The sequence below is a fragment of the Actinoplanes sp. HUAS TT8 genome (genome assembly GCF_051380535.1).
In the GTDB taxonomy this organism is placed as follows: domain Bacteria; phylum Actinomycetota; class Actinomycetes; order Mycobacteriales; family Micromonosporaceae; genus Actinoplanes.
In genome coordinates, this window is sequence record NZ_CP195646.1 from 9,499,475 (window position 1) to 9,555,062 (window position 55,588).

The 55,588-nt window shown below is 69.4% G+C and carries 56 protein-coding genes (2 of these 56 cut by a window edge); 26 read left to right on the forward strand and 30 right to left on the reverse strand.

Features of this window, described 5'->3' with window-relative positions:
- On the forward strand, positions 1–882 hold the 3' portion of the coding sequence (locus ACSHV8_RS42250; RefSeq protein WP_436525473.1) for a class I SAM-dependent methyltransferase. It extends 192 nt beyond the left edge of the window; 882 of the gene's 1,074 nt are visible here — the last part of the coding sequence; its start codon lies beyond the left edge, outside the window; it ends in the stop codon at positions 880–882.
- Here ACSHV8_RS42250 and ACSHV8_RS42255 read toward each other — a convergent pair.
- The gene (locus ACSHV8_RS42255; protein WP_436525475.1) at positions 876–1,217 is read right to left on the reverse strand and encodes a gamma-glutamylcyclotransferase family protein; all 342 of its coding nucleotides are present in this window, start codon (positions 1,215–1,217) and stop codon (positions 876–878) included. The two genes, ACSHV8_RS42250 and ACSHV8_RS42255, sit on opposite strands and share 7 nt — an antisense overlap.
- Positions 1,218–1,288: 71 nt before the next feature.
- Between ACSHV8_RS42255 and ACSHV8_RS42260 the strand changes: the two genes are divergently transcribed.
- Positions 1,289–1,825 (forward strand): hypothetical protein, encoded by a 537-nt coding sequence (locus ACSHV8_RS42260; protein ID WP_436525477.1) that lies wholly within the window; start codon positions 1,289–1,291, stop codon positions 1,823–1,825.
- Here the strand turns inward: ACSHV8_RS42260 and ACSHV8_RS42265 are convergent.
- The gene (locus ACSHV8_RS42265; RefSeq protein ID WP_436525479.1) at positions 1,813–3,444 is read right to left on the reverse strand and encodes an amidohydrolase; all 1,632 of its coding nucleotides are present in this window, start codon (positions 3,442–3,444) and stop codon (positions 1,813–1,815) included. The genes ACSHV8_RS42260 and ACSHV8_RS42265 overlap by 13 nt on opposite strands.
- The gene (locus ACSHV8_RS42270) at positions 3,441–4,841 is read right to left on the reverse strand and encodes an APC family permease (RefSeq protein ID WP_436525481.1); all 1,401 of its coding nucleotides are present in this window, start codon (positions 4,839–4,841) and stop codon (positions 3,441–3,443) included. Before ACSHV8_RS42270 ends, ACSHV8_RS42265 begins: the two co-directional genes overlap by 4 nt.
- Positions 4,842–4,940: 99 nt before the next feature.
- Here ACSHV8_RS42270 and ACSHV8_RS42275 point away from each other — a divergent pair, with 99 nt between their 5' ends.
- The 6 genes from ACSHV8_RS42275 (at position 4,941) to ACSHV8_RS42300 (ending at position 10,164) form a co-directional block, all read left to right on the forward strand.
- A complete protein-coding gene (locus ACSHV8_RS42275) occupies positions 4,941–5,609 on the forward strand; it encodes a TetR/AcrR family transcriptional regulator (RefSeq protein ID WP_436525483.1) in 669 nt (222 codons plus the stop codon).
- Between the two features lie 32 nt (positions 5,610–5,641).
- Entirely contained in the window at positions 5,642–5,983 is a 342-nt protein-coding gene (locus ACSHV8_RS42280) for a PadR family transcriptional regulator (RefSeq protein ID WP_436525485.1), read from the forward strand.
- Entirely contained in the window at positions 5,976–7,001 is a 1,026-nt protein-coding gene (locus tag ACSHV8_RS42285) for a hypothetical protein (protein WP_436525487.1), read from the forward strand. Before ACSHV8_RS42280 ends, ACSHV8_RS42285 begins: the two co-directional genes overlap by 8 nt.
- A 90-nt stretch (positions 7,002–7,091) precedes the next feature.
- Entirely contained in the window at positions 7,092–8,243 is a 1,152-nt protein-coding gene (locus tag ACSHV8_RS42290) for a Gfo/Idh/MocA family protein (protein WP_436525489.1), read from the forward strand.
- Positions 8,243–9,373 (forward strand): dihydrodipicolinate synthase family protein, encoded by a 1,131-nt coding sequence (locus ACSHV8_RS42295; protein WP_436525491.1) that lies wholly within the window; start codon positions 8,243–8,245, stop codon positions 9,371–9,373. Before ACSHV8_RS42290 ends, ACSHV8_RS42295 begins: the two co-directional genes overlap by 1 nt.
- Positions 9,370–10,164, forward strand: a complete 795-nt coding sequence (locus tag ACSHV8_RS42300) for a sugar phosphate isomerase/epimerase family protein (protein ID WP_436525493.1) — start codon at positions 9,370–9,372, stop codon at positions 10,162–10,164. The genes ACSHV8_RS42295 and ACSHV8_RS42300 overlap by 4 nt, the downstream gene beginning before the upstream one ends.
- Positions 10,165–10,175: 11 nt before the next feature.
- Here the strand turns inward: ACSHV8_RS42300 and ACSHV8_RS42305 are convergent, their stop codons facing one another.
- Positions 10,176–10,502 carry a TfoX/Sxy family protein gene (locus tag ACSHV8_RS42305; protein WP_436525495.1) on the reverse strand — a complete coding sequence of 109 codons (327 nt, stop codon included), beginning with the start codon at positions 10,500–10,502 and terminating at the stop codon, positions 10,176–10,178.
- Positions 10,503–10,588: 86 nt separating this feature from the next.
- Between ACSHV8_RS42305 and ACSHV8_RS42310 the strand changes: the two genes are divergently transcribed.
- From ACSHV8_RS42310 to mgrA, 6 genes are all read left to right on the forward strand, one after another.
- Positions 10,589–11,143, forward strand: coding sequence for an RNA polymerase sigma factor (locus tag ACSHV8_RS42310; protein ID WP_436525497.1), 555 nt, complete (start codon positions 10,589–10,591; stop codon positions 11,141–11,143).
- Positions 11,140–11,934: a zf-HC2 domain-containing protein gene (locus ACSHV8_RS42315; protein ID WP_436525499.1), complete on the forward strand. Its 795-nt coding sequence runs from the start codon at positions 11,140–11,142 to the stop codon at positions 11,932–11,934. Before ACSHV8_RS42310 ends, ACSHV8_RS42315 begins: the two co-directional genes overlap by 4 nt.
- A 3-nt stretch (positions 11,935–11,937) precedes the next feature.
- Complete coding sequence (locus tag ACSHV8_RS42320) at positions 11,938–12,738, forward strand: ABC transporter ATP-binding protein (protein ID WP_436525501.1); 801 nt, start codon at positions 11,938–11,940, stop codon at positions 12,736–12,738.
- Entirely contained in the window at positions 12,735–13,997 is a 1,263-nt protein-coding gene (locus ACSHV8_RS42325; RefSeq protein WP_436525503.1) for a hypothetical protein, read from the forward strand. The genes ACSHV8_RS42320 and ACSHV8_RS42325 overlap by 4 nt, the downstream gene beginning before the upstream one ends.
- Positions 13,997–14,599, forward strand: a complete 603-nt coding sequence (locus ACSHV8_RS42330) for a hypothetical protein (protein ID WP_436525505.1) — start codon at positions 13,997–13,999, stop codon at positions 14,597–14,599. The genes ACSHV8_RS42325 and ACSHV8_RS42330 overlap by 1 nt, the downstream gene beginning before the upstream one ends.
- A gap of 64 nt (positions 14,600–14,663) precedes the next feature.
- Entirely contained in the window at positions 14,664–15,653 is a 990-nt protein-coding gene (gene mgrA / locus ACSHV8_RS42335; protein WP_436537184.1) for an L-glyceraldehyde 3-phosphate reductase, read from the forward strand.
- Between the two features lie 334 nt (positions 15,654–15,987).
- Here mgrA and ACSHV8_RS42340 read toward each other — a convergent pair whose 3' ends face one another.
- The gene (locus ACSHV8_RS42340; RefSeq protein WP_396341774.1) at positions 15,988–16,317 is read right to left on the reverse strand and encodes an ArsR/SmtB family transcription factor; all 330 of its coding nucleotides are present in this window, start codon (positions 16,315–16,317) and stop codon (positions 15,988–15,990) included.
- Positions 16,318–16,537: 220 nt separating this feature from the next.
- Here ACSHV8_RS42340 and ACSHV8_RS42345 point away from each other — a divergent pair, with 220 nt between their 5' ends.
- A complete protein-coding gene (locus ACSHV8_RS42345) occupies positions 16,538–16,909 on the forward strand; it encodes a hypothetical protein (protein WP_436525507.1) in 372 nt (123 codons plus the stop codon).
- On the opposite strand, the gene ACSHV8_RS42350 is transcribed toward ACSHV8_RS42345, so the two are convergent.
- The 4 genes from ACSHV8_RS42350 to ACSHV8_RS42365 form a co-directional block, all read right to left on the reverse strand.
- Entirely contained in the window at positions 16,906–17,478 is a 573-nt protein-coding gene (locus tag ACSHV8_RS42350; RefSeq protein WP_436525509.1) for a GNAT family N-acetyltransferase, read from the reverse strand. The genes ACSHV8_RS42345 and ACSHV8_RS42350 overlap by 4 nt on opposite strands.
- A gap of 90 nt (positions 17,479–17,568) precedes the next feature.
- Entirely contained in the window at positions 17,569–18,162 is a 594-nt protein-coding gene (locus ACSHV8_RS42355) for a biotin transporter BioY (RefSeq protein ID WP_436525511.1), read from the reverse strand.
- Positions 18,163–18,403: 241 nt separating this feature from the next.
- Positions 18,404–20,353, reverse strand: coding sequence for a M4 family metallopeptidase (locus ACSHV8_RS42360; RefSeq protein WP_436525513.1), 1,950 nt, complete (start codon positions 20,351–20,353; stop codon positions 18,404–18,406).
- A gap of 165 nt (positions 20,354–20,518) precedes the next feature.
- Positions 20,519–21,136: a DNA mismatch repair protein MutL gene (locus tag ACSHV8_RS42365; RefSeq protein WP_436525515.1), complete on the reverse strand. Its 618-nt coding sequence runs from the start codon at positions 21,134–21,136 to the stop codon at positions 20,519–20,521.
- A gap of 28 nt (positions 21,137–21,164) precedes the next feature.
- Here ACSHV8_RS42365 and ACSHV8_RS42370 point away from each other — a divergent pair, with 28 nt between their 5' ends.
- The 5 genes from ACSHV8_RS42370 to ACSHV8_RS42390 all read left to right on the forward strand — a co-directional run bounded on the left by ACSHV8_RS42370 (position 21,165) and on the right by ACSHV8_RS42390 (position 25,925).
- Complete coding sequence (locus ACSHV8_RS42370) at positions 21,165–21,851, forward strand: response regulator transcription factor (protein ID WP_221324762.1); 687 nt, start codon at positions 21,165–21,167, stop codon at positions 21,849–21,851.
- Entirely contained in the window at positions 21,848–23,167 is a 1,320-nt protein-coding gene (locus tag ACSHV8_RS42375) for a HAMP domain-containing protein (protein WP_436525518.1), read from the forward strand. The genes ACSHV8_RS42370 and ACSHV8_RS42375 overlap by 4 nt, the downstream gene beginning before the upstream one ends.
- Before the next feature lie 71 nt (positions 23,168–23,238).
- On the forward strand, positions 23,239–24,042 hold the full coding sequence (locus tag ACSHV8_RS42380; protein ID WP_436525520.1) for a lytic polysaccharide monooxygenase: 804 nt from the start codon (positions 23,239–23,241) through the stop codon (positions 24,040–24,042).
- Positions 24,039–24,701, forward strand: coding sequence for a DUF305 domain-containing protein (locus tag ACSHV8_RS42385; protein WP_436525522.1), 663 nt, complete (start codon positions 24,039–24,041; stop codon positions 24,699–24,701). The genes ACSHV8_RS42380 and ACSHV8_RS42385 overlap by 4 nt, the downstream gene beginning before the upstream one ends.
- A gap of 93 nt (positions 24,702–24,794) precedes the next feature.
- Entirely contained in the window at positions 24,795–25,925 is a 1,131-nt protein-coding gene (locus ACSHV8_RS42390; RefSeq protein WP_436525524.1) for an outer membrane protein assembly factor BamB family protein, read from the forward strand.
- 1 nt (position 25,926) lies between these two features.
- Here ACSHV8_RS42390 and ACSHV8_RS42395 read toward each other — a convergent pair whose 3' ends face one another.
- On the reverse strand, positions 25,927–29,019 hold the full coding sequence (locus ACSHV8_RS42395; protein ID WP_436525526.1) for a DUF3427 domain-containing protein: 3,093 nt from the start codon (positions 29,017–29,019) through the stop codon (positions 25,927–25,929).
- Between the two features lie 118 nt (positions 29,020–29,137).
- Here ACSHV8_RS42395 and ACSHV8_RS42400 point away from each other — a divergent pair, with 118 nt between their 5' ends.
- Positions 29,138–29,974: a phosphoribosylaminoimidazolesuccinocarboxamide synthase gene (locus ACSHV8_RS42400; protein WP_436525528.1), complete on the forward strand. Its 837-nt coding sequence runs from the start codon at positions 29,138–29,140 to the stop codon at positions 29,972–29,974.
- Here the strand turns inward: ACSHV8_RS42400 and ACSHV8_RS42405 are convergent, their stop codons facing one another.
- The 3 genes from ACSHV8_RS42405 to ACSHV8_RS42415 form a co-directional block, all read right to left on the reverse strand.
- Positions 29,975–30,274: a DUF3040 domain-containing protein gene (locus ACSHV8_RS42405; RefSeq protein WP_436525530.1), complete on the reverse strand. Its 300-nt coding sequence runs from the start codon at positions 30,272–30,274 to the stop codon at positions 29,975–29,977.
- A 945-nt stretch (positions 30,275–31,219) separates the two neighbouring features.
- A complete protein-coding gene (locus ACSHV8_RS42410) occupies positions 31,220–31,402 on the reverse strand; it encodes a hypothetical protein (RefSeq protein ID WP_396342832.1) in 183 nt (60 codons plus the stop codon).
- On the reverse strand, positions 31,399–31,689 hold the full coding sequence (locus tag ACSHV8_RS42415) for a hypothetical protein (RefSeq protein ID WP_436525532.1): 291 nt from the start codon (positions 31,687–31,689) through the stop codon (positions 31,399–31,401). Before ACSHV8_RS42415 ends, ACSHV8_RS42410 begins: the two co-directional genes overlap by 4 nt.
- Positions 31,690–31,992: 303 nt before the next feature.
- Between ACSHV8_RS42415 and ACSHV8_RS42420 the strand changes: the two genes are divergently transcribed.
- Entirely contained in the window at positions 31,993–32,883 is an 891-nt protein-coding gene (locus tag ACSHV8_RS42420; RefSeq protein ID WP_436525534.1) for a helix-turn-helix domain-containing protein, read from the forward strand.
- A gap of 154 nt (positions 32,884–33,037) precedes the next feature.
- On the opposite strand, the gene ACSHV8_RS42425 is transcribed toward ACSHV8_RS42420, so the two are convergent.
- Positions 33,038–33,274 (reverse strand): DUF397 domain-containing protein, encoded by a 237-nt coding sequence (locus ACSHV8_RS42425; protein WP_089295067.1) that lies wholly within the window; start codon positions 33,272–33,274, stop codon positions 33,038–33,040.
- Positions 33,275–33,525: 251 nt separating this feature from the next.
- On the opposite strand from ACSHV8_RS42425, the gene ACSHV8_RS42430 reads away from it, so the two are divergent.
- Together ACSHV8_RS42430 and ACSHV8_RS42435 are read left to right on the forward strand one after the other, a co-directional pair.
- Positions 33,526–33,786 carry a hypothetical protein gene (locus tag ACSHV8_RS42430; protein ID WP_436525537.1) on the forward strand — a complete coding sequence of 87 codons (261 nt, stop codon included), beginning with the start codon at positions 33,526–33,528 and terminating at the stop codon, positions 33,784–33,786.
- A gap of 58 nt (positions 33,787–33,844) precedes the next feature.
- Positions 33,845–34,153, forward strand: coding sequence for a hypothetical protein (locus tag ACSHV8_RS42435; protein WP_436525539.1), 309 nt, complete (start codon positions 33,845–33,847; stop codon positions 34,151–34,153).
- A gap of 496 nt (positions 34,154–34,649) precedes the next feature.
- Here the strand turns inward: ACSHV8_RS42435 and ACSHV8_RS42440 are convergent, their stop codons facing one another.
- The 3 genes from ACSHV8_RS42440 to ACSHV8_RS42450 form a co-directional block, all read right to left on the reverse strand.
- A complete protein-coding gene (locus ACSHV8_RS42440; RefSeq protein WP_436537186.1) occupies positions 34,650–35,441 on the reverse strand; it encodes an SAM-dependent methyltransferase in 792 nt (263 codons plus the stop codon).
- Between the two features lie 155 nt (positions 35,442–35,596).
- Positions 35,597–37,186, reverse strand: a complete 1,590-nt coding sequence (locus ACSHV8_RS42445) for a diguanylate cyclase (protein WP_436525541.1) — start codon at positions 37,184–37,186, stop codon at positions 35,597–35,599.
- 221 nt (positions 37,187–37,407) lie between these two features.
- Positions 37,408–38,973, reverse strand: coding sequence for an MDR family MFS transporter (locus ACSHV8_RS42450; RefSeq protein WP_436525543.1), 1,566 nt, complete (start codon positions 38,971–38,973; stop codon positions 37,408–37,410).
- 113 nt (positions 38,974–39,086) lie between these two features.
- Here ACSHV8_RS42450 and ACSHV8_RS42455 point away from each other — a divergent pair, with 113 nt between their 5' ends.
- Positions 39,087–39,695, forward strand: a complete 609-nt coding sequence (locus ACSHV8_RS42455; RefSeq protein ID WP_436525545.1) for a TetR/AcrR family transcriptional regulator — start codon at positions 39,087–39,089, stop codon at positions 39,693–39,695.
- A gap of 117 nt (positions 39,696–39,812) precedes the next feature.
- Here ACSHV8_RS42455 and ACSHV8_RS42460 read toward each other — a convergent pair whose 3' ends face one another.
- Both ACSHV8_RS42460 and ACSHV8_RS42465 read right to left on the reverse strand, forming a co-directional pair.
- Entirely contained in the window at positions 39,813–41,276 is a 1,464-nt protein-coding gene (locus tag ACSHV8_RS42460) for a cellulose binding domain-containing protein (RefSeq protein ID WP_436525547.1), read from the reverse strand.
- 113 nt (positions 41,277–41,389) lie between these two features.
- The gene (locus ACSHV8_RS42465; protein WP_436525549.1) at positions 41,390–41,947 is read right to left on the reverse strand and encodes a TetR/AcrR family transcriptional regulator; all 558 of its coding nucleotides are present in this window, start codon (positions 41,945–41,947) and stop codon (positions 41,390–41,392) included.
- Between the two features lie 80 nt (positions 41,948–42,027).
- Between ACSHV8_RS42465 and ACSHV8_RS42470 the strand changes: the two genes are divergently transcribed.
- Positions 42,028–42,786 carry a dienelactone hydrolase family protein gene (locus ACSHV8_RS42470; protein ID WP_436525551.1) on the forward strand — a complete coding sequence of 253 codons (759 nt, stop codon included), beginning with the start codon at positions 42,028–42,030 and terminating at the stop codon, positions 42,784–42,786.
- 7 nt (positions 42,787–42,793) lie between these two features.
- On the opposite strand, the gene ACSHV8_RS42475 is transcribed toward ACSHV8_RS42470, so the two are convergent.
- From ACSHV8_RS42475 to ACSHV8_RS42525, 11 genes are all read right to left on the reverse strand, one after another.
- Positions 42,794–43,144: a hypothetical protein gene (locus ACSHV8_RS42475; RefSeq protein WP_436525553.1), complete on the reverse strand. Its 351-nt coding sequence runs from the start codon at positions 43,142–43,144 to the stop codon at positions 42,794–42,796.
- A gap of 77 nt (positions 43,145–43,221) precedes the next feature.
- A complete protein-coding gene (locus tag ACSHV8_RS42480; protein WP_436525555.1) occupies positions 43,222–44,853 on the reverse strand; it encodes a DUF2334 domain-containing protein in 1,632 nt (543 codons plus the stop codon).
- The gene (gene wecB / locus ACSHV8_RS42485) at positions 44,853–46,037 is read right to left on the reverse strand and encodes a non-hydrolyzing UDP-N-acetylglucosamine 2-epimerase (RefSeq protein WP_436525556.1); all 1,185 of its coding nucleotides are present in this window, start codon (positions 46,035–46,037) and stop codon (positions 44,853–44,855) included. Before wecB ends, ACSHV8_RS42480 begins: the two co-directional genes overlap by 1 nt.
- Positions 46,038–46,090: 53 nt before the next feature.
- On the reverse strand, positions 46,091–47,422 hold the full coding sequence (locus ACSHV8_RS42490; RefSeq protein WP_436525558.1) for a glycosyltransferase: 1,332 nt from the start codon (positions 47,420–47,422) through the stop codon (positions 46,091–46,093).
- Positions 47,423–47,628: 206 nt separating this feature from the next.
- Positions 47,629–48,279, reverse strand: a complete 651-nt coding sequence (locus ACSHV8_RS42495) for a hypothetical protein (protein ID WP_436525560.1) — start codon at positions 48,277–48,279, stop codon at positions 47,629–47,631.
- Positions 48,280–48,356: 77 nt separating this feature from the next.
- Positions 48,357–48,986 (reverse strand): GTP-binding protein, encoded by a 630-nt coding sequence (locus tag ACSHV8_RS42500; RefSeq protein WP_436525562.1) that lies wholly within the window; start codon positions 48,984–48,986, stop codon positions 48,357–48,359.
- Positions 48,964–49,431: a DUF742 domain-containing protein gene (locus tag ACSHV8_RS42505; protein WP_436525564.1), complete on the reverse strand. Its 468-nt coding sequence runs from the start codon at positions 49,429–49,431 to the stop codon at positions 48,964–48,966. Before ACSHV8_RS42505 ends, ACSHV8_RS42500 begins: the two co-directional genes overlap by 23 nt.
- Positions 49,428–49,874, reverse strand: coding sequence for a roadblock/LC7 domain-containing protein (locus tag ACSHV8_RS42510; protein WP_014695083.1), 447 nt, complete (start codon positions 49,872–49,874; stop codon positions 49,428–49,430). The genes ACSHV8_RS42505 and ACSHV8_RS42510 overlap by 4 nt, the downstream gene beginning before the upstream one ends.
- Positions 49,871–53,209, reverse strand: a complete 3,339-nt coding sequence (locus tag ACSHV8_RS42515; RefSeq protein WP_436525567.1) for an ATP-binding protein — start codon at positions 53,207–53,209, stop codon at positions 49,871–49,873. The genes ACSHV8_RS42510 and ACSHV8_RS42515 overlap by 4 nt, the downstream gene beginning before the upstream one ends.
- Positions 53,196–54,320, reverse strand: coding sequence for a hypothetical protein (locus tag ACSHV8_RS42520; RefSeq protein ID WP_436525569.1), 1,125 nt, complete (start codon positions 54,318–54,320; stop codon positions 53,196–53,198). Before ACSHV8_RS42520 ends, ACSHV8_RS42515 begins: the two co-directional genes overlap by 14 nt.
- A gap of 459 nt (positions 54,321–54,779) precedes the next feature.
- A protein-coding gene (locus ACSHV8_RS42525; protein WP_436525571.1) for a DUF885 domain-containing protein crosses the window boundary here: on the reverse strand, positions 54,780–55,588 show its final stretch. 862 nt of this gene lie beyond the right edge of the window; only the last 809 of its 1,671 coding nucleotides appear in the window; its start codon lies off the right edge, out of view; it ends in the stop codon at positions 54,780–54,782.

Consider the following 55,588-nt stretch of genomic DNA (forward strand, 5'->3'; position numbering starts at 1 on the left):
CTCGCCGGGCGGCTGCGCGAGCTGGGGCGCCCGTCCGTGCGGATCCCGGGGGCGGCCTGCCGCAGCGATCAGGACGGCTGGCTCGCCCGCTCCGGCGGCACGCTGGTGATCGTCGACGGGCCGCGCTGGCGGGCCGACCCGGCGCCGGTGCCCTGGCAGCTGAAGATCTGGGTGCGCACGCCACCCGGTGACGGCTACCGCGGGGACGACGCGAACGCGGTGGTGGACCTGCACGATCGGGCCTGGCCGGTGCTGCGGCACGTCGAGCCGTGGCTGCTGGCCGGCGACCGGTGGTATCGGAGCGAGTCGCAGGCGTTCTTCGCGGCCCGGGCGGCGACCTGGGACACCAAGTTCGGGGACGATCTACCGGCGTATGCGGCCGCGATCCGGGAGAGCGGGCTGGCCGCCGGGGCCGTGGTGGCCGACGTGGGCTGCGGGACCGGGCGGGCGTTCCCGGCGATCCGGGAGGTGATCGGTCCGTACGGGAAAATTCTCGGTCTTGATCTGACCCCGCAGATGCTGGCCGAGGCCGCGCCACGCGCCCGCTCGTGCGAGGCGACGCTGCTGCTCGCGGACGCCCGGCGGCTGCCGGTGGGCACCGCCCGGGTCGACGCCGTGTTCGCCGCTGGCCTCGTCAACCACCTGCCGGACCCGGCGTCCGGGCTGGCCGAGCTGGCCCGGATCACCCGGCCCGGCGGCCGGCTCGTGCTCTTCCACCCGTCCGGCCGGGCCGCGCTGGCCGCCCGGCACGGCCGTGCCCTGCGGCCGGACGAGCCGCTGGCTGAGGACGTGTTGCGCGACTCCTGTGCCGGTGCCGGGTGGAAGCTGACCGGCTACGACGACGCGCCGCACCGTTTTTCCGCGGTGGCCGAGCGTCAGTAGGCGGCGGCGCTCACGTAGACCCAGGCTCGCACGCCGGATTCGAGGGAGAGCAGGACGCGGTGGTAGTCGTCCACTTCGTACTTGTCGGCGGCGAGCAGCTCGTCCTCGGTGAGTTCGAAGACCGTGCCGGGCACGCGATCGGTGTCCCGGCCGGTCTCGACGACGATCGGATGATGCGTCTTTCCGCTGGTCGTGACCACATCCGAGTCGGTGATCTCAACCAGCCGCTCCGCGTATCCGGGTAGTGCCGCGGCCCGGCCCTCCAGCTCCCGTCCGAAGTTGGCCCGCTGGACAGCGGGATCCTGCAGGGTGCCGTACGAGAAGAGCAGAGGCATGCCCTGATCCTGCCCGGTCTTGCTGTCCTGGATTAGCGTGCGTCCCGGGTTGTAGGACTCGGGAGATAGCGGTGGGTACCTGGATGGCCACGATCCGTTTCCCGGACGGCGTCGAGCGGTACGCCCGCTACAGCACCGTGGTCGAGGCTCTGGTGTCCGATCTCTACCCGGCCTCGCACGTCCACAACTACCGAGAGGAACCGGCCGGCGAGCCGCTGCCGACGTTCCGGGATCGCCCGCGCGCCCCGGTTGATCAGCTGATACCGGTCGTGATCAGCCACGCACCGGACGACGATCGCTGGCACGCCGTTTACTGTCCGCAACGGTGCATGATCGTCGGCCCGGTCTCGCCGTATCGATCTTGGCGGATCCAGGAGGCGAACGACCTGGTCCCCGGGGACGGCGACGGCCTGCGGCATTTGTCACAACTGCGCGAGCGCGGGCTGTGCGGGGCGCCCGTGGTGGACGCCCCGCTGACCTACCGTCGCTATCTCTCGTGGGGCGAGGACGGTGACGACCAGCCGCCGTTCACCGACATCTACGCCGACTGGGCCGGCGGCGAGATGTGCCGCGACTGTCTGCTGCTCGCGCTGGATCAGGCCGAGTAGACCCGCTCGCCGCCCACGAAGGTCATCGCGACCTCCGTCGCGGCGATCTCGGCGGCGGGCCCGTCGAAGGGGTCGCGATGCAAAACCACAAGATCAGCAACATTTCCCGTACGGATGCTGCCGCTGTCATCGCGGTGGTTCACGTACCCGCTCCCGGCCGTGTACGCGGCCAGCGCCGTCGCCAGGTCCAGCCGCTGTTCCGGCAGGAACACCCGCCCGTCCCCGGCGTCGGGAACCGCCCGGTTCACCGCCACGTGGATGCCCTCGATCGGGTTCGGGCTGCTCACCGGCCAGTCCGAGCCGGCCGCCAGGGTGGTCCCGGCCCGCAGCAGGTCACCGAACGGGTACTGCCGCTCGGCCAGCCCGGCGGCCAGGAACGGGATGGTCAGCTCGTCCATCTGCGGCTCGTGCGCGGCCCACAGTGGCTGCATGTTCGCGGTCGCCCCGAGCCGGCGGAACCGGGCGATGTCGTCCGGGTGCACGACCTGCAGATGGGCCAGGTGCGGCCGGGTGTCGCGGAAACCGTTCTTGTCCCGGGCCGCCTCGATCGCGTCCAGCGCCTCCCGTACGGCCCGGTCGCCCAGCGCGTGGAAGTGCACCTGGAAGCCGAGCGCGTCCAGCTCGGTCACATAGCCGGCCAGCAGCGCCGGGTCGACGAAGCTGAGCCCGCTGTTCGGTGTCGGGCAGCCGCACGAGTCCAGGTAGGGCGCGGTCATCGCGGCCGTGAAGTTCTCGGCCACACCGTCCTGCATGATCTTCACGGTCGAGCAGGTCAGCCGCCCGATCGTGAGCTGCTCGCGGTGGGCCACGAGCTCGGCGATCTGCTCGGCGCCACGATCCCGGTCCCACCACAGCGCGCCGGTCACCGACGCGGTCAGCCAGCCCTCGGCGGCCGCGGCGCGATACGCGTCGGCCGGGTCCGGGTATCCGTTCGAGCCGCGCAGCATCGCGTCCTGCCAGCCGGTGATCCCCAGCGAGTGCAGCAGCGTCTGGGCCCGTCGCAGCCCGGCCACCAGCTCGGCCGGGGTGACCGCCGGGATCAGGTCACTGACCAGCGCCATCGCACCCTCCTGGAGGGTGCCGACCGGGTGGCCGTCACCGTCCCGGTTGAGCACGCCGTCGGCCGGATCGGGAGTGTCCCGGGTGATCCCGGCGCGGTCCAGGGCGACCGAGTTGACCCACGCGCCGTGGTGGTCGCGGTTGGTCAGGTACACCGGCCGGTCCGGGACGACCCGGTCCAGCAGCGCCGCGGTCGGGACGCCACCCGGGAAGCTCTCCATCGACCAGCCGCTGCCGGTGATCCACTCCCGGTCCGGGTGCGCGGCGGCGTAGGCGGCGATCCGGGCCAGGTACTCGTCCAGGTCGGTCGTCCCGGTCAGGTCGCACTGCCCCATCTCCACCCCGCCGAAGACGGCGTGGACGTGCGCGTCCTGGAACCCGGGGATCAGCAGCCGCCCGGCCAGGTCGACCACCTCGGTCTCCGGGCCGCGCAGCTCACTCAGGTCGTGGCCGGCGGCCAGGATGCGCCCGTCCTTGACCGCCACCGCGGTCGCCCACGAGCGGGCGGAGTCGGCGGTGAACACCGGGCCACCGGTGAAGAGCAGGTCAGCGGTCGTCATACGGGTTCCTTGGTCTTGAGGGCGAAATAGGGGGATCGGCGACGCCACTTGGCCGTGCCCGCGGCCACCAGGCCGATCACCACGATGATCAACGGTGCGGCCAGGTTGAACCAGCCGTTGTCGACGCTGATCGCGAAGCCGTCGCTCAGCGTCGCGTAGTAGGCCGCGAGATAGACGCCGAGGGCGAGCAGCACCAGGCCGGAGAGCAGCGGGATCCAGGTGGCCCGCAGCCCCTGACCCCGGAAGCGGACCGCGGCGGCGATCGCGGTCAGTCCGTAGTAGACGGCCACGAGCAGCCCGATGGTGTTGACGGCGGCGAGGATGGCCTGGTTGAGCGTCGGGATCGCGAACTCCAGCAGCGCCACGAACCCGGCGACGATCGCGATCACGATCGTCCCGGCGGCCGGGGCACCGCGACCGTTGAGCTTCGCCCAGAACGCGCCGAGGGTCTTGTCCCGGCTCATGGCCAGGGTGAGTCGCGCGGTCGGGATCACGCCGGACTGCACCGACGCCACCGCCGAGAACATCAGGGCCAGCAGGGGCAGCGACGCCCACGGCTCGCCGGCCAGCTTGGCGGCGTAGTAGCTGAGGCCCTGCGCGCCGTTCGCGGCCAGCTCCTCGGTGGGCAGCACGCGCTGGAACGCGATCGAGCCGAGCACGAAGAGGCCGAGCATGGTGAAGAGCGCGATGTATCCGCCGCGGGCCGCATCCTCCGGATTCCGGGTCTCCTCGGTGACGCTGAACGCCGCGTCCCAGCCCCAGTAGAAGAAGACCGCCAGCACCAGGCCCTGGGCCAGCCCGGAGAACGAGTCGAAGGCGAACGGATTCAGCCAGGAGAGCGAGAACGGCTGGTCACCGACGATCATGCCCCAGCCGCAGAAGACGATCAGAACGGCGTACTCGAAGATCAGTAGGTATTTCTGGAAGCTCGCCGCGTGCTCGACACCGCGGATCGCGGTCCAGGTGACCGCGGCCAGCACGACCAGGCCGATCATCGTGCACTGGGCCGTGGAGTTCGGGTCGAGACCGTGCAGACCCAGTTTGTCGGCGGTCTGGATGAGCAGGGAACCGCAGATCGCGGTGGTGTAGGCCAGGAAGATCACGGTGCCGGCGATCGGGATCCAGCCGGCCAGGAAGCCGAGCCACGGGCCGAGCGTGGTGCCCACCCAGGTGTACCCGGCGCCGCAGTTCGGCTCGGAGCGGTTCAGCCGGGCGTAGGCGCCGGCGATGCCGAGCATCGGCAGGAACGCCAGGATCAGCAGGATCGGGACCTGCCGGCCGACGGTCGCGGCGAGCACGCCGGTGCCGATGGCGATGCTTGTGGTGGCGGCCGTGCTGGATGCGGCGATCACGACGCCGTCGACGACGCCGAGTGATTTCGGCATGGGTGCGTTCATCTATCCACTCCCCTTGGGGTGACCCTGGCCACAGATGCAACGTCATCTGAACAGTGATGTCAACACTGTTCACAACGTTGTTTCATTAGGATGGGCCGTATGGCGAAGCGTGAGCGGGGATCACTGAGCCGGGCCGAGATCGTCAAGGTGGCCCTGGAGCTGGCCGAAGCCGACGGCGCCGACGCGCTGACCTTCCGCCGGCTCGGACCCGAACTCGGGGTGGCGCCGACCGCGGTGCTGCGCCACTTCCGGGACAAGGACGAGCTGCTGCTGGCGATCGGCGCCCAACTGCTGGAGAACGCGTTGACCGAGGTCGACGAGAAAGAACCCGATTGGCGCGTACGGATCCTGTCCCTGGCCCGGGCCAGCCGCCGCGCGTTCGTGGCCCACCCGCGGGTGGCGGCCCTGGTGGCGACCCGGACGTTCCGGCAGGAGGCAGAATTCCGTACCGTCGAATTGATCCTGGCGGCGCTCGCGCAGGCCGGGTTGAGCGGCCGGGAGGCCGCGAGCATGTACCGGGTGGTCGCCGACACGATCCTGGCCTGGACGTCCTTCGAGGCGAACGTGCACGCCGTCGGCCTGGACGTGATGGACCGCGACGGGCTGGCCTGGACCAGGGAGTACGTGGTGCTGCCGGCCGATCGGTACCCGCACATCCGCGCCGTCGCCGAGCACCTGAGCGACGTCAACCGCGAGGACCAGTTCGAACTGGCCCTCAACCTGGTCCTCGACGCCGTCGAAGCCCGCGGGGCCGCACATACAGATTGACTGTATATGCAGATCGTCTATAGTCATGACCCATGTCGATGCAGGAACCGACGTTCTTCATCCTGACCGCGCTGGTGCGTACGCCCCTGCACGGCTACGGGATCATGCAGGCGGTCGAGGAGCTCTCCGACGGCCGCGTCAAACTCAAGGCCGGGACGCTGTATGCCGCGCTCGACCGGCTCACCGCCGACGGCCTGATCGTCGTCGAGCGTGAGGAGGCCGTCGGCGGCCGCCTGCGGCGGTACTACCTGCTCTCCGACGACGGGCGCGCCGCGCTCGAGGAGGCGGTGGCGAGACTCCAGTCGAACGCTCAGGTGGCCGCGACGCGGCTGCGGGAGGCGTTCGGCTTCAACGGGGGAGTTCAGCATGCCTGAGCTGGAGCTCGCCTACCGCCGCCTGCTGCTGGCGTACCCGCGTTTCTACCGCCGCGAGCGCGGCCTGGAGATCCTGACCACGCTGATGGACGCGGCCGAGCCGGGGCAGACCCGGCCGTCCCGCTCCGAGGCGATGCATCTGCTGCTGATCGGCCTGCGCTACCGGCTCGTGCCGCCGGGCTGGATCGGCGCGATCGCGGCCGGCCTGGTGACGCTCTGGGTCGCGCTGGTGTTCAGCGGCGCCGGCGCGCTGGCCGTCTTCGCGGCTCAGCGTCCGGAGGCGCCGCGGCTGGCCGCGCTCGCCGACGAGCTGGCCGGTCAGCCGGCGGCGTCCACGATGGATGCTTCCGGTTACCGGGCCGCCGAGATGGCGTACCTGTCGCGGACCTCCGGGGTTCTGTCGACGTTCGGTGCCGAGGGCTGGATCGGCCCGCTCCCGGTGCCGGATGAGCAGCAGCACGGCTACGACCACCTGACGAATGCTCCGGCCACGGTGGCGGCCGCGTTCCAGCGGCTGCGCGGCGACGGCTGGACGATGGGCGCGTTGACCACGGGCGGCGTGTTCTGGGCCGAGCGGGACGGCGCGATGATCCGGGTCGCCGCCGGCTACGACCCGGCCGCGATGAGCATCAGCTGGTTTCCGGAGGAGCCGCCCGGCCTGTGGGCCGGGGCGATCGCCGGTTTCGTGATCGGCGGCCTGCTGGCCTGGGCGGGGATGACCTGGCTGGCGCACCGGCTGGCCCGGACCTCGCCCGGGACCCGTCGGCGGATGCTCCTGCTCGGCCTGCCCGCGCTCATCGCCTGCGCGGTGAACAGCTTCGACTCCGTGATGAGCGTGATCCCGCTGGACAGCGGTTCGGTGCTGCTCGGCACCGATCTGATGTACCCGCTGGGCAACCAGATCATGAACCCGCCGGCCTCGGTGATCATCGGGATCACCCTGTTCGGTGTGCTGGTCGTGCTGCGTGAGGCGGCCACCGGGAATCGGCTCCAGCCGCGGCCGGCCATCGACAGCTGATAAAACCGGCCCTTGTTCGAACACCTCCCTACGTTTTACGCTGCCAGCAGCAGGAAAGCGCTTTCCTTGAATTCTCGGAGGTAACCGTACATGGCTGCGCGGCGATCGATTGGCATCATTCTGAACGGCGTGACCGGCCGGATGGGGTACCGGCAGCACCTGGTCCGCTCCCTGCTCGCCATCCGTGAGCAGGGCGGAGTCGCCCTGCCCGGTGGCGGCCACATCTGGCCCGAGCCGATCCTGGTCGGGCGGGACCCGGACAAACTGGCCGCGATCGCCGCGCGGCACGGACTCACCGAGTGGACCACCGACCTGGATGCCGCGCTGGCCCGGCCGGACGCCGAGATCTACTTCGACGCGCAGGTCACCCAGCAGCGGGAGAAGGCGATCCGTCAGGCGATCACGGCCGGCAAGCACGTCTACACCGAGAAGCCCCTCGCGGAGAGCTCGATCGCCGCCGAGGAACTGGCCGAGCTGGCCGCGGCGGCCGGCATCCGCAACGGCGTGGTCCAGGACAAGCTGTTCCTGCCCGGCCTGCGCAAGCTGAAGCGCCTGATCGACGGTGGTTTCTTCGGGCGGATCCTGTCGGTGCGCGGCGAGTTCGGCTACTGGGTCTTCGAGGGTGACTGGCAGTCGGCCCAGCGGCCCAGCTGGAACTACCGGCTGGCCGACGGCGGCGGCATCGTGATGGACATGTTCCCGCACTGGAACTACGTGCTGGAGGAGCTGTTCGGCGCGGTCCGGGGCGTGCAGACGACGATCGTCACGCACATTCCGAACCGGGTGGACGAGCGGGGCGAGGAGTACGCGGCCGACGCCGACGACGCCGCGTACGCGATCTTCGAACTTGAGGGTGGGATCGTCGCCCAGATCAACTCGTCCTGGGCGGTCCGGGTCAACCGCGACGAACTGGTCGAGTTCCAGGTCGACGGCACGCTCGGCAGTGCCGTGGCCGGCCTGCGCGGCTGCAAGATCCAGCACCGGGCGACCACGCCCAAGCCGGTGTGGAACCCGGACCTGCCGCTGACCGGCCGCTCGTTCCGCGACGAGTGGACCGAGGTGCCGGACAACGACGAGTTCGACAACGGGTTCAAGGTGCAGTGGGAGGCCTACCTGCGGCACGTCGTCGCCGGCGAGGCGTTCCACTGGGACTTCGCCTCGGGCGCCCGCGGCGTCCGGCTCGCCGAGGCCGGCCTGCGATCCGCCCGCGAGGGCCGCCGGATCGCGCTGGGGGACTCCTGATGGCGATCGTGCACCTGCCGTCCGGGCCGGTCACGCTCTCCGGCCGGACAACCTGGGAAAAACCGAAGAGCCAACCCAAAACCAGGATTGCGTACGCCGCAGCGCACGTCGTCGCCGATCCACGGGCCGAGAATGCACCGGGCGCGCCGGCGGTGCTCGATTGGGAGGCGACGCTGGCGTTCCGCCATCACCTGTGGTCGCACGGTTTGGGCGTGGCCGAGGCGATGGACACCGCGCAGCGCGGGATGGGGCTGGACTACGCCGCGACCAGGGAGTTGATCCGGCGCAGCGCGGCCGCGGCCACTGGCCGGATCGTGGCCGGCGTGGCCACCGATCAGTTGGCCCCCGGCCCGGTGACCCTGGATCAGATCCGCCGCGCCTACGACGAGCAGCTCACGGACGTGTTGACGGCGGGTGCGGCGCCGGTGCTGATGTGCAGCCGGCACCTGGCCGCCACCGCCCGGGACGCCGACGACTATCTGGCGATCTACCGGCCGCTGCTGGATATTTCCGACAAGCCGGTCGTGCTGCACTGGCTCGGCACCGCGTTCGACCCGGCGCTGGAGGGCTACTGGGGTTCGTCCGACGTGGACAAGGCGACCGAGACGGTCCTTGAGCTGATCAACTCGAACCCGATGAAGGTCGACGGCATCAAGATCTCGCTGCTCGACGCCGATCACGAGATCCGCCTGCGTCGCCGGCTCCCGGCCGGGGTGCGGCTCTACACCGGGGACGACTTCAACTATCCGCAGCTCATCCGCGGGGACGAGCAGGGTTACTCGGACGCGCTGCTCGGCATCTTCGCGGCGATCGCGCCGGCCGCGGCGGCCGCGTTCGCCGCGCTCGACGAGGGCGACCTGGAGTCGTACGACCGGATCTTCGCCCCGACCGTTCCGCTGTCCCGGCACATTTTCGAGAAGCCGACCTTCTACTACAAGACCGGCATCGTCTTCCTGGCCTGGCTGGCCGGCCACCAATCGCACTTCACCATGGTCGGCGGCCTGCAGTCGGGCCGCTCGGTGCCGCACTTCGCCCGCCTGATCGAGCTCGCCGACGCCGCCGGCCTGCTGCCCGACCCCGACCTGGCCGCCCACCGGGCCAACCGATTCTTCGAGGTGATGGCCGGATGAGCCGCTTCTCCTTCAACCAAATCACGGCCAAGCTGTGGGACCTGCCGGACATGGTCGCCGGGTGCGTCGAGGCCGGCGTCGACCAGGTCGCGCTCTGGCGGGAGCCGGTCACCGAGTACGGGCTGGAACGCTCGGCCGCCCTGGTCCGCGACGCCGGGCTGACCGTCACCACGCTGTGCCGCAGCGGGTTCTTCCAGCTGCCCGGCTGGTACGACGACAACCGGCGGGCGATCGACGAGGCGGTCGCGCTGGACACGTCCGTACTGGTGCTGGTTTCCGGTGGTCTTCCCGAGGGATCGAAGGACCTGGCGGGCGCACGGCAGCACGTGGCCGACGCGATCGGACAGCTCGCGCCCTACGCGGCCGAGGCCGGGGTGACCCTGGCCATCGAGCCGCTGCACCCGATGTACGCGGCCGACCGTTGCGTGATCAACACGTGGGACCAGGCCATGGCGATCGCCGAACAGCACCCGGCCGGGTTGGTCGGGGTCACTGTCGACACCTACCACCTGTGGTGGGACGACACCGTGCTCGACAAGATCGCGCGGGCCGGCGAGCGGATCGCGATCTACCAGCTGGCCGACTGGATCACGCCGCTGCCGGCCGGGGTGCTGACCGGGCGGGGGCTGCCCGGGGACGGCTGTGTCGACATGCGGGCCTTCCACGATGCGGTGGACAAGGCCGGGTACACCGGGCCGATCGAGGTCGAGGTGATGAACGGGGACCTCTGGGAGCGGCCCGGGCGGGATGTTCTGGACGCGACGCTCACGGCGTACCGAAGCGTGTTCTGAGTTTTTGATCTTTATTTCGGCGGCAGCGAGCCGGCGAAATCGAGGCCGGCCCGCAGCCAGCGGGTCAGGCCCTCGTCGTCCAGACGGTCGCCGTCGACGACGATCCAGTTCTTCATCGGGCGGCCGGTGAAGTCGAAGACGCGCGTGCCCGGCTCGGTCAGCGCGGACTCGCCGGCCTCCGCACCGAGACGCACGATCAGGTCGTCGCCCATCACGCCGACGGCCATGTTTCCGTGGACCATGAAGGTGATCCCGCCGAACATCCGCTTGTCGGTGACCCCGTCGACGTCCGCGAGTGCGTCCCGGATCCGTTCCATGAGTCCCTCGTCGAAGGCCATGCCGCCCAACGTACGGCAGAATGGCGATGTGATGCACGCCACTCCGTGCGGAGAACCGCGGGCGAGTTCCCGTCGTCTTGGCTGATGTGAGACGAAGTCTGGAAGCGGTCGACGAGGCGGAACTCGTGCGCCGCACGGCCACCGGCGACCGGCACGCCTTCGACGAGCTCTATCGGCGCACGTCGCCGTGGCTCGCCGTCCGGCTGCGCCGGCGCTGTGCCGACGACGACGTGGTCGCCGACGTGATGCAGGAGACCTATCTGGCCGTCTGGCGGGCCGCCGGCGACTTCGCCGGCTCGGCCACCGCGGGCAGCGCGGTCAGCTGGCTCTGGACCATCGCGGCGAATCGCTTGGTCGACGCGTTCCGCCGGCGTGCCCGGCGCCGCGATCTGCCGGCCGTGCTCGCCGTCGAGCCCGCGCCCGCCCCGGCCGCCGAGGACGAGGTGATGGCCGGCCGGGTCGGTCAGGAGCTGGAGCAGGCGCTGCTCACCCTCCCGGCCGACGTGCGGCAGGTGCTGCGCGCGATGGTTCTCGACGGTCTCTCGGTCCGGGAGACGTCCATGCTGCTGGGCGTGCCCGAGGGCACCGTCAAATCCCGGGCGCGGCGGGCCCGGGTCGCTCTCCGGGAGGCACTGTCATGACCGAGCACCCCAACTCTTCGGTGATCTCCCGCTACGCCGGCGGCGACCTCGCCCTCGACGAGGCCACCGTCTGGTCGATCGAGGTGCACCTGGAAGAGTGCGCCGACTGCCGGGCCCGGCTGGCCGGCAGCGCTCCGGACGATGTTCTGACCCTGCTCGATCGGGTGAGCAACGGGGTGGGTCAGGGCATCGCGGCCGGTCCCGCCCCGATCCCGGTGCGGCGCCGCTGGTCGGCCGCGCGGAATCGATGGCTCGTCTGGCAGATGGTGCCGTGGCTGACCATGACGGCGGCGATCCTCGTCTGCGCGGTGATGCTCCAGGCACTGCAGCCGAGCCTGCCGTCCCTGGTCCTGCTGCTGGCGCCGGTCGCGCCGCTGCCCGCGGTGGCCGTCGCGTGGAGCCGCGGCAGCGACCCGGCCTGGGAGCTGATCGCCAGCACCCCGGCCGCCGGCCTGCCGATGCTGTTGCGACGGACGGCCACGGTGCTCGTCCTGATCATCCCGATGCTCGGCCTGGCCACCGACCGGACCGGCGTCTCGCTGGCCCTCGCCCTTCTGCCCTGCCTGGCCTTCACCACCACGGCCATCGCACTGGGCGCGTTCATCGGGGTTCGCCTCGCCACCCTCGGCCTGGCCGCCGCCTGGGGGGCCGGGGTGGCCCTGCCGGCGGTGTTCACCGCCCACCTCCCGGTCGTGCTTCAGCCGGGCAGTCTCGGCGTCTGGGCCTTCATCGCGGTTGCCTCGGCAGCCTTCGCGATGACCCGCGCCGACCGCTTTCTCAAGAGGAGATGACTTATGCGTACGGTGAGCGCGGCCGAGACCGCCCCGACCACCCATCCCTGGGCGGTCCACGCCGAAGGACTGCGCGTCCGCGCCGGTCGTCACCTGGCCGTCGACGGGCTCGACCTGACCCTGGGCACCGGAGTGCACGGCCTGCTCGGGCCCAACGGGGCCGGCAAGACGACCCTGATGCGCGCGCTGGCGACCGTGCTGGAGCCGGCCGACGGCAAGCTGACCCTGCTCGGCGAGTCCGTGGACGGTCGCGGTGACCTGCGGCGGGTGCGTCGCGGGCTGGGCTATCTGCCGCAGCAGTTCGGGTTCTACCCGCGCTTCACGGTCCGCGAGTTCGTGGAGTACATGGCCTGGCTCAAGGAGATGCCGAAACCGGCCGTCGCCGGCGCGGTGCAGCGGGCGATCGACCGGGTCGGCCTGGCCGACCGGGCCGACCGGCGGATGAAGACGCTCTCCGGCGGCATGCTGCGCCGGGCCGGCATCGCCCAGGCGATCGTCAACGACCCCGAGGTCCTGCTCCTCGACGAGCCGACCGTCGGCCTCGACCCGGAGCAGCGCCTCGACTTCCGCGAGCTGCTGCGCGACCTCGGGGTGGACAGCTGCGTCCTGGTCTCCACCCACCTGGTCGAGGACGTGGTCGCCGCCTGCAGCGACGTCGTGATGATGAACGAGGGCCGTCTGGTCTATCAGGGCACGCCGGACGATCTGATCGCCCAGGGCGGCGAGGGCGACGCCGGGGACAGCCCGGCCGAGCGGGGCTATTCGGCCCTGCTGCGCCGCCACCGGGCGGGGGTGGCCCGATGAGCCGCGTCCTGGGCATCGAGATCCGCCGCTCGGCCGCGCTCGGCTCGGCCCTGATCCTGCTGGCCGTCGGCACCGCGCTGCTGTATCTGGTCCAGGAAGCGGAGTGGTCCACCGGCTGGATGCAACTGGTCATGTCGCAGCGGCTCTACCTCGCGCTGCTCTGGCCGCTGGCCCTGGCCGCCGGCGCCTGGCAGGGCCGGCGAGAGAAGCAGTCGAACGTGATCGAGCTGTTCGCCAGCACACCCCGCCCACGGGCCCAGCGGGCGGCCCCCACCCTCGGCGCGATGGCCCTGACCATCGTCGTGGCGTATCTGTTGATGGGCGTCGCCGGTGCCGTGTCGATCATCGGCCACGCGACCTATCTGCCCGTGGCCGCCCTGGCCGTCACCGCGGTCGGCGCCCTGGCCCTGCTCGGCGGGGTCTGGCTCGGCCTGGCCGTCGGCCGGATGCTGCCGTGGCTGGTGACCGCGCCCGCGCTGGCCGTGGCCGGCCTGGGCCTGCTCCTGACCATCCCCGGCGCCACGCGCCCCCGGGGCTGGCTGTCCATGGTCTTCTCGCCGATCGACGAGATGAACATGCCGGACGCCTACACGACCGTCGCGGGCCGGATCAGCGCCGCCCAGGCGATCTGGCTGGGCGCGCTCGCGATCACCGGGCTGCTGCTGTTCGTGTCCGACGGCTGGCGGCTGCGGGTGGCGGCGCTGCTGCCGGTCGCGCTCGGGGCCGCCCTGGCCATCACCGTGATGCCGCATCAGAACCGGCTCGTCGTCGACTCGGTCGACCTGGCCGCGAAAGAGTTGGTCTGCGCGCCGGACGAGCCGCGGGTCTGCGTCAGCCGGGTGCACGAGGGTCTGCTGCCGGAGATCGTGCCGCAGGCCCGGGAGGCGCTGACCATCCTGGCCAAGGTGCCGGGCACGCCGACCCGGGTGCACGAGGACAACACCACGTACCTGCCCTACCTCCCGGCGCCGATCTCGGCCGACGTCGCGCTGGTCACGGTCGACACCGGGAAGACCGCCGACCTGACGCCGAAGATCGTGGTCTCGGCGTTCGCCCGGCCCTATGACTGCGACAAGGGTCCCGACTTGGCGGATTCGCTGGCGGCGGCGTATTGGCTGATCGGGCGTGAGCCGGTCGCCGAGGCACCGGACATCGCCGCCGACGCCGTCCTCCGGTGGCAGGAACTGCGCAAACTGCCCACCGAGGAGGCCGCCGCCCGGATCACCGCGATTCGCGCCTCCGCGCTGGAGTGCAAGTGATGCGCTGGCTGAGGCTGTACCTGCGCTCGCGGCGGGCACCGATGGCCCTGGCCGTGACCGCCGGCGTCGCGGCGCTGATGTGGACACTGTGGGCCGTCGCCTCGAAAACCCACGAGGTGGGTGTGCCGATGGTCGTGCTGACCGTGCTGCTGATGGTGGCCGCGCTGACCACCACGCTCGGCAGCCCGGACACCCAGCTGGAGCACACGGCGGCACTGCCCTGGCCGCCCCGGCGGGCCGCCCACCTGCTGGTGGCGCTGCTGATCGTGGTCGGGCTGCTCGCGGTCACACTGGTCACCCCGGCCCGGTTCAGCCCCGCGCTGCTGGTGCTGCGGGACGCGGCGGGACTGCTCGGTCTGACCGGGCTGGGCGCGGCCGTGGTCGGCCCGGCGCGGGCGTGGTTCGTGCCGCTCGGGTGGACGCTGGCGGCCGTGCTGTTCCCGGTCTCGGAGAGCGTCCTCGCCCGGGTGGTCACCTGGCAGATGCAGGAACCGCGATCGACCCCGGCCGCGGTGACGGCGTCGGTGCTGGCGTTCGGCGGGCTGATCGCGTACGCGCTGATGGGCCCGGCCCGGCGAATTGTTGCCGACGCCGCCACCTAGCCGGGATTTGCGATAGGAATCAACGGTGACTTCCTTTGCGGCCGCGCCCGCTCGTTACGACGCCATGGAGTACCGCCGCTGCGGACGCAGTGGCCTCAAACTGCCCGCTGTCTCGCTCGGGCTGTGGCACAACTTCGGTGACGACAAGCCGATCGAGACGCAGCGGGCCGTGCTGCGCCGCGCCTTCGACCTCGGCGTCACGCACTTCGACCTGGCCAACAACTACGGGCCGCCCTACGGCTCGGCGGAGATCAACTTTGGCCGTCTGCTGGCCGAGGACTTCCTGCCGTACCGGGATGAGCTGGTCATCTCGACCAAGGCGGGCTACGACATGTGGCCCGGTCCGTACGGGGATCATGGCTCGCGCAAATATCTGACCGCGTCCCTCGACCAGTCCCTGAAGCGCATGGGGCTGGACTATGTGGACATCTTCTACTCGCACCGCTTCGACCCCGAAACTCCGCTCGAAGAGACGATGGGCGCGCTGGACGCCGCGGTCCGCGCGGGCAAGGCGCTCTACGTCGGCATCTCGTCCTACTCCCCGGCCAAGACCGCCGAGGCCGCCGCGATCCTGCGCAACCTGGGCACGCCGCTGCTGATCCACCAGCCGTCGTACTCGATGCTCAACCGCTGGATCGAAGAAGACCTGCTCGGCGTGCTGGAACAGGAGGGTGCCGGCTGCATCGGCTTCTCGCCGCTGGCCCAGGGCATGCTCACCGACCGCTACCTGAACGGGATCCCGGAAGGCTCGCGGGCCGGCGAGCAGAAGTCGCTCACCCCGGACTGGCTGACCGAGGAGAACCTGGGCAAGATCCGCGCGCTGAACGGGATCGCCGAGCGGCGCGGCCAGAGCCTGGCGCAGATGGCCATCGCCTGGTCGGTGCGGGACCCGCGGATGACCTCGGTGGTGCTCGGGGCGAGCAGCGTGGCCCAGCTGGAGAACAACCTGGCGGCGCTGGGCAACACGTCGTTCACGGCCGAGGAACTGGCCGAGATCGACAAGTATGCGACGGAGTCCGGGATCAACCTGTGGGCGCGCTCCAGCGCGGTCTGACCTGTTCGACAGGCCTCGCGAGCGGCCTTTCGGGGCCATGTCTGCGGCCTTTCGATCAGCCCGCGCACTCCAAGCAACCCGGGGGCCAAGTCGCTGGCTGGGCTTGCGTGGGTGTTGCGGTGCTCGGCTGGTGCTGAGGGTTGTGTTGGGGTGGGCGAGACAGCCCTGAGCACCAGCTGGCCTCGGGGGCTGCGTTGTTGGCTGGGCTTGCGTGGGTGTTGCGGTGCTCGGCTGGTGCTGAGGGTTGCGTTGGGGTGGGGGAGACAGCCCTGAGTGCCAGCTGGCCTCGGGAGCCGCGTTGCGAGCCTGGCCCGGGTTGGGGGCGGGGGCGGGGCTATTTTTGGGCTCGGAGTTCGACCAGGAGGCCGTCGCGGTCGGTGAGGACGGCGCCGAGGATGCGACGGCCAGCGGCGAGCAGGTCGGCCACGTCGGTGGTGCTCAGGGCGTACATGACCAGGGCCCCGTCCCGGAACGAGGTCACGATCCCGGCCCGGCGCAGGACGGCGAGCTGCTGGGACAGGTTCGACGCTTCGACGTCGATCTCGGCGAGCAGGTCGCGGACCGGCCGGGGACCGTTCTGCAGCAGTTCCAGGACCCGTATTCGAACCGGGTGGCCGAGGGTCCTGAACATCTCGGCCTTCGCCTGGTACAGCGGCACTGACACGACGGGTCCTCTCCAGTCATTCACACCGACCAACGCGAGGAAAAGCGGCCGGTTACGCGCCTTACGCGGTTTCGAAGTTGCAGAAATCGTCAACTCCCTCGATGTCACGGCAAGCATGCGAGGCGCCCGACCGTCCAAGCCGGACATTGTGTGCGACGGACATTCCCGCGCGTCGGTGACAGTCGATGTCGATCGGAGCGAGACATCGGAGGAACCCGCAATGCCGGACATGGATGTAGCCCTCAAGGACGCGATGCAGATCGACGGCGCGATCGGCGTCGCTCTGGTCGACCGCAGCAGTGGAATGGCCCTCGGTGTCGCCGGGGGTGACCGGAACTTCGACCTGAGCGTCGCCGCGGCCGCGAACACCGAGGTGGTCCGGGCCAAGCTGCGCACGATGGAGATGCTCGGCCTGCGCGAGAACATCGAGGACGTGCTGATCACGCTGGACTCGCAGTACCACCTGATCCGCCCGTTGACCGGGCGTTCCGGGCAGGGACTCTTCCTCTACCTGGCCCTGTACAAGGAGCGGGCCAACCTGGCGCTGGCCCGCCACCAGCTGAAGCGGATCGAGACGTCGCTGGACATCTAGCCGAGCGCGGCCCACTCCTCGGAGAGCATGGCGAAGACGACCTCGGTGCTCCACTCGCCCTTGAACAGTTCGTTGTGCACGAGCCGGGCTTCCTGCCGCATGCCGAGGCGGCGCAGCACCCGGGCGGACGGCTCGTTGCGCTCGTCGATCCGCCCGACGATCCGGTGCAGGCCCAGGCCCTCGAAGCCGAGCTTGAGCACGGCCCGGGCCGCCTCGGTCGCATAGCCCTGGCCGGCGAACTCGGGGCCCACCACATATCCGATCTCGCCGCCGCGGTGTTTGCGGCTGTGCCAGAACAGGACCACGTCGCCGACCAGTTGCCCGGTCTCGGCGACCTCGATGCCCAGGGTCAGCGACTGGCCCTCGTCGGTGAGGATCGTGGCGGCCCAGTAGGTGTCGAGCCGATCGGTGATCACATCGGGGGTCATCGGCTCGAACGGCACGTAACGGCAGACGTCGGGGCGACTGCGGTAGGACAGCAGCGCCTCGGCATCGGCCGAGGTCAGGGGCCGGAGCCGCAGGCGCTCGGTCGTGATCGGGTAGGTCGGGCGCAGTTCGTTGGGCGACACGCGATCATCCTGCCATCGTGCCCGATCATTCGCACACCCGTTCGAGTTATCCACAGCCTGTGCGCACAGCCTGTGGGTTGAGCGACGGGTTCAGCGCTTCCGGTTCAGCAGCATCCAGGCGCCGGGCAGCACGGCGGTGGCCAGGGCGATCTTCAGAACATCACCCATCAGGTACGGCACCACGCCCTTGACGACCGCCTCGGGCACGTCCATGGTCGTCATCAGGGCGAGCCACGGGACGCCGACCAGGTAGATCAGCAGATTCCCGATGAACATCAAGCCGATCGTGTACGCCGGGCGACGGTCGGCGCCGAGCGCCGCGAGCTGGCCGACCAGGGCCGCCGCGACGACGAAGCCGAGCAGGTAGCCACCGGTCGCGAGCGGCCAGCCGGAGGCGCCACCGGCGAACCACGGGACGCCCAGGGCGCCGGCCACCGCGTACAGCAGCATGCCGGCGGCGCCGCGACCCGGGCCGAGGACCGCGCCGGCGAGCAGCACCGCGAACGTCTGCCCGGTGATCGGCACGGGCGAGCCGGGCACCGGGATCGCGATCTGCGCGGCCAGCCCGACCGCGCCGGCGGCCCCGGTGACCAGCAGCGCGTCGCGCACGACGGATCGGCCCCACACGTCGGCGAGCACGCCGGTCGGCCGACCGGGCACCACGGCCCCGAATATGTCAGTCACCGTTGCGACCTCCCGTCCAGCGTTGCCGGGAACCGTAGGCGTCGAAGATCACGGTCCGGCGTCACTGTGGCCTGTATCGCACCACATCGGACCGCCGCCTGACGGCGACTTTCACAAAGACCCATTTCGCGTACGGCGTCCCGGCCGCTCCCCGCACCCGGCAACGGCAACGCCGCCCGTGGCGTGGCCACGGGCGGCGCTATCGCCGTACGGCGAAAGGGTTTTGGTGTTGATCAGCCGATCAGAGGGTCAGCGACCAGCTGTTGATCTTGCCGGTGTCCGAGGAGTAGATGTCCTGGACCTTGAGCTGCCAGGTCCCGTTGGCCACCTCGCTCGACAGGTTCTTCGAGTAGGTCGCGATCACGTTGTCGGCGCTGTCGGTGCTGGACGTGGCCTTCAGGTTGTAGACCGTTCCGTCCGGCGCGACCAGGTCGACCCGCAGGTCACCGCGGTAGGTGTGGGTGATGTTGACCGAGACCGACGCGGTGGTCGACGGGGTCTTGGCGCAACCGGCGATCGCGATGTTGCTGTAGACGGCCGCGCCGGCGTCCGGGATGGTGACCGCGGTCGCGTTGGAGCCGGTGCAGCCGGTCGACGGCGGGTTGGAGGTGCTCGACGACGGGGTCGGCGAGCTGGTGCCGCCGCCACCGGTGCAGGTCGGGTCGGCGGTCTGGGCCGGCACGCTCACGGCGTCCCAGGCGGCCTTGGTGGTGTTGAAGAGCGCACAGGTGCTGTCCAGGGCCTTGGCCGAGGTCAGGGTCCAGGTGCGGTACTTCAGGTACGACGAGCTGCTGGTCTTCATCAGCATCGCGTTGTACATGATCTTGGTGGCGTTCTGGATGCCGACACCGGTGATGGCGCCGGAGCCGGAGCACCGGGTGCTGGTCGGCTGGCCGTTGGTGGGCGCGGTGCCCTCGGCGAGCAGGTAGAACCAGTGGTTACCGGGGCCGGCCGCGGCGTGCACCTCCTGGCTCGGGGTGCTGGACGAGTAGCAGTTGTCGTCACCGGCGAGCGACGGGTTGTACATGTACCGGATCGGGCCGGAGCCAACCAGGTTGACCTCCTCGCCGACCTGGTAGTCCGGCGGGTCGTTCGGGTTGTTGGCGTAGGCCTCGGTGGCCGCACCGAAGACGTCGCCGACGAACTCCTGGGTGCCGTTGCCCGAGATGCCACCGGGGGTGTTGTCGTCGATGCCGTGGCCGATCTCGTGGCCGAGCACGTCCGCCGAGGCGATCCACTGACCGGCGGTGTTCTTACCGATCTGGACCTGGGTGCCGTCGTAGTACGCGTTCTGGTCGTTCAGACCGACGCGGATCGGCCAGGCGCCGCCGCTGCTGCTGAAGCCGGTCCGGCCCAGCCACGCGGAGAGCATGCCCTTTTCCTTCTGCGCCGAGTAGAAGGCGTCGACGCAGCCGGTCTCCTTGCTCGTGCCGACCCCGGTGCCCCAGACGTTGTCGGTGCCGCTGAAGGTCGTGTTGGTCGACGCGTCCTGACAGGTCAGCGTCGCGATGCTCGGGTCTTTCAGGCTGTACGTGCTGCCCGAGAGGGTGGTGTCCAGGCTGACCGAGCCGTTGATCCAGCCGGTGCCGGTGCCGGTCACCTCGGTGACGTGCTCCTTGCTGCCGAGCACCTTGCCGGTGGCCGCGTCCACGTCCACGGTGAGGCGGCTGGCGCCCTCGGCGCTGGTGCCCCGGATCGTCGACTCCCAGGCCAGGGCCGGGGTGCCGGTGGTGGCGAGGACGACCAGCTTGGTGCCCTCGACGCTGGAGACGGTCTTCAGCTCACCCTTGGCGATCTTCAGCGAGTCGGCGGCGCTCAGGGTCGGGGTGGTGTTGACCACGCCGAGCGGGGAGCTCTGCGCCACCGAGGTGTACTTGACCTGGCCGGCCAGGTCGGTGACGACGACACCGTCACCGCCGATGACCTCAAGGCCCTTGTACGTCTTGGTGTACGGCACGTACTGGAGCTTGTCGGTGGAGATGACGTCATGCTGGACGAAGACCTCGTCCGCGGCGGCGTGGAGAGCCGCCGGACGGGCGGCGAACAGAGACGAGGCGGCAGCAGCCGCAGCCGCGGCGGGTGACGCAGCGACGCTGGGCGTGGCCGTCGCCGGTCCGGCGAGAGCCACGGCCACCGAGGCGACCGCGGTTGCGGCAACCGAGGCGACCACGACAGGGGTACGGGATTTCACGCACTTCTCCTTTCCCGCCCGGGGGGTTGGCGGGCGGGTACGACCGTCCGTGGACGATGGGTCACACCTGGATGACTTGAGGTGAGACGTTAAGCATCGACGAACGTCACCGAATCAGGGAAAACCCTCGTTCGGCCCGGGAGAGCGCTATCTATTAAGTAACTTCTATGAGCCGATCTCGCTGACCTCGGCGAACGGAGCATCGTTCCACCAGATGGCGTGGATGATGAAGCTGTGGTTCGTCTCGTTGAAGTAGACCGCCATGTCACTCGGCGAACTCTGCGTCTTCTCCACCGCGTAACCGTCGGCCGGGGTGGCGGTGACCAGCGAAACGACCCCCGCGCTGGTCATCTTGACGACCGCCTGACCCCCCTTGACCGAGAAGGATCGGACGTACGTCTTCAGCCCGTCCCCACCGGTCGTGACCGTCCAGCCGTCCTCAGTGGTGGTGGCCGGCTTCGTCGTCGGGTCGGCGGTCGCCGGCGTGGTGGTCCCGGGCGACTTCGACGGCTTCTTCGACGGCTTGGGCGAACTGGACGCCGTGGTGGCGGCCGGGCTGGACTGCGGGCGAGCCCCGACCGGGGGCAGCGAGACCGGCGGCAGCGAGACCGGGGTGACCACATCCGCGGCCGGCACCTGATCGATGTCCGGCAGTGCCCCGACATCGGCGCGAGCGGCGTTGAGCACCGGCAGCAGCGCCACCCAGGAGAGCACGATGCTGCTCGCCGTCGCCACGAACCAGCCGGTCACCGGGACCCAACGGGAAGATCGCACGACGCCCATCCTCTCACCTGGTCCTATGGTGTACGCCATGGCGTTGATCCTGTTGGTCGAGGACGACCGCAACATCGCGGCCGCACTGACCCGTGCGCTGACCGATGCCGGGCACGTGGTGCGCCCGGTCGGTCAGGCCGCCCAAGCGCTGAAGATCGTCACCCAGGAGCGACCCGACCTGGTCATCCTCGACCTCGGGCTGCCCGACATCGACGGCACCGACGCCCTGCGCATGATGCGCACGGTCTCCGACGTGCCGGTGATCGTGGCGACCGCCCGGCGCTCGGAGGCCGACATCATCGCACTGCTGAGCGCCGGCGCCGACGACTACGTGACCAAGCCGTTCTCCGGCGGCCACATCCTGGCCCGGATCGCGGCGGTCCTGCGGCGGGCCCGCACCACCACCGAACAGGCGCCCAACGCGATCACCGTCGGCGAGCTGGTGATCAAGCCGCGACAGCGCCGGGCCGAGCTGCGCGGTGAGCCGCTGCAGCTGACCCGGCGCGAGTTCGACGTGCTGGCGTACCTGGCCGAGCGGGTCGGCCAGGTGATCAGCCGGCGCGAGCTGATGAACCAGGTGTGGAACCAGGCCCGGATCGGCGAGGAGCAGACCATCGACGTACACATCTCCTGGCTTCGCCGCAAGCTCGGGGAGACCGCCGCCAAACCTCGATTCCTGCACACCGTGCGTGGGGTCGGCGTGATGATGGTCGATCCGCAGTGAGGTGGGCGCTCAACCGGCTCGCCCTGGCCATCACCTCGATGGTCGCCCTGGCGTTCCTGGTCCCGCTGGCCGTCGCGATCTGGCAGATCGCCCACGACAAGGCCATCTCCGAGGCCCGGCAGCAGGCCACCTCGATGGTCACCGTGCTCGGCGTCAACGCCGACCCGACCGCCCTGACCAACGCGGTCGCCAGCACGTCGGCCGGTAGTGCCGGTCAGCTCGCCGTGCACCTGCCCGGCCTGGACCCGATCGGCACCACGCACCTGAGCGACACGACCGTCGAACGCGCGGCCAAGCAGCGCCGCTCGGCGACCGCGACCGCCGACGGCGGCGTCGCCTACCTGCAGCCGACCGTGCTCACCGACGGCCGGACCGTCGTCGTCGAGGTGTTCATCACCGACGCCGACATGCGCCGCGGCGTCTACAAGGCCTGGGCCTCCCTGTTCGGCCTGGCCGTGGTGCTCGTGGCCGGATCGACCCTGCTGGCCGACCGGCTCGGTGCGTGGATGGTCCGGGCCACCCGGCAGCTCGCGACGTCCACCCGCAAGCTCGGAAGCGGCGAACTCAACGAACGCATCGAACCGAGCGGGCCGCGTGAACTGCGCGACGCCGGCCGGGCCTTCAACACCATGGCCGGGGACCTGCGCCGCCTGCTGGATCGCGAGCGCGAACTGGCCGCCGATCTTTCCCACCGATTGCGTACGCCGTTGACCGCGCTCCGCCTCGACGCGGAAGCGATCCCCCCGGGACCGATCGCCGATCGCATGCGCCAAGCCTGCGACCTGCTCGACTCCGAGCTGGAAGCGATCATCACGGGCGCCCGGCTCGGAGTCGAGGACCGCGGCAACCAGCAGTGTGACCTGGTCGAGGCGCTGGCCGACCGGCTGGCGTTCTGGTCCGTGCTGGCCGAGGACCAGGAACGGCCCTGGGAAGTGGTCGGCGGGCACGAGCCGGTGATGGTGCCGATGTCCCGCAGCGACGTCATCCTGGTCGTCGACGCGATGCTCGGGAACGTCTTCTCGCACACCGACGAAGGGGTGGCGTTCCGCGTCAGCGTGTCCTCGACGGGACTGCTCGTGGACGACGCCGGGCCCGGGATCGCCGACCCGGCATCGGCCGTGCAACGCGGATTCAGTGGCGCCGGCTCGACCGGACTCGGGCTCGACATCGTGCGGCGGGCGGCTGACACCGTACGCGGAGAATTGGTTGTCGGGCGAAGCCCGCTGGGTGGGGCCCGGGTCGGATTTCTGCTGACGTCACCCGTTGAGGAACCGCCACCCGGTCGCCGTTTTCAGGCCGGTTTTCGGTCGTCTTAAGGCTCCGTTATGGCAGCTCTCCCTAATGTTCCGGCTCGTAAGGACGCCAGGACGATGTCTGGAGAACTGACATGCGCAGGAAGATCGCCTACCCATTGGCCACCCTCGGGATGGTCGGGTCGACATTGGTGATCGCCTCACCGGCCCTGGCCCACGGCTACGTCTCGTCGCCGCCGAGCCGGCAGGCACAGTGTGCCGCCGGCACGGTCGCCGACTGCGGTGCGATTCAGTTCGAGCCGCAGAGCGTCGAGGCACCGAAAGGCTCCAAGGAATGCAACGGTGGAAACGCCAACTACACGGTCTTGAACGACAACTCACGGAGCTGGCCGGCCACGTCCGTCAGCAGCTCGGTCAAGTTCAACTGGGTGCTGACGGCCCGGCACCGGACGGCGAGCTGGGTCTATTACGTCGACGGTACCGAGGTCGCCACGTTCAACGACAACAACGCGATTCCCGAGGCGACCGTCAGCCACACCGTAGACCTGAGCAAGTTCTCCGGAAAGCACACGGTTCTCGCGGTGTGGAACATCGGGGATACCGCGAACGCGTTCTACAGCTGCGTGGACTTGAACATTGGTGGCAGCGGATCGTCCACACCGACCGCCACTCCCACGACGACGACGGCGCCGACGACCGCTCCGGCCACCGTGGCGCCGACCGCGACCGCTACCACGGCGGCGCCGACCGCTACCGCAACCAGCTCCGCCGCTTCCACGGCCGCACCCAACGGGAGCGAGTGGGCGCCGGGGGTCAGCTACAAGACCGGTGATGTCGTGACTTATAGCGGTGTTTCCTACAAGTGCCGCCAGTCGCACACCTCGATCCGCAGCTGGGAGCCGTCGGTCTACACGCTCGCCCTCTGGCTGCCGCTGTGAAGCGCCGCTCCTCGGCCGCCACGGGATCTCGTCGCCCGGCCGCAGTCTCGTCGGCTCGCCGCCTGGCCGCGGTCGTGATGGTCGCGCCGGTGCTGATGCTCGGCGCCTGCGGAACCGAGCCGTCGGCCGCGCCGGCCACCTCCGCCGCGCCCGCGCCCGCCGTCAAGAACGTCGCCGAGATCACCGCCGGTTCGACCTTCAACGACCGGGACGTCATGTTCCTGCAGATGCTCGCCGACCACCAGCAGCAGGGCCTGCAGATGGCGGCGATCGGCGCGTCCCGGGCCACCCGGACCGACGTCGCCGACCTGGCCAAGGCTGTCCAGCTCACCGAGAACGACGAGCTGACCATGATGACGAACTGGCTCACCGAATGGGGCAAACCCACCACGGTCGACAAGCGGGTAAGCGTCCACGCCGACCACGGCGGCCTCCCCAGCACGACCGACGAGGAGATCAACTCGTTGAAGACGGTGAAGAAGGCGGATTTCGAGACCGCATTCCTCAACCTCTTCCTGGCCCACCAGCACAACGCCGTGGAGATGGCGCAGCTGGAGCTCGACAAGGGCGCCAACGAGCAGACCAAGCAGTTCGCGGAGCGAGTCAAGGAGTCCCGGGCCGACCAGGTCCAGCAGATGCTCAGGCTGTTGAACGGCTGAGCTCGCCTGCTCGATACTGCGGATGGCCCGGCCTGGCGGGCGGGCCATCCGCTTTTCGAACCATTCGTCCGATATTTACGCTAGTTTTCGGACATGCGTAGCGTGATCTCTGCGGCTTTGTCCCTCACGTTGATCGTCGTGCCCCCGACCTCGGCCCCCGCCCTGTGGGACCACCCCGGATACGACGCCGAACGCAGTTACTTCAACCCGCACGAATCCGCGATCACCGCGACCACCGTCGGACACCTCCACCAGATGTGGACGCAAAACCTGCGCCAAGCCGACGACACCTGCGCCGAATTCTCCGCCCCGATCCTCGGCGGTGGCATCCTCTTCGCCGCCGACCTCAAAGGCGTCTCCGCCCACAACCCCACAACCGGCGTCGTACTGTGGCGATTCGACTGGGACTCGGTCGAAGACATCGGCGCCAACGGCACCATGCGCATGGCCGTCGCCGACGACACGCTGATCCTCAGCAACAGCGAGTGCGAAGGATTCAGCGGCGGGAAAAGCCGGCTCCTCGCCCTCGACATGGCCGGACACATCCGCTGGCAGCTACCGAAGGTCGACGCGATCAACTCGATCGTCGTCGACAAAGGCACGGTCCTGATCTCCCACGTCTACATCGAAGGCGACGCCACGGTTCTGGCCTATCGCGTACGCGATGGAAAGCCTTTATGGTCCAAGCCGGGCTACAACGCCGCGGAAGTGTCGGCCGACGGCCTTGTCCCGCTGTACAAATACGACGACGACGAAGAAACCTCCTACGAGACGGCCGCGGTGGACATCACCACCGGCACGGCCCGCTGGAGCCGCCCGCTCGACCTTCGCGTGCAGGCCGCAAGCCCGGCATCCGACCGCTTCTACGCCACCGACTCGTCGGACGCGCTGATCGCCCTGAACGCCGCCAACGGCGCCAGCCTGTGGTCGACCCCGGCCGGGGAATACCCGGGGCTGGCCATCGACGGCCCCCGCGTGTACGTGGCCGTCGCCCACAAGATTTCCGCGCTGGCCGCGGCCACCGGACGCCCGGTGTGGTCCCGCACCCAGCCGGACTGGGTCTCCCATCCGGTCGTGGCCGCAGGGTTGCTCTACACCGGCGGCGCCGTCCTGAACGCCGAAACCGGCACCCCCACGGCCGCTGCCTTCCCCGGCAAGGTCATCCCCGCGGGCGGCCGTCTTTACCAGGTCAACGGCCCCCACCTGACCGCCTACCAACCCTGAACTAGGCGATCGCGGCGGCGAACTGCGCGTAAAGATCTCCGGACAGCGGCGTCTTGAGCCGCCAGGTCACCGCCATCGGGCGCTCACCCTCGTGGCTGACGTACTCGGCTGGCCCGAGGAACCAGAACGATCGGTCGCTGGCCCGGGCCCGAGCGAACAGCAGAATCGTCCGGTCCTTGTCCAGATGATTCTGGTAGCGCTGCCCGGTCGGGCTGTTTGCGCTGGTCGTGGACTGACTTTCCCAGTGGAAGAGGTCCCGGCTGATCGCGTAGTCCCGGTAACGCGTGGTCGGCGAAAAGTCGCCGCTGGTTTTGTCGATCGTGATCATGAGCAGGTCGGCGCCGATCTCCTTGGCATCACGGACGCCCTCACGCCACTGCGGCGTTTTCGCCTGTTCGCCCTCACCGGCGGCGGCCAGAATCTCAATGCGGGTGTATCGACCGTGGATCTGCAACGGCACCTCGGGCAGGGCCGTCTCCTGTACGTGATCGGGCGCATCGCGGAGTACGTGCATGAGCTCGTGGACCTCGGCCAGCACCTGCGGATGCGACCACACCAGGTTGACGGCCTCGGGGAGCGTCGTCTCCTTCTGGAGCAACTGGTCGCTGAGGGACGTCGTCAACATCCGGAGCAATCGTCGGTTCGTACCGTCCGGCATCTCGGTGTCCGGACGGGCCATCCCGGTCAATTCCCGATAGGCCGTCAGCCGCTGCCGATCGTCGACATGATGCATTCGCCCGAGAGCACGGCGTAGCGACTTTTCTTCCGGGCCGGCCTCGGCCACCGCCAGTCCGGCCTCCTCCCGCATTTCTGACCACGTCCGGTTGTTGGCGTAGATGTCGGCAACCTCGAGCCCGGTCTCCGCCAAATAGTCGGCCAGCGTCACTTCGCCCCGAAGCTGAGCGAGCGCCCGCAGCTCCCGTACGCGGGACGGCCAGGTGGTCGGGATCGCCTCGCGAATGCTGCGCAGCACCACGTCCTGCGCGACCGAGTCCAACTCCATGTGGCAGCCCGCCGGCAGGAACGGAAAGCCCTCCTCGATCGCGTTCTCCACGTCCTTGCGGCTGCCGCCCAACAGGGCTCGATAACGTTGGTCGAAGCGGAACTCGCGGCGGTGGGAACCGACGAAGTCGAGCACGGTGCAGACCGTTTTGCCGGCCTTGAGCCGCAGGCCGCGACCCAATTGCTGAAGGAACAGGGTGGCGCTTTCGGTCGGCCGTAGGAACAGGAGGGTGTCGACAGCCGGAACGTCGACGCCCTCGTTGAACAGGTCGACCGAGAAGACGACCTGAATACGACCGTCCTCCAGGTCACGAAGTGCGCCCCGGCGTTCGGTGTCCGAGCTGGTGCCGTCCACGGCGACCGCGGCGACGCCAAGCTTCCGGAACTGGTCGGCCAGGTAACGGGCGTGCTCAACCGTCACGCAGAAGCCCAGGCACCGAATCGTCGCGACGTCGTCGACATGGTTCAGCAGGCGGTCGTAGACAAAACGCACCCAGCTGTCGTTCTGGACGTAGGCCTCGGTGAGCGCGGTCGGGTCATATCCCTGGCCGCGACGCCACGGAATCTGGGTGAGGTCGGTGCCATCGTGAATGCCGTAGTACACGAACGGCGAGAGCCGATGCTGCTCAATCGCGTCCCACAGCCGAAGCTCGGCGGCGATCCGATCGCCGAACCAGTGCAGGATCGGGAGTCCGTCGGCGCGTTCCGGAGTCGCGGTGAGCCCGAGGAGTTGCTGCGGTGTGAGGTGGTTCAGAATCTTCTCGTACGAATTGGCGGCCGCGTGGTGGAACTCATCGATGATGACCACGTCGAAGTGGTCCGGGACCAGGTTTTCCGGCCCGAACCGGTCGAGTGTCTGAATCGACGCGAAGACGTTCTCGTACGACTCCGGCCGCCGGCCACCCAGCCAAAGCTCGCCGAAAGTGTGGTCCCGCATCGCGTGCCGGAAAGTGTCCCGGCTCTGAATCAGGATTTCCTCGCGATGCGCGATGAAGAGCAGCCGGGCCCGCCCGAGACGCTGACGCAGCCGTGCGTAGTCGACCGCCGCCATGACCGTCTTGCCGGTGCCGGTCGCGGAGACCAGCAGGTTACGGTGCCACCCGTTTTGCCGGGAAACCTCAATCCGTTCGAGCAGCCGTTCCTGAAACGGTTCCAGGCGAATCTCGATCGGGCTCAGCGTGGTTTGGTGCCGATCGCCGCGTCGCTCGCCGGTCTCGATGGCCGTGCGGAATTGCTCCTCCGCATACGGTACGAAGTCGCCACCGACCCAGTAGCTCTCGAAGACCGCCGCGACCTTGTTGACCACGTCCGGATTGCGAGCCGCGGAGACTCGGACGTTCCATTCCATGCCGTCGATCTGCGCCGAATGGGTCAAATTGGAGGAACCGACGTACGCCGTACTCATCCGCCCATGCCGGTGGAACAGCCAAGCCTTGGCATGCAGTCGAGCCGTCGTCAGGTCGTAGGAGACCCGCACCTCCGCGCCGAGCGCGGTGAGCTGATTCAGCGCCTCTAGCTCGGTCGACCCGGTATAGGTCGTGGTCAGCACGCGTAGCGGTTTTCCCTGATCGCAGTGCTTCTTCAGCGCGTCCATGAACTGCCGAAGGCCGCTGCGGCGAATGAACGCCATCACGATGTCGATGGCGTCGGCCGACTCAATTTCGGTCTGCACCTGATGGCCGACCCGAGGCTCACCCGGTGCGTTGGTCAGCAGGGTGGTGTCGATCAGCGGAATCTTGGGCCGCCGCGGAAAACGCAGCGTGCCGCCCAGGTCAAGGGTGCCGATGCCGACCAGGTTCTCGCCCGCGGCCAGCGGCCGTTCGCCGGCCGAACCGACTTTGGGCAGGCGCTCATGAAGGGTGTCCAGCAGCGTTCGAGCAACCTCGACGCTGACCCTGACCCGGTCCTCCTCGCGCACCGAATCCAACGCCCGTTCGATCTGCTCGGCCAGCAGTCGGGCGAATCGATCCGCGGCCTCGGCTGGGCGCACCCCTTGCCGTTTGACCAACTGCTCGTCGACGTGAGCGAGTTTGGCGAGAAGGGACTCCGTGACGATGTCCTCGTAGAGCCCCGCGGTTAGATCGTCAGACACGCGGCCAGTTTGCCTGACCTCTGCTAGGGGCGCGGGAAAACCGGGCGCCATCGGTGCGGTAGTCGGCGGTTCGATAGCGTGAAAGCGCACGCCAAACCGCCACACCTGAGGGGAACACGTGGAGCTGCTGCACTCCGGCAAGGTTCGGGACGTCTACGCCGACGGCGGGGACCTGGTCCTCGTGGCCTCTGACCGGATCTCGATCTTTGACGTGATCCTGCCGACCCCGATTCCGGACAAGGGGAAGATTCTCACCCAGCTGTCGCTGTGGTGGTTTGACCAGCTCAGTGATGTGGTGCCGAACCATGTCATCTCCTCGACCGATGTGCCTGAGGAGTGGGCGGGGCGGGCGATCCGGTGTGAGCGCCTGGAGATGGTGAAGGTGGAGTGCATCGCTCGGGGGTACCTGGCCGGCTCCGGGCTCAAGGATTACCGGCGGGAGGCCATGGTTTCCGGGGTGCCGCTGCCGCCCGGGCTGGTCGAGGGGTCGCGGCTGCCGGAGGCGATCTTCACGCCGAGCACCAAGGAGGCCGTGGGCGCCGGGCATGACCAGCCGATGACCTTCGAGCAGGTGGTCGAGCAGGAGGGTAAGGATCAGGCCGAGGAGTTCCGGCGGATCACGCTGGAGATCTACCGCCGCGGGTCGGAGATCGCCGCGGGCAAGGGGATCCTGATCGCCGACACCAAGATCGAGCTGGGCACGAAAGGCGGGGAGTTGAAGCTCGGCGACGAACTCCTCACGCCCGACTCGTCGCGGTTCTGGCTGGCCGACGAGTGGAAGCCCGGCGGCGTGCAGCGATACCTGGACAAGCAGGTGCTGCGGGACTGGGCGATCCACGAGCACGGCTGGGACAAGACCGAGCCAGGCCCGGAACTGCCCGAGCACGTGGTCGAGGCGACCCGGGACCGCTACGTCGAGGTCTACGAGCGCCTGACCGGAGACCGCTGGAGCTGATCAAGCCTCCGCGGTCGGACGCCGCCCGGTCGACGACGAGGACGACGGCTGGTCCGCCCGGTTGCGCTTGTGCATCAGCCAAGCGCCATACCCCAGGGCCAGCACCGCCTCCAGCGCGCCCGTCCATCCGCCGTAGATCATGCAGATCGGGGCGATCGTCCACAGCAGAATCGCTGTGATCAGCCACCGTCGGCGTTGTCGGAGCCGCAGCCGGTCGACCCGGCGCGCGAAGCCTGGGTCGGTGTCCCGCAGCCGGGCCACCATGCCGTCGAACTCCTGTTTTTCCCGCGGCTCGAGCACGCCCCGTCACCTCCGTTGCGAGGATGGACGGGATCGAAACTACCCCCTCCGCGCCCCGGCCAACCGCGAATGTCAGTAGACCGGCACGAGAGCATCAGCACAGCGCATTCATGAACTTACGCGCTGCTACGACGTATGCGGAGCGAAACGGTCTGGTGACGGCTGCCGGGCCGTCCGCCCGAGCCCGCGCGAAACCCCACCCCGAAGATCACATTCAAGATCTTCATGTCCCATGTCCGCTGTGGTCCAGGTCGTCGCTCCCGCGGGGACCCTTCCGGGCTTCGCAGGGCGCTGGCGCGCCCAGAACGCGAAACCCGAAAGGGCGACGTCCGTGGCTGGGCACGGTTACTGCAACAAACCCATCCACCCCCAAACCCCGTGAATCCCTCCACACGCCCCAGCCCGCCAGGAACCAGCCCACTCACCCCCCAGCCGCGCCCACGCTTGTCAGCTGGTTCTCAGGGCTGTCTCAAGGCCCTTGACACAGCCCTGAGAACCAGCCGGAACCGCAAGCCGCCCAGCAGGCCCGACCGCGACGCGAACCTCGCGGCCGGCACGGCGCCGCGCGCCGCTCGGGCGGGGCGGGCTGCTCGGGCGGGGCGGGCCGTGGCGGGAGTGCGCCGCGTGGGCGGAGTGGGGCGCGGGGGCGCGGGGTGGAACCGGGGCAAGCGCGCGAGGCGGAACGGGAACGCGCGGGTAGAGCGGGGCGCGCCGGTGGGGCGGGGCACGCGGGTGGAGTCGGAGCGTGCGGGAGCGGGGCGTGCGGGAGCAGGGCGCGCGGGTGGAGTCGGGGCGTGCGGGAACGGGGCGCGCGGGAGGAGTCGGAGCGCGCGGGGTGGAACGGGGGCGGGGCGAGCGCGCCCGGGTGACGGGCGCGCGTGGGAAGCCCAGAGGCTTAACGGGCGGAAGTTTGGGGACTTCTAACGACCGTACGCGCGAAGGGGGTCAATGATGAGAAGCCGCCGCCTGCTCAGGCCAGTGAACGCTCATCTTGCAGTCGCCGCAGGTCAGCTGCTCGCCGCAGGTCGGGCACCAGTCGTTGGTGCGCCGCAGGTACCAGCCCAGGGCGACGCCGGAGAACAGGCTCAGCAGGCCGACGATCGCGGCGACGGTGACGGCGCCGGTCATGACGCGAGCGGCTTTCGGCGGACCAGGCGCAGGCCACGGTTGTCGAGCATCGGGTCGGCGTCCTCGCGTGACGTCACGTAGGGGGCGGTGAACGTGTCGACGCCGGTGCCGCGGTGTGATCCCGGGTGGTAGGTCACCGTGACCGCGCGCCGGGAGGCGGCCTCGATCACGCCGGCTCGCCAGCCGTCCCGGTAGACCCAGACGGGGTCGGCCGGGCGGTAGCTCTCGGCCGGCGCCACATCCGCCGGGTCCCGCTGGGGCGGGGTGACCGTCGGCGTGGACGTCATCCAGTGCGACATTGCGGTGCCTCCAAGCTCTCGAGGCGGCGTTCATGGGGGCCAGCAGGCACCGCCGACTACGCGCAACAACCGAGCAGCCGAAGTTTTCGGCACGCTGCGTTAGCAGTCGGTACGTTCCTGTCAGCTATCATGCTCGTCATCAAGTGCGTCCGCAAGGCCGTCTGCACGTGCATCTGAGCGCGCATCCGCCTTCGCGGGACTACGCTTGACACTGTTTCGCGGTAGACGATCTCCGCTCTAGGATGCATCCGACTGCGATCCGGCAGTCACGACGCGGCGACGAGGAGTCAGGTGAGCGCGGGTACGCAGGAGGAGGCGCCGGGCGGCGGTCCAACCGTGCTGCGCATTCTGCTCGGCTCCCAGCTGCGAAAGCTGCGTGAGTCGAGGGGGATCACCCGGGAGTCGGCGGGCTACGAGATCCGTGCCTCCGGGTCGAAGATCAGCCGGATGGAGCTCGGCCGGGTCAGTTTCAAGGAACGCGACGTCGCGGACCTCTTGACCTTGTACGGGGTGGCCGACAGCGAGGAGCGCGAGCAGCTGCTGAGCCTCGCCCGGCAGGCCAACAACCCCGGCTGGTGGCAGCAGCTGAACGATGTGCTCCCGTCGTGGTTCCAGGCCTACCTGGGCCTTGAGGCGGCGGCCACGCTCATTCGTACCTATGAGATCCAGTTCGTCCCGGGCTTGCTCCAAACGCCGGAATACGCGCGGGCTGTGATCATGCTCGGGCACGCGGGCGCGAGCGCCGAGGAGATCAACCGCCGGGTCGAGGTGCGCCGGCAGCGCCAGGCGATTCTCACCCGTTCGGGTGGGCCGCAGCTGTGGGCCGTGATCGATGAGGCGGTGCTGCGCCGGCCGATCGGCGGGGTCGACGTGATGCGCGCGCAGATCGAGGCGCTCATCGAGGCGTCGAAGCTGCCGAGCGTGCGGCTGCAGATCATCCCGTTCACCGCGGGCGGGCACGCCGCGGCCGGTGGCCCGTTCGCGATTCTGCGGTTTCCCGAGCCCGAGTTGCCCGACGTGGTCTACGTGGAGCAGTTGACGAGCGCGATCTACCTCGACAAGCGCGAGGACGTGGATCAGTACGCGATGGCGATGGAGCGCGTCTGCATCGACGCCGAGCCGCCGAACCACACGCCGGAGATCCTCGGCAAACTCCTGAACGAGGTCGGCCGCCCGATCTGACGGTTTTGCGGGCGCAGCGGCGATCTGAGGGCATAGAAAAGGGCGGCCTGTGGGCCGCCCGCGAGTTGTGGTCTGAGGTCCGGCCGGGCGCGTCAGGGTCCGGCCGGACCTATTTTTCGTGCCGACGGCGTCCGGCCGGCGGCACTCCTGGCCTTCAGGCCAGCAGGTTGTCGAAGTCCCCGTCCCGGACCCCACCGAGGAACGCCTCGATCTCGGCTCGGGTGTAGATCAGCGCGGCACCCTCGGGGTCGCGGGAGTTGCGCACGGCGACGTCGCCGCCGGGCAGGACGGCGCACTCCACACAGTTGCCACTCGGGTTGCTGCGGCGGCTCTTCTGCCAGGTCACGCCCTGCAGCTGACCGGCTGGCATGCCGTTGACCACGTAGGTCATTCCAAGCTCCCTTGGTTCGCCCGGATCGCCGTTCGACCCGGGATGTGTTGTCCACATGGCTATTTCGGGCGGTGATGCAAATGCACGTGCATCTGGCCTTGCGTAGTCACGGGATTCTGAGCATGATAACGCACGTGAGTCCATCCGAGGAGGGTCACGCAGAGTGAACTTCTTTGGGTGATGGGTCGGTCGCGGAGCGACAGTCTGCGGCCTCAGCGCAAGGCTCCCTGGCGGGGGCGTCCGAGCGAGAGGTGACGATGATGTCGATACCCAATATCGGCCCAGAACATCCCGATCCGGGCTACCCCGGCGCGTCCGAGAGCTCGCGCCGGGGCAATCCGCCGCTGGTCTACCGGGATGCGGAGATCACCGACGAGGTGGTCGCCGCGTCCACGCGGGCCAGTGCGGTCAGTCACCGATTCGGTGGTGTTCGTTACGCACTGAGTCGGCCCGGCGGGGTGACCGTCGCCGAGCCACCGGCAGAGGAGGGTGAGTCCGACGCGCGCGATTGAACTCGTCCGTTGCCACGGGCGCCGGTCCACGGGGCTTCCACCCGCTCGTTCGCGGTGGATGGCCTCGGCGCCACGCGTCCGTGACGACCGGCTGCGGCCGTCCCGTCCGCGCTGGCCGGTGTACGAGTTCGCCGAGTCGGACTATTGCTATGGCATCGGCACGATCCGGCTCCGTGTGGTCCGGGTCGACTGGCACAAGCCGATTCCGCACGAGGGCGAGACCTGGCTCGGCGTGCGGGGCATCGTGGTCGACCCGGACGGTCGCGAGGGTGTCGTCCGGGAAGTCCTCATCCGCGCCGGGCGTGTCCCGGTGCCGCCGGCCTGCAAACGGCCACGACTTCGGGTGTTGCGAGATACGCCCGTTTGACGCCGGGTGGGTGGTCCGGTTCCCCGTGCTGGGCCACCCATCCGGTCCACCCCGTTCCGCGGGGTGACCGGGCGAATGTGACCGCCGGAGTGGGGTTCTCCGGGCGGGGTTGTGAGTAGCGGGCCGCGCCGCCGACTGTCGCATGGTCGGCGCCGCGGCCCCGGCCTTACCCATCCCGATAAAAAGCCCGAACAGCAGAAGATCAAGTTCAAGATCTTCATTGCCTATCTCCGCCGGGGTACAGACCGTCGCTCCCGCGGGGACCCTTCCGACCTTCGCAGGCCGCTGGCGCGGCCAGAACGCGAAGCCCGAAAGGGCGACGTTTATGGGTGGTTGCGGTCAACCCAAAAGGATCGGCCCCGCCCGGGCAGTGGGCGAGGCCGATCCGGGGTGCACCTCAGGCCTTATGCGTGGAAGAAACCTGAGTGGGCACGTCAGGGGGTTGGAGCTGCTCCGAGTGCGGCGCCCTCGGAGGCGAGGCAGACGAGAACCGTGGTCAGGGCTTGCGGGCGACGCCGGACCAGTAATACGCCGCCTCGGGGTTGTCGACCTCGATGTCCGGCCGCCAGGCCGACACCGGGACCAGGCCCGGGTCCAGAAGCTCCCAGTCGCCGAACAGGCGGGCGACCGCCTCACGCGTCCGGGCGACCAGGGTCATGCCGGCGCCGGTGGCCGCGGCGACGGCCTGCTGGACCTCCACCGGGTTGAAGTCGGCGGTCGGGTGCGTGACGGCCAGGCAGCTGCCGGACGGCATCGCATCCCGCAGCTCGGCGACCTTGGACCACGGGTCGTCCTCGTCGGCCAGCAGCATCAGGATGGCGATCAGGGTGAGCCCGACCGGCTTGGTCAGGTCGAGCGTGTCGGTGAGGACCGGGTCGTCCAGGATCGAGCGCGGGTCGCGGATGTCGGCGCTGATGTACTCACTGCGACCCTCGGGGTGGCTGAGCATCAGGGCCCGCGCGTGGACCAGCACGATCGGGTCGTTGTCGACGTAGACGACACGGGTCTCGGGGGCGATCTTCTGCGCGATCTCGTGCAGGTTGGGCGAGGTCGGGATGCCGGTGCCGACGTCCAGGAACTGGCGGATGCCTTCCTTCTCGACCAGGTCGCGGGCGGCGCGGTGGACGAACTTCCGATTCTCCCCGGCCATGTAACGCATGCCGGGAATGGCCTGGATCATGGCCTCGCCGACGGCCCGGTCGACGGCGAAGTTGTCCTTGCCGCCGAGCCAGTAGTCGTAGATGCGGGCGGAGTGCGGAACATTCGGGTTCACCCCGGGCGGTGCCACCTCGTGCTGTGCGGAGCTGCCACTGCCTTGTTGCACAACCGCCTCCTTGCGCCGACCCCGACCGTCGATCATCGACAGCCCGTCCAGACTAGCGCCAACGATTGACCGATATCACCCCCGGAATCCGAAGGTGGTCACGGAGTGGCACGAAGGCGCTAAGCGGCGGATGCGTGCCCGGCGTACCCGCGGAGATCCGCCGCTGACACCACACGATCACGTCCGCCGTGCTTGGCAGCGTACAGATGACTGTCCGCAGTGGACAGCAGGGGTGCCTGACCGGCATCCGGCGCGTCGCCGCGGCCGGCCACACCGATGCTCACCGTGACCGGCAGGTGGCGGGTGAGCGGCGACCAGTGCTGGTTCCGGATCGTGCGGCGGATGCTGTCGAGCCAGGTGGTGGCCCGGGGCACCGGCGTGCCCGGGAAGACGACGAGGAACTCCTCGCCGCCCATCCGGGCCACGAAACCGTCCGGGCAGGCGGCGGCGACCTCGCGGGCCAGCACCTGGGCGACCTTGACCAGCACCTTGTCGCCCACGTCGTGCGAGAGCTGGTCGTTGATCTGCTTGAAGTGGTCCAGGTCGACCAGGGCCACGGTGAGCGCCGGGTCGGTGCGGATCAGGGACGGGAGGCGCTCGTCGACATACCGCCGGTTGTGCAGGCCGGTGAGCGGGTCACGGCGGGCCTGCTCGCGGAAGCGCTCGGCGTCCTGCCGGGCCTCGGCGGTCTCGAACATCGCCTGCCGGGTGCGCGCCCGAGCCTCCCGCTGCAGGGACTGCTGCTGGTGGTAGACCTCGAAGAACGTCTTGTGGGCGGCGAACGCGGCCTCGAAGTCACCGCGGGCCGCGTGCAGCTCGGCCTGCTCCTGGTGCATGCGGACCAGCGACTCGCCGAGGTCACGCTCCTGGCACTGGCGCAGAGCCTCGTCCAGGCTGGCCTGGGCCAGGTCATACTTACCCAGGCCGCGCTGGGCCTGGGCCAGGGTCACCAGGTATTGCGCCATGTCGTTGGCGTCGTCCCACTTGCCCTCGGCGTGACGCTCCAGGCACAGGCGCATGCTCTCCTCGGCCGCGGCGAAGTGCCCGCCGGCGGCCTGGATCGAGCCGATGGTGTCCAGGAAGGCCGGTTCGAGGGGGATGTCCCACTCGCCGGCGAGGCGCTGCAGACGGTTCGCCACGTCCTCGGCGCGCTGCTGGTTGCCGGTGCAGGACTCCACGTAGGCATAGTTGTTGAGCATGCAGAGCAGCACCGGGGAGCCGTGGCTGACGGCCAGCTCCTCGGCCTGGGCGTACCGGATCCGGGCGGCGTCCATGTCGTCGGCGAAGTAGAGGGCGTCGGCCAGTTTCGTCCGATGCCAGATCTGCATGTGCTCGGTGGCGTCGTCGTCGAGCAGTTCGACCGCGAGGACCGCGTGCTCCAGCCCCTGCTCGGCGTCGCCCAGGTGCAGGTGGATCGAGGACCAGACCAGGTGGGTGCGCGCCAGCAGCTGGTGGGCGTCGTGGTCGACGGCCCACTGGTGGACGTGCCAGATCTGCTCGGCCGCCGCGGCGACGTCACCGGTGCGCATCCGCATGTTGATCTGGCCGAGCCGGGCCCGGGCGGCGAGCAGCTCGTCGCCGAGCCGGATCGCGGCCTGCTCGATCTCGGTCAGGCGGGCCAGCTCGAAGTGGGCGTCCCAGGAACGCCGGTCCTCGATGGTGAGCAGAACAGCCGACAGTGTCGGGGCGTCCATCTCGCGCTCGTTCAACCCGGTGCTCCTCTCCGTGGTCAGCTGGACCATTCGGTCGCGGGGCACGCGGGCTGAGGAAAACCGCGCCGATGATCAGCTCTCCGTCAACCGAGGTTAGCTCTCTGTCAACAAAAGGTTTCACGTTCAACACCGTGATCTGAATCGCCTGCCGTATGAACGACAGGAGTGCAGACAGAAAGGCGCCCGGACTCCTAGGAGCCCGGGCGCCGAGGGTTGGCTTACTTGGCCGCCGCCACCAACTCCGGCTCGGCCGGTTCCGGCGCGCTCAGGTCGACCGTGCTGCGCAGCTTGGCGGGCTTCATCGCGATCGCCGCGATCACACCGACCACCGCGATGAACATCGAGATCAGGAAGATGTGCCCGGTCGCGTCGCCGTAGGCCACCCGCACCACGTGCTGGATCGACTCCGGCAGGCTGCTCAGGTTGAGCGCGCTGATGCCGGATCCGCTGCCGGACGACGGGGCGCCCGAGGCGGCCAGCTGGGTGGTGATCGAGTCGCTGACCCGGCGGGCCAGGACCGCGCCGAGCACCGAGACGCCGATCGTGCCGCCCAGCGAGCGGAAGAACGCGATGGTCGAGCTGGCCGCGCCGATGTCCCGGAGGGCGACGCTGTTCTGCACGGCGAGCACCAGGTTCTGCATCGACATGCCGACGCCGGCGCCGACCAGGAACATCGCGATGCCGACATACCAGAGCGGGGTGTCGTGGTCGAGGACGGAGAGCCCGCCGAACCCGGCGACCAGGATGATCGTGCCGGCCACCACGTACGGCTTGATGTTGCCGCTCCTGGTGATCAGGCGCCCGGCGACGGTCGACGCGAGGGCCAGGCCGAACATCATCGGGATGGTGAGCAGGCCGGCCTCGGTGGGGCTGTAGCCACGGCCGATCTGGAAGTACTGACCGAGGAAGACCGAGCCGCCGAACATCGCCATGCCGACCGCCAGGCTGCCCAGGATGGCCAGGGCGGTGGTGCGCTGCTTGACGATCGGCAGCGGGACCACGGGCTCGGCCGCCCGGGACTCGACCAGGGTGGCCAGGGCGAGCAGCACGGCACCGGCGCCGACCATGGCGAACGTCTGCCACGAGAGCCAGCCGAACGAGCTGTCCACGAACGACACCCAGACCAGCAGGACGCTGACGCCGGCCGCGATCAGGGTGGCGCCCAGGTAGTCGATCTTCACGTTCTCCCGGCGCAGGACCGGCAGGTGCAGGGTCTTCTGCAGGACGACGAGCGCGATGATCGCGATCGGGATGCCGATGAAGAAGCACCAGCGCCAGCCCAGCGCGGAGTCCACGATCACGCCGCCGAGCAGCGGGCCGGCGACCGTGGCCAGGCCCATGACGCCGCCGAGGTAGCCGTTGTAGCGGCCGCGCTCGCGGGGCGGGATCATCGCCGCGATGGCGACCTGGACCAGCGCCTGGACGCCGCCCATGCCGAGGCCCTGGAACGCGCGGGCGGCGATCAGCTGCTCGGTGTTCTGGGTCAGGCCGGCGATGATCGAGCCGAGCACGTAGACCACGATCGCGATCTGGACCAGCAGTTTCTTGCTGTAGAGGTCGGAGAGCTTGCCCCAGATCGGGGTGGAGGCGGTCGCGGTCAGCAGGGTGGCGGTGACGACCCAGGTGTACTGGGTCTGCGAGCCGTTCAGGTCCCCGATGATCGTGGGGAGCGCGGTGGAGACGATCGTGGAGCTGGACAGCGCGACGAACAGCACGAGCAGGAGGCCGGAGAGGGCTTCGAGGATCTCGCGGTGCGTCATCGTCTTGGTTTCGGGGGCACTCATGCGCGCTGCCCTTCCGGTCGTAATGGTTGCTCAGTACAACTATCGGCAACGCTTGCGCATTGGGCAAACTTTCCCACTGGGAAGTGATGTTCGTCGCCGGTACGCTTTCGACCATGAGCGCGACGACGTCAGAGCCGGAGCCCGGCCTGCGTGAGCGGAAGAAGACGGCGACCCGGCAGGCGCTGCACGAGGCCGCCATCCGCCTGGCGTTCGAGCACGGGCCGGAGAAGGTCACGGTCGAGGCGATCGCCGACGACGCGGGCGTCTCCCGGCGCACCTTCTCGAACTACTTCGCCAACAAGGAAGAGGCGCTCTTCTACGGCGACCTGCAGCGCATGCGCCTGCTGGCCGGACTGATCCGGGAGCAGCCGCCCGAGGCATCCCCGTGGGTGGCGCTCACCGGCGCGGCCGAGGCGTTCTACCGCGAGCTCGGCGACCTCGACCCGGAGTGGATCGCCCGGGGCCGGATGGTGCGGCGGCATCCGTCGCTGGCCGCCGCGCAGGTGCAGACGTTCGCCGCGCTCGAACGGGAGATCGCCACCGAGGTCGCGGCCCGGCTGGGCTCGTCCGATCCGCTCGGCGTGCGCGCGCAGTTGATCGCCGCGACCTACATGGCGGTGCTGCGCGTGTCGCTCAACGTGTGGCTGGAACGCCGCCCCGAGGTCAACTTCTGGGATGTCGCGCGGGACTCGCTGGCCGACGCCGGCCGCGGGTTCGCCTGAGAAAAACCAGATCAACACCGCTTTCGCCGTACGTCGAAATCGTGTTTTGAATGTGAAAAAGCGAGCCCCCCGGGAGGTGCCGGCCCGGGGGACTCGCTGTGACGGGGGTCGAGAAGATCAGCCCTTGAAGCCGGCGAAGATCTTGGAGAACTCGAACGCCGTCTGGGTGACGTTGGTGCACTGGAAGAGCGCGCCCTGGCAGGCGTTCTTGTCGCGCTGCATCTCCCAGAAGGAGACGAAGCCGATGTGGTTGGTGTTGGCGAACGCGACCAGGTCCTTGGCGTCGCTCTGCGAGAACGTGCCGCTGTCGTCGTTCTTGCCGATCATCGGGGTGACGCCGACCATCTTGAAGGCGGCCGCGTCCGAGTTGCCGTAGATCGACTTGATCTGGTCCTTGGTGGACTTGACCGCCTGGATCGCCAGGTCACCGTAGTCCTGGCCGGAGCGGCCGTAGTCCATCGCCATGATGTTGACCAGGTCCAGGTCGACGCCGGCGTTCTTGGCCGACTTGACCACGTTCAGGCCGTCCGCGGTCAGGCCCTCGGGCAGCACCGGCAGGGTCAGCGAGATCTTCAGGCCCGGGTTGGACTTCTGCAGCCCGGCCAGGGCGGTCGAGCGGCGGTTGATCGAGGCGGTGTCGGCCGAGGCCGCGCCCTCGATGTCCAGGTCGATGTACTTCAGGTTGTACGCGTCGACGACCGCCTGGTACTCGGCCTGCAGCGCGGACGTCGAGGTGCAGGCCTGGGCCAGCTCGACACCGGTCGCGCCACCGAACGAGACCTTCACGTCGCCGCCGGCCGCGCGGATCGCGCTGATCTGGTCGCCGAACTGCTTGGCCCGCGGGTCGAAGGCGCCGAACCAGCTGGCCTTGCAGCCGGCCGCGGTGACGAAGGCCAGGCTGAACGACTTGACGTTGCCGCCGGTCGCGAGCGCGGAAAGCGTGCCGCCGTTCGAGAGGACACCCATGTCGACGTACGGGGCGACCAGCACGCCGCTCGCCGTCCCGGTGCCGCCGGTCGAGGTCGCGGTGGCGGTCGGCGTGGCCGTCGCGGTCTTGGTCGGCGTCGCGGTGGCCGTCTTGGTCGGGGTGGCCGTCGCCGTCTTGGTGGGCGTCGCGGTCGCCGTCTTGGTCGGCGCGACGGTCGCGGTGGCGGTCGGGGCGGTGGTCGCGCCGCCGGTCGTGCAGGCCGCGCCGTTGATCGTGCAGCTGGTCGGGTCACCCTGGCCGGCCACCACGAACCCGAAGGAGAGGGAGCCGCCGGCCGGGATCGTCGCGTTGTACGAGGCGTTCTTCGCCGTCTCGACGTTGCCGTTGGCGCTCACCACGGCGTCCCACGCGCTGCCGACCTTGGCCGTCGCCGGGAGACCGAAGACCAGCTGCCAGCCGTTCACGGCGGCGCCGGTGTTGTTGGTGATCGTGTAGTGGGCCTGGTAGCCGGTGCCCCAGTCGCTCTCCTTGGTGAAGGAGGCGCTCAGGGTGCCCGAGCTCGTGGTGGCCGCGACCGCCGCGCCGATGCCGCCGCCGACCGCGAGCAGCGCGGCTGATGAGTAGATGGCGAGCCGCAGACGGCTGCGTTGCATGTCGAACTCCGATCACGGGGGATGGTGACGGAGCTGATTGTTCGCTGTGTCCGGCTTAAGGTTCTCCGCCAAGCACCTTAAAGATCCTTAAAAGCCGCACCGTGACCGTGTTGTCACCGCGTGGCCAGGCCGCCGATGACCAGGGACAACTGGCGGCGCCAGGCGTTCGGCTCCGTGGCGTGCCGGTTCACCCCGGCGTTGGCCATCATCACCAGCCACAGATCGTGCCGGGTGAAATCGGCCCGCAGACGGCCGGCCCGCTGCGCCCGGATCAGCACGTCGACCGCGCGCTGCTGAGCCGCCGCCCGCAACCCGGACAACCGCTCGTCGTCGTCGAACGCGTCGGTCACCAGCAGCTCGGCCAGGCCCCGGTCGGTGGCCTGCAACTCGCAGACCCGGGTGAGATAGCCGACGAAGGCCGCCCACGGATCCGGATGCTCACAGGCCTGATCGGCCAGCCGGACCGCGGCCGTCATGTGGCTGGCGAACACCTCGGCGATCAGGTGCCGCCGGCTGGGGAAACGCCGGTACAGCGTGGCGTTGCCGACGCCGGCGCGACGGGCGATCTCGTCCAGCGAGGCATCCAGACCCTGCTCCGCGAAGACCTCGCGAGCGGCGGAGAGCAGGGCCGCACGATTTCGGCGGGCATCCGCACGCAGCCGGGTGGCCATGCGCATGAGAATACGACGTTTCGCCGGGAAAGCCGCTAGCCTCGGGACGATCTTGATGGATCGACTCGGAGGATGTGGACATGTACCAGGCTTCGATCGACATTCCGGCCGCTGACGGCTCGGCCGACTCTTACTTCGTCAAGCCGGACGGCCCCGGGCCGTACCCGGGGATTCTGCTGTTCATGGATGCTTTCGGCCTCCGGCCGCGGCTGCAGGAGATGGCCGACCGGATCGCCGCCGAGGGGTACGCCGTCCTGGTGCCCAACCTGTTCTACCGCGATCGGCGCAGCCCGCTGATCGACCCGGACGAGCTCACCGACCCGGAGAAGCGCGGGGCGGCGTTCGGCAAGCTGGGGCCGATGATGCAGAACCTCACCGCCGAGCGGGTGATCGCCGACACCCGGGCCTACCTGGACTATCTCGCCGCGCAGGACGGCGTCGAGGCCGGGCCGGTCGGTGTCGTCGGCTACTGCATGGGCGGGCGCAACGGGCTCATCGCGATGTCCGCGCTGCCCGACCGGATCAAGGTGCTGGGCAGCTTCCACGCCGGCCGCGTGGTCAGCGACGACGAGAACAGCCCGCACCGGGGCGTCGGCGCGATCACCGGCGAGGTCTACTTCGGGCACGCCGACAACGACGGCTCGATGACCCCGGACAACATCAAGGACCTGGAGGCGGCGCTGGAGGCGGGCGGCGTCACCTACACCTCCGAGGTGTACGAGGGCGCGCCGCACGGCTACACGATGTCCGACACGGCGATGCACCACCAGGGCGGCGAGGACCGGCACTGGGCGGCGCTGTTCCCGCTGTTCGAGCGCAACCTGCGCCGTACTGAATAAGCGGTTTTCAGTTTTTGTAGAGGTCGGGGAAGTAGCGGTCGATCGCGGTGACGTCGTAGATGTGGCGGATCTCGTTGATCTGGTGGTCGTCCACGCCCAGGAACTCGACCAGGCGGGCCGTGCCGAACGGGGCCGCCAGGTCGTAGATCACGGTGGCGCCGTCCAGGGCGTCGGTCCGCGCGGCGACCGTGATCCCGTCGGCGAAGGCGGCGATCCGGTGCAGGACCTGGAGCAGTTCCTCGTCGTCGACGGGGGCGTCCAGGTTCCACTCGACCTCGATGTCCGGGGTGAGCACCCGCCGCGCCGCGGGCAGGTCGTCCGAGGTCCAGGACCGGACCCAGAAGTCCACCACGTCCATGTATGTCTCCTAAGTGGTGATATGCGAAAAGCCGCCGTCCGGACAACCGGACGGCGGCCTCGCGAGATACGCGGCGGTCAGCCGTTCAGCATCGTCTCGGCGCTGACGAACGAGTACCCGAGCCCCTTGACGCCGGTGACCAGGTCCTTGAGGTAGTCCGTGCCGAGATAGGCGTGGTAGAAGCAGCTTGCCACGCCGTCGCGGACCACGAGGTTGCGGTCGGCCGAGGCGATGATGTCGGCCGGCAGCCGGACCGGGTGGTTGTTGAACGCCTCGGTCTCGACGTTGCCGACGTTCTCCGGGATGACGACCGAACCGTAGACGTCCCGCACCGGGTACGGGAAGAACTGCCCGAACTGCCGGGAGTAGTCGTATTTCGCACCGGTCAGCACGCCCGGGAAGTACAGCCCGCGGTCGTAACGCTTGCCGAACAGCGCGTTGACCGCGTCGTAGTCCGGCGCGCTCGCCGCGTAGTGCGGGAACTCGAAGATCTTGGGCGCACCGAGCCCGGCCGCCGTGAAGACCAGACCCGAGGCGACCATCCGGGCGGTGGCCCAGGCGGCCGAGTCCTCGGCGACCGGGCCGTCGTAGATCACGTTGTCGTCGGCGTCCACGTGCGCCTTGTAGAACTCGAAGTCGTTCGCGCTGACCCCGTCGTACGGGTTGGCCACCGAACCGTACTGGTGGGTGTACCCGTGCATGATCAGCGTGCCGCCCTTGGCCTGCATGTACTTCAGCGCGGCGACCACCTTCGGCTTGTTCAGCAGGGTGTAGTCCTGCGCCTTGCCGTTGCCGACACCCTTCGGGTCCCGGAACCGCGGGTAGACGGCGACACTGAACGGCACCTTCTCGGCGGCCAGGTAGTCGGCGACCGCCTTGAGCCCCTCCGGGTCCGCGTCCGGGCCGACGTCCTCGATGCGGATCAGGGCGCGGTGGCGTTCGGTCGTCCCGCCGCCCAGCGAGTCGAAGAGCAGGTCGGCGAAGGCCAGGTAGCGGTCGTCGTGGGTGACGTAGGCGAACGGGATCTCACCGACATAGGTCAGGTTTCCCGACCTCACCGCCCACGGGAAGCTCGTGCCGTCGGCCCGGACCGCCGTGGCCAGCGTGGTGACCTTGGCGCTGTCGCTGATCGACAGGTTCATGATCCCGGACTTGTTGTCGGTGCTCCGGGTCAGCTTCTTGCCCTTGTAGCCGACCTCGGTCACCTCGGCGAAGTCGAACGTGCCGCTGGCGAAGCCGTACCTGGCGGTGAACCCGTCCTTGGCCGCGAGCTGCCAGATGTTGTCGTAGACCCAGGTCACCGGCTTGGTCGTGGCCAGCACATCGGTCAGGAACGCGGCCGGCAGCGGCTCGTCGTAGGTCGAGCCGAGGTAGATCACCGCGGTGTAGGCGCTCATGTCGCCCGACTTGTACTTGGCCACCGGCGCCGCTGTCCACGTGCCGAAGCGCGAGCTCAGGTTCGCGGTCTGGGTGGCGTAGACCTCGCCCAGCCAGCCGTAGTCGCCGGTGGTGTCGTACAGGACCAGGGTCTTGGCCGTTCCGGCGCCCGGCCCGCCCTTGCCCGCCTTGGCCGCCGAGGTCGTGTTGGCCGGCGTGGTCGTCGCCGCGTCGGCCTGCACGGAGTTGAAGCCGATGCCGGCGGCCACGGCCACGGCGGCCGCACCACCACCGGCGATGAGGGTGCGTCGGGTTACCTTCGAGGTGCTCATCAGGCGATCGCTCCGATCTCGGCGGCGGACTGCTGAACGGGCATGGCGTCGGGCGCCGGGGCGAGCCCGAGAAGCGCGGCGGTGGCCTGGGCGGTGCGCTGGGCGGCGCGGCCGTCGCCGTACGGGTTACCGCCGGACGTCATCGCGTCCCGGCGGGCCTTGCTGTCCAGCAGGGCGGACGCCTCGGCGACGATCAGCGCCGGGTCGGAGCCGACCAGCTTGGCGCAGCCGGCGTGCAGCGACTCGACCCGCTCGGTGACGTCGCGCAGCACCAGGGCGGGCACGCCGAACGACGGCGCCTCCTCCTGGATGCCGCCCGAGTCGGTCAGGACCAGGTAGGCCTCGGAGAGCAGGCGGGACAGGTCTGGATAGGGCAGCGGATCGGTCACGGTGACCCGCTCGACCCCGGCCAGCGCGGCGTCGACCTGGGCCCGGACCGCCGGGTTGGGGTGGCTGGGCAGCACGACCTCGATGTCCGGGTAGCGCTCGATCAGCTCCTTGACCGCGCTCAGGATCCGGTCCAGCGGCTCACCCCACGACTCGCGGCGGTGCGCGGTGACCAGGACCAGGCGCTTGGTGCTCTCGGCCCGGGCGGCGGCGACGGCCTGGTTCTCGTACGGGAGACGCTTCGCGGCCACCGCGAGGGTCGCGTCGACCACGGTGTTGCCGGTGATCAGCACGTCGCTCGCGGCGATCTTCTCGTCCAGCAGGTTCATCGCGGCCAGCGGCGTCGGCGCCAGGTGCAGGGCGGCGACCTGGGCGACCAGGCGGCGGTTGCCCTCCTCGGGGAACGGCGACTCCAGGTCACCCGAGCGCAGCCCGGCCTCCAGGTGCACGACCGGGATCCGGCGCCAGAACGCGGCCAGCGCGCCGGCCAGGCTGGTGGTGGTGTCGCCCTGGACGATCACGGCGGCCGGGGTGCGGACCGACCAGAGCTCGTCGAGCTGCTGGATCATCGCGGTGAGCAGCTCGGCCTGGGTGCCGGTGGCGCGGTCCACGGTGAGCGTGATGTCCGGCTCCAGGTCGAACGCGGCCAGCGCCTGCGTGACCATCGTCGGGTGCTGACCGCTGGCCAGCAGGATCGGGGTGAGCAGGCCGGCCTCGCGGAAGGCGAGAGCGACCGGGGCGAGCTTGACGGCCTCGGGGCGGGTGCCGCCGATCAGGTGGACTTCGCGAAGGGACATTGGGGGGAGCCTTCCTTCACTTACAGGGGGGTGGTGGTGCAGGCCTGCGGGAATCAGGCGGCTTGGAGGGCGAGGGGTTCCTCGGCGAGGCGTTCGGTCTTGGCCCAGGACTGCTTGCCGCTCAACTGACGGCCCAGCGCCCGGTAGGTCGCGGTCAGGCCGAGGAGCAGGAAAGCGGGATAGGCCAGGGCGGCCAGCAGCATCCGGCCGATCGCCTCGTCACCACGCTTGGTCCGGTGCACCAGCACCCAGATCAGGCCCGGGAACATGGTGACGACCAGCCAGATGCCGACGCTGGCGCCGAGCGCGGTCCAGGTGGGCAGGAACGGCACCGGGTGACCGATCAGCAGCCCGAGGAAGCCGGCCGTGCCACTCAGGGAGAGCAGGACCGCGATGATCGCGTTGGCCCACGGCGACACCAGATAATGCAAGATCTCGACCAGCGACGTACGGGCGATGTTGCCCGACTGGAACAGCGAGCCGAGGTAGCGGGCGCACTGCAGGTTGCCCTGGGCCCAGCGGGTGCGCTGCCGGGTCAGCCGCTTGATGTCGACCACCGCCTGCTGGGTCACCGAGGCCCGCGAGGTGTAGCGGATCGACACGCCCTGCAGGTGCATGCGCAGGCCCAGTTCCATGTCCTCGACCAGGCAGTCCGACCAGGGCGCGGTGCCCAGCGAGATCAGCGTGGAGAGGCGGCTGAACTGACCGTTGCCGCCCAGGCCGACGGTGTCGAGCGCGTTGCGCATGTTCTGGCTGGCGTCGACGATCGCGCCGAACTCCAGGTCCTGCACGGCGCCCAGGAGCCGGTTGCGGTTGCGGATGCGAACCTGGACCTGGACCGCGCCGACGCGGCTGTCGCCCATCAGGCGGCCGACCTCGTTCAGGATGTTCTCGCTGCCCTGGCCGTCGCCGTCGATGATGCCGAGCACGACCCGGTCGGCCGGAACACCCTCGTCGGCGGTGAGCTGGGCGATGAAACGGTAGGCGGCGTTCAGGGCCTCGCCCTTGCCCTGGCGGGCCTCGGGCAGGTCGCGTCGCATGACGTGCAGGCGCGGGTGATCGATGGCGGCCAGGACCTCGGGCGTACGGTCGTCCGAGCCGTCGTCGACCACCAGGACGCGTGCGAGGGTGCCGGCCGGGCCGCGCAGACCGAGGGCCGCGTTCACCGTGTTGGCGACCACCGCCTCCTCGTTCAGGGCCGGCACGATGATCCAGAAGTGGTCGGGCTTGCCGCCGCCGCTGGCCAGGGCCTTGTTGACGACCGTGGCGCGGTGGGTGCCGGTGTAGTGGACCGCGAACCAGACCAGGACGACCGTGGAGAGCGGCCAGGCCAGCAGGATCGCGTAGCCCGCGACCGCGATGAGCCAGCCGTCCGATGCGGACATCGTCTCCCCCGTCTCTGTCCCTGCCACGATGTCGTGGACGTATTAGGACATTACGGAGCTACCGGGCGGCTCTCAATAGTCGTCGTACGGCCGTTGCGGCATACCGCCCGAATGGCCTATGCCAGACATCCCAGACGTCTCGGGCTGGGAAAAACCGTACGAAAAAGGCGGCCACCGTGTGGTGGCCGCCTTCCGTGAGCCCGGTCTCAGTCGTCGAGCAGATTCGGGTTGTCGCGCAGCATCGCGGCCAGCCGGCGGGCGGCCAGCTCGGCCTCCTCGGCCTGACGCTCGGCCTGGAACGGCACCGGGTTCGCCATCGGCATCGGATTCGGCGCCGCGGGCGGTGGTGGCGGCGGTGGGGCCGGCTCGGCGTGCGGCTGGCGCTGCGGTGGCACCGGCGGCGGTGAATACGCAGCCGGGGGAGGCGGCGGCGGTGGCGCCTGCGGGGTCACGAACGGTCGCTCGGCGGTGGGCGGCTCGGCGTACTCGTAATCGGTCGGACCGAACCGGTCCTGATCGTCGTGACTGCCCCGCGGCGGCGGCTCGTCATCGACGTTGATCTCGAAGTCCGCGTGCGCCCGGGTCGGCTCGGCCGGCGACGGGGTGGGCACCGCATGGTCGGCTCTGACCTGCACGGTGCCGTCGGCGAACCCGAAATGCAGCAGCACCGGATCCCCGGCGCCCTCCACCCCGACGGTGACGCCCAGGTTCGGATGCCGGGTGATGACCCCGGCGATGGCCTCGACAAGCTCGGTCACCGCGGGGGGCGGCCCCGGGTTCTCCCCGGCCGCGGCGCGCTTTCGCAGCTCGTCGCGGCGCGCAAGCTTGTCGAGCGCGTCGTCCAGTCCGCCTCGCACGTCACCGTCCTCTTTCTCGCAACGGTCGCCCGGTACCTATGGGAATGCATAGCAAACCGGGCGACCCCGCGGACACCCTACGACTTCATCTTTATCGCCTTGTCGAGAGCCTGGTCGAGAACGACGAGCAGGGCATCCCGGACAGAGGCGCGGAAGCGGGCGTCGTAGGAGATGACCGGGACGTCCTCGCGGACCGCGAGCGCCCAGCGCACCTCGTCGAGGCTGTACGCCATGTTGCCGTTGAACGTGTTGACGCCGACCACGAACGGCAGGCCGGCCCGCTCGAAGTAGTCGACGGCCGGATAGCAGTCGTCGATGCGGTTGGTGTCGACCACGACCAGCGCGCCCAGGGCACCCTTGACCAGGTCGTCCCACATGAAGGCGAACCGGGTCTGGCCCGGCGTGCCGAAGATGTAGAGCTTCAGCGTCTGGTCGATGGTCAGTACGCCGAAGTCCATCGCGATCGTCGTGGTGGTCTTCGTTGTGGCCTGGCCGACGTTGTCGATGCCGATCGACTCCGACGTCATCTCGGCTTCGGTGGTCAGCGGCGAGATCTCCGAGATGGCGCCGACGGTCGTCGTCTTACCCACCCCGAAGCCGCCGGCCACGATGATCTTTACCGGAACCGGCGCTTTTTTGGTGGGCGCGGCTCCGCCCGGTATGCGCGCGGTTCCGACGACGCGGTTAGCTGATGGATCGAAGTCCACGGATCACTCGCATGATGGTCTCGGGGTCAGGGGTGTCGTTTTCAATGCCCTGGATGTCCACCTGACCGGCGGCGCGGAGGTCGCCGACGAGGATTTGACAGACGCCCAGGTGCAGACGCAAGCGTGCGGAGATCTCGGCCACCGAGATCGGGCTCTCTTCGAGGAGCGCCACGATCGCCCTGGTTTCCGGCGAGAACCGGGACGGTGGCGCTCCAACCACCACCGTCACCTGAGTCTCCATACCGATTTCGGGGTCGCCTCCATCGGTGCGTCCGGCCGTGATGACGAACGGACGCAGAGTGTTGCTCTGTCCTTGCTCGACCGGCGGCTGTTCCCCGGTAGGGGTGTAGCCGCCGGCCGAATGCTTCGGACCGGATTGCAGGAAGGGCCGGACTCCGGGGCGCGCCGGAGGTACCGGTTCGGCAGCGGGGTCCGGGTATGTCATTGCTGGACGGCGTTCTTCAACTCGGCGATCAGGCGCGGGCTCAGGGCGCCGCCGGCCCGGGTGGCGAAGAGAGTCATCTCGTACGCCAGAGTGCCCAGGTTGGCCGACCGGTCGGCGATGACGCCGAGCACCGAGCCGGCGCTGATCGCGGTCACCAGCAGGTAGCCGTCGGCCATGTCGATGATGACCCGGTTCAGGGCGCCCAGCCGGTACCAGCTGGCGGCACCTCCGGCGAGGCTGGTCAGGCCGGAGACCACGGCCGCCAGACGCTCGGCGTTGGGCCGGTCCTTGATCGCGGACATGGCCATCAGCAGACCGTCCGAGGAGACGGCGATGGCTTCGATCACGCCGGCGGTCCCGGACGTGAAGGAGTCCAGCAGCCAGTTGAAGGTTTTGGCTTCGGCGCTGAGCTGACTTTGCGCGGTGGGGTAGGGGGAAGTCATCGCGGTTGTCCCTCGGGTTGTGGCTGAGTTTCATTCAGAGCGAGTGCGACGCCGTACTCAAACTGATCCATCAGTGCGCGAGCCTGCTCCGGGTCCATCAGGGTCGGAGCCGGCGGAAGGATCGGCTGGTGCGGCTCGCTCGGCAGGGTCGCCCCTGGCACGCGGCGAGTCAAGCCGCCACCGGCGGGCGGCGTCGGCGGTGCGGGGGCGGCCACCGGTGCGGGGGCGTCCCACTGCTGCGATCGGGCCGGCTCGTTCCACTGCGGGGTGGGGGCCGGCTCGTTCCACTGCTGCTGAGCCGGGGCCGGCTCGTTCCACTGCGGCGCGGGCGCCGGGGTGTTCCACTGCGGCGCGGCTTCCGGCGCGGCGGCCGGGGCCGGCACGTTCCACTGCGGGGCGGGCAGATCGGGCATCGAGGCCGGCATGCTCCACTGCCCGCTCGCGAAGTCCGGAGCCGGCGTCGTGGTGCTGGTCTCGTGCGCCCGGCTGACCCCTTGCTCGAACGCGTCGAAGGCGGCCCGGGCGGCCAGAGCGTCGTCCTGCGACGGCGCCGCGGCGTGCTGCTTCGGACCGGTTTCGGTCGGGAGCTGGCTGCCCGGAACCCGGCGGCGCAGCGGCTTGTTGCCGCCGTTCTGCTGGGCGACCGCCGGCTCCGGAGCGGTCGGCTCCGGGACAGGGGCCGAGTAGCCCGAGTTACTGGCCGAAGCCATCGGTGCCTCCACGGCCGGGGCCGGGGTGTTCCAGGCCGGCTCGGCCGGCGTGTTCCAGTTGGTCTCGGCCGGAGCCGGGGTGTTCCAGCTCGGCTCGGCCGGAGCCTGCGCCGGGGTGTTCCAGGTCGGCTCGGGAGCCGCGGCCGGGGCGTTGTTCCAGCTCGGTGCCGGGGAGGCCGGAGCCGGAGTGTTCCAGGCGGCCGGCTGGTCCGGGATGGTCCAGGCGGTCTCCGACGGCTGCGGTGCGGTCCAGCCCGGACCGGCCGGCAGCGCCGGGTCGTTGCCCCAGGCCGACTGGCCGGCGGCCGGCAGCTCGGGCATCGCGGCCGGGTTACGGCCGGCGACCGGGATGCCGCTGTTGTAGGCGTGCGCGGGGTCGGGCTGCTGGTACGCCACCGGCTCCTGGTACGGAACACCCGGCGAGTAGACCGGCTCGGCGTCGTAGACCGGCTGACCGGCGTACGGGTCCTCGACGGCCGACGGGACCGGGGCCCCACCGAACGCGTTCCAGGACGGTACCGACTCCAGCGTCCGGGTGGCCCGGTTCAGCACGTTCGGGTCGAACGGCTGCTGGCTGCCCGGAACGGTACGGATCGCCGTGCTGGCGATGGCCACCTCGGCCGTGTTGCCGCGCAGCGCGCCACTGATCGGCGGGCCGACGGTCTCGTAGCCGGCCGGGATCTGCGGCATGGCCGGCGGCGCCGGAACGGCCGGAGCGACCTTCGCCGGAGCCAGGCTCTCGACCCGGGCGATCAGGTGCTGCGGGCTCAGGTCGATCCAGGCGGTCAGACCGCCGTCCGGCGTGTCGGTCAGGGTGACCTCGATGCCGTGCCGGCGGGCCAGACGGCCGACCACGAACAGACCGAGCACCTCGGTGGGGGCCAGGTCCAGTCGCTCACGGCGGGTCAGTCGGGCGTTCTCCTCGGCCAGACGCTCGGGCTGCAGGCCCAGGCCGTGGTCGATGATGGCGACGCGGGCGCCGCCACGCAGTTCCTCGGCCGAGACCGTGACGTTGGTGTGCGGCGGGGAGAACGTGGTCGAGTTCTCCAGCAGCTCGGCCAGGAGCAGCGTGAGGTCGGCCAGGACGGCCGGCACCACGACGATCTCCTCGGGGATGTCCACGTCGACACGGGTGTAGTCCTCGATCTCACCGAGGGCGAGACGGACGACGTCGGACAGGGCCAGCGGCGCCATGTGCTCGTTGGCACCGGCACCACCGGAGAGCACGACGAGCGCGGACGCGTTCCGGCGCAGACGGCTGGACATGTGGTCCAGTCGGTACAGCTCGCGGAGGCGGTCGGAGTCGGTCTCCCGGCGCTCCAGACCGTCGATCAGGGTCAGCTGGCGACCGACCAGGTTCTGCGTACGCCGGCCGACGTGGCCGAACATCTGGGCGACGTTACGGCGGCCGAGCACCTGGCGTTCCACCAGCCGGGCGGCGGTGGTCTGCACCCGGTCGAACGCTCGGGCCAGGTCACCGATCTCGTCCTGGGCCTCGACGTCGACCGGGTCCAGTCGGATCGGTCGCACCTGGGCCTCGGACTCGTCGTCGGCGACTCGTTCGAGCTCGGCCTCGGCGGCGCGGGCGATGCGGTCCGCCGAGACGGTCAGACGCCGCAGCGGCCGGGCGACCGCGCGGGCCATGAAGATCGACAGCGTGACCACGAGGATCAGCAGGAGCAGCGCGCCACCACCGATGTAGACCGCCTGCTGGATGGCGGACGACCGGTTGTCGGTGGCGGTGATGTCCACGTCCTTGGCCACGCGCTTCTCGACGAAACCACCGAGGACCATGACGGACTGCAGCGACGGGAACAGCGTCTTGGGGTTGAGGCTGCTCAGCGCCAGCGTCGGGTTCTGGGCCAGGGTCGCGGTGAACGTCGCGCCCACCCGCGACTGGAACGCGTCCTGGGTGTTCAGGTAGAGCTTGTACTGCGCGTCGGTGAAGTACGGCTTCGACGACGTGATGATCGACTGGATCTGGCTGAACGTCTGGTTGAACAGCGACAGCGGCAGAGCCGCACCGGCCCGGGTGTCGGCGTCGGTCGACTTGATCAGAACCGCGGCGGTGGCCAGGTAGGACGACGCCTGGCTGATCAGGTCGTCGGAGCGCATCGAGCGCTCCAGGGCGAAGACCTGCTGGCCCACGCCGGTGCTCAGGTCGGCGTGGGTGCTCAGCCCCAGGCCGTCGATCATCGGCGTGATGACGTTGGTGAAGTCGGTGACGACACTCGCCGAGTCGGTCTGCCGGGTCAGCACGTTGGACCGGGTGCTGTTCAGCTTGGTGGCCAGGATGACCGACCGGCGCAGCGCCGTAGGCAGCGTGTACTGGCTGTCGAGCAGGTCGGCGACCTTCTCGGCGGCCTCGGCGCTCTGCACGACCAGGGTGGGCTCGTCGACCAGGCCCATCAGGAAGCCCACCGAGAGCAGGCGCTCCTCCTGGAGCTGCAGGATCGCGGAACTGACCTGGGTGGCCAACTGGACGGAGTCCGAGGTGTCCTGCGCCTCGGACGCCGCGTTGGCACGGTTGATGACGATCGGCACTGTCAGGGCGAGAACACCCAGCAGCGGTACGAGCACCAACAGGGCAAGTTTGCCCAGGATGCGGAACTTACCGAAGAGCACCGGAACGCTCCCGCCCGCCGCCGTAGTTGGGGGCCTCGCCGTAGTTCGGAACCGAGTCGTACGGGCCACCGCCGTAGGGGTTGCCGACCGGGGCGTTGCCGCCGCCGGAGACCTGGACCGAGACGTCACGGCTGGTCTCACCCGGCTGCTCGGTGAACCCGGTCTGCACCTCACGGGCCCGGCCGCGGGTCCACAGGGTGGCCACGACGATCAGCACGATCGCGATCCCGAAGAGGACGAAGGCCTCGATGCGCTTGTAGGTCAGCGAGCCCGACCGGTCGTCGAGCAGGCCGGAGATCTCCTTCAGGATGACGCCGGACAGCGCGCTCAACGCGGTCTGCAGGGTCGACTGCGCGGTCACCAGGGTGGAGACGTTCGGACCCTTGGTGCTGCCGAGGTTGGCACCACGGTTGGCCGCCTCGATACCACGGCGGAACGAGTCGAGGTTACTCACCAGGTTGCCGCTGAGCGTGTTGCTGCTGGTGTCGTCGACGGCCTCCTGGAGGCGATCGGTCAGGTCACCGACGCTGTCCTGAACCAGCAGGGCCTGGTAGCCGAACTTGGTGTTCAGGGTGGTCTTGGCGCTGCCGGTGGCGGCCGCGGCCATGTTCGCGAGGTCGCTCATCCGGGAGACGGCGGTGACCGCGCGCGGCATCTTGTCGGCCACGACGCTCTGCAGGAACGAGATGTCGGCGTCCGGGTCACGGCTCAGGGTCGAGTTCTCCTGGACCGTGGTGAACAGCGCGATGGTCAGGTCGGCGACCTCGACGTGGGCCGTGAAGACCTTGTCGTCGGTGCCCTTGATCTTCGGCAGGGCGGCGATCTTGGCCTTCAGATCGGTCCACCGGGTCCGAGCGCCGAGCTCCTGACCGAAACGGTCGTCGACGCCCTGCACGCGGGCCACGGCCGCGGTGACCGAGGCGGGCTCCGCGGCGACGCCCTGCAGAGCCGACGACTGCGACTCGGCCAGGGCCGAGATCAGTGGGCTCAGCGCGTTGAGGTATTCGACGCCGTCCTGTTCCAACTGGACGTTGTCACGCTGCTTCGAGTTCTCTTGCAGGACCCGCAGGAACAGGCCTGCGGCAGGCAGCAGGACAAGAACCGTCAGCACCACCGCGAGGGCGGAGCGTAAACGGGTTCGCCGGCTGTTCACCGAGACTGACATTGCTTTCGTCCTCCGCCATGCACACACGCGATGGGCCATTGGGGGGCTACCGAACGTAGCCGTGCGGGCGCACCGATCTGGGTCAATCTATCCGAGAAATCCTCAAGAAACCCCTTTCCAAGGGTCAGAGTTCGCTCGGCTGATCGGGGGATACGCAGCACTTGTGACCGCGCTCTCGCAAGGTTTCTGTCGGCAGGGTGACAAGTGCCGCGCAGATGGTATCGGTATCGCGGGGGAGACGTGAATATGAGTTCTACTTCGGATTCGTTACGTCTTGGGTACCGTGCTATCCACGGAAAGTGCCAAAGCAATTACTAAAGGAAGTAAAATTACTTTGGGTAATTGATCCAACACAGAGAAAAGGGCCCCTCCGTCCCGTTTCGGGTGTGGAGAGGCCCTAATGACTCAAATCCTGCTCAGTGCCTTCCGGAGCGGGTCGAGGCCGAGCGCACCCAGGTCCAGCGCGTCCCGATGGAAGGACTTGAGGTCGAAATCACGGCCTTTGCGAGCCTTCGCCTCGTCCCGGGCCTGTAGCCAGATTCGCTCGCCGATCTTGTACGACGGCGCCTGCCCCGGCCATCCCAGGTAACGCTTCCACTCGAAGCGCAGGACCTCCTCCGGCTGCCGGGTGTGCCCCCGCAGGAACTCCCAGCCCAGCTCCGGCGTCCAGCGCTCGCCCGGGTGGAAACCGAACGGATTGTCCCGCGGGATCTCCAGCTCCAGGTGCATGCCGATGTCGACGATCACCCGGCAGGCCCGCAGCGCCTGCCCGTCCAGCATGCCCAGCCGGTTGCCCGGGTCGCTGAGGTAGCCGAGCTCGTCCATCAGCCGCTCGGCGTAGAGCGCCCAGCCCTCACCGTGCCCGGAGCACCAGGCCAGCAGCCGCCGCCAGCGGTTCAGCGAGTCGGCCCGCAGCAGCGTCTGGGCGACCTGCAGGTGGTGACCGGGGACACCCTCGTGGTAGACGGTGGTCACCTCGCGCCAGGTCGAGAACGTCTCCTGACCCTCCGGCACCGACCACCACATCCGGCCGGGACGGGCGAAGTCCTCGCTCGGGCCGGTGTAGTAGATGCTGCCGTCGCTGGTCGGGGTGAGGCAGCACTCCAGCTTCTGGGCCGGCCCCTCGATGTCGAAGTGCTTGCCGTTGAGCTCGGCGACCGCCTGGTCGGAGAGCTCCTGCATCCAGTCCCGGAACCGCTCCTTGCCGGGGATGT

Bases quoted from the DNA above. Each gene is read 5' to 3' on its own strand.
- ACSHV8_RS42450 (WP_436525543.1), bottom strand. From the start codon at position 38,973: ATGAGTGCCCCCGAAACCAAGACGATGACGCACCGCGAGATCCTCGAA.
- ACSHV8_RS42315 (WP_436525499.1), top strand. From the start codon at position 11,140: ATGACCGAGCACCCCAACTCTTCGGTGATCTCCCGCTACGCCGGCGGC.
- ACSHV8_RS42380 (WP_436525520.1), top strand. From the start codon at position 23,239: ATGCGCAGGAAGATCGCCTACCCATTGGCCACCCTCGGGATGGTCGGG.
- ACSHV8_RS42325 (WP_436525503.1), top strand. From the start codon at position 12,735: ATGAGCCGCGTCCTGGGCATCGAGATCCGCCGCTCGGCCGCGCTCGGC.
- wecB (WP_436525556.1), bottom strand. From the start codon at position 46,037: ATGTCCCTTCGCGAAGTCCACCTGATCGGCGGCACCCGCCCCGAGGCC.
- ACSHV8_RS42270 (WP_436525481.1), bottom strand. From the start codon at position 4,841: ATGAACGCACCCATGCCGAAATCACTCGGCGTCGTCGACGGCGTCGTG.
- ACSHV8_RS42460 (WP_436525547.1), bottom strand. From the start codon at position 41,276: ATGCAACGCAGCCGTCTGCGGCTCGCCATCTACTCATCAGCCGCGCTG.
- ACSHV8_RS42290 (WP_436525489.1), top strand. From the start codon at position 7,092: ATGGCTGCGCGGCGATCGATTGGCATCATTCTGAACGGCGTGACCGGC.
- ACSHV8_RS42490 (WP_436525558.1), bottom strand. From the start codon at position 47,422: ATGTCCGCATCGGACGGCTGGCTCATCGCGGTCGCGGGCTACGCGATC.
- ACSHV8_RS42435 (WP_436525539.1), top strand. From the start codon at position 33,845: ATGGCCTCGGCGCCACGCGTCCGTGACGACCGGCTGCGGCCGTCCCGT.
- mgrA (WP_436537184.1), top strand. From the start codon at position 14,664: ATGGAGTACCGCCGCTGCGGACGCAGTGGCCTCAAACTGCCCGCTGTC.
- ACSHV8_RS42390 (WP_436525524.1), top strand. From the start codon at position 24,795: ATGCGTAGCGTGATCTCTGCGGCTTTGTCCCTCACGTTGATCGTCGTG.
- ACSHV8_RS42300 (WP_436525493.1), top strand. From the start codon at position 9,370: ATGAGCCGCTTCTCCTTCAACCAAATCACGGCCAAGCTGTGGGACCTG.
- ACSHV8_RS42415 (WP_436525532.1), bottom strand. From the start codon at position 31,689: ATGACGTCCACGCCGACGGTCACCCCGCCCCAGCGGGACCCGGCGGAT.
- ACSHV8_RS42470 (WP_436525551.1), top strand. From the start codon at position 42,028: ATGTACCAGGCTTCGATCGACATTCCGGCCGCTGACGGCTCGGCCGAC.
- ACSHV8_RS42365 (WP_436525515.1), bottom strand. From the start codon at position 21,136: ATGGGCGTCGTGCGATCTTCCCGTTGGGTCCCGGTGACCGGCTGGTTC.
- ACSHV8_RS42345 (WP_436525507.1), top strand. From the start codon at position 16,538: ATGCCGGACATGGATGTAGCCCTCAAGGACGCGATGCAGATCGACGGC.
- ACSHV8_RS42465 (WP_436525549.1), bottom strand. From the start codon at position 41,947: ATGGCCACCCGGCTGCGTGCGGATGCCCGCCGAAATCGTGCGGCCCTG.
- ACSHV8_RS42305 (WP_436525495.1), bottom strand. From the start codon at position 10,502: ATGGCCTTCGACGAGGGACTCATGGAACGGATCCGGGACGCACTCGCG.
- ACSHV8_RS42425 (WP_089295067.1), bottom strand. From the start codon at position 33,274: ATGACCTACGTGGTCAACGGCATGCCAGCCGGTCAGCTGCAGGGCGTG.
- ACSHV8_RS42265 (WP_436525479.1), bottom strand. From the start codon at position 3,444: ATGACGACCGCTGACCTGCTCTTCACCGGTGGCCCGGTGTTCACCGCC.
- ACSHV8_RS42370 (WP_221324762.1), top strand. From the start codon at position 21,165: ATGGCGTTGATCCTGTTGGTCGAGGACGACCGCAACATCGCGGCCGCA.
- ACSHV8_RS42275 (WP_436525483.1), top strand. From the start codon at position 4,941: ATGGCGAAGCGTGAGCGGGGATCACTGAGCCGGGCCGAGATCGTCAAG.
- ACSHV8_RS42410 (WP_396342832.1), bottom strand. From the start codon at position 31,402: ATGACCGGCGCCGTCACCGTCGCCGCGATCGTCGGCCTGCTGAGCCTG.
- ACSHV8_RS42285 (WP_436525487.1), top strand. From the start codon at position 5,976: ATGCCTGAGCTGGAGCTCGCCTACCGCCGCCTGCTGCTGGCGTACCCG.
- ACSHV8_RS42320 (WP_436525501.1), top strand. From the start codon at position 11,938: ATGCGTACGGTGAGCGCGGCCGAGACCGCCCCGACCACCCATCCCTGG.
- ACSHV8_RS42475 (WP_436525553.1), bottom strand. From the start codon at position 43,144: ATGGACGTGGTGGACTTCTGGGTCCGGTCCTGGACCTCGGACGACCTG.
- ACSHV8_RS42255 (WP_436525475.1), bottom strand. From the start codon at position 1,217: ATGCCTCTGCTCTTCTCGTACGGCACCCTGCAGGATCCCGCTGTCCAG.
- ACSHV8_RS42480 (WP_436525555.1), bottom strand. From the start codon at position 44,853: ATGAGCACCTCGAAGGTAACCCGACGCACCCTCATCGCCGGTGGTGGT.
- ACSHV8_RS42295 (WP_436525491.1), top strand. From the start codon at position 8,243: ATGGCGATCGTGCACCTGCCGTCCGGGCCGGTCACGCTCTCCGGCCGG.
- ACSHV8_RS42455 (WP_436525545.1), top strand. From the start codon at position 39,087: ATGAGCGCGACGACGTCAGAGCCGGAGCCCGGCCTGCGTGAGCGGAAG.
- ACSHV8_RS42280 (WP_436525485.1), top strand. From the start codon at position 5,642: ATGTCGATGCAGGAACCGACGTTCTTCATCCTGACCGCGCTGGTGCGT.
- ACSHV8_RS42510 (WP_014695083.1), bottom strand. From the start codon at position 49,874: ATGACTTCCCCCTACCCCACCGCGCAAAGTCAGCTCAGCGCCGAAGCC.
- ACSHV8_RS42330 (WP_436525505.1), top strand. From the start codon at position 13,997: ATGCGCTGGCTGAGGCTGTACCTGCGCTCGCGGCGGGCACCGATGGCC.
- ACSHV8_RS42505 (WP_436525564.1), bottom strand. From the start codon at position 49,431: ATGACATACCCGGACCCCGCTGCCGAACCGGTACCTCCGGCGCGCCCC.